Below are 56,427 nucleotides of genomic sequence, written 5' to 3' on the forward strand. Positions count from 1 at the left end.
GCTCGCGGAGGACTCCAAGCGCGCGGCGCTGGTGGCCGAGGAGCTCCAGGTGCCGCTGCTGACCATGACGCGGCAGGATGGCGTCACGGACCTGGGCGCGTACGTCTTCCGCAACATGCTGACGAACGCCGCGCAGGCCAACGCCGTCGCGGACTACGCCATCAACGTGAAGGGCTACAAGAAGTTCGCCCTGCTGTACCCGAACATCCCCTACGGCGTGGAGCTGGCGAACGAGTTCTGGGACCAGGTGGTGGACCAGGGCGGCGTGGTGCGGGGCGCGGAGCGCTACTCGCACGACCAGACGACGTTCACCCAGGAGGCCAAGAAGCTGGTGGGCCGCTACTACCTGGAGGACCGCGGCGACTACGTCGAGGGCGTGAGGGATTTGCAGGGCGAGAACCTGGACGCGTTCCGCCGCCGCAAGGCGCTGGAGAAGGTGAAGAGCAACGTCGAGCCCATCATCGACTTCGAGGCCATCTTCATGCCGGACGACTGGCGGCGGGTGAGCCTGGTGGCCCCGGCGCTGGCGGTGGAGGACATCGTCACCAACGCGTGCGACCCGCGCGACCTGGAGCGCATCCGCAAGACGACGGGCAAGAAGGAGCTGAAGACGGTGACGCTCTTCGGCGCCAACCAGTGGAGCAGCCCCAAGGGGCGCTCGGGCCTGCCGGAGCTCATCGAGCGCGGCGGCAAGTTCGTCACCTGCTCGGTGTACGTGGACGGCTTCTTCGTGGACTCGCAGCGGCCGGCCACGCGCAACTTCGTGCGCAAGTACCGCGAGTCGTACAAGCAGGAGACGGGCAAGGACCCGGGCCTGCTGGAGGCCATCGGCTACGACTCCGGCCGCATGCTCCGCCAGCTGGTGGAGAAGAAGGAGGGCGCTCCGCGCACGCGCGCGCAGATGCGTGAGTCGCTCGCCAACCTGAAGGACTTCGACGGCGCCACGGGCCGCACCTCGTTCAACGACAAGCGCGAGGCCGTCAAGCAGCTCTTCCTCCTGTCCATCGACAACAAGGGCGTCACCGAAATCAACGTGGACAAGGAGCGCGAGAAGGCGGCCTCCGCGACGGGAGGCTCGGGTTCATGAGGGGTGGGGTGGGGCTGCTGGCGGCGGCGCTGCTGGCGGCGGGCGGTGGTGGGTGCGCGCATGGTGTCGCGACGCTGCCTCCGGACGTGGTGTCCCGGCTGGACGAGACGCCGGGCGCCTATGTCACGGGCGCGACGGCGGGGCTGGGCAAGGGCGCGGTCCTCAACCGGACGGACTTCATCTGGGGCCTGGACTTCTCGCCCCGGCAGCGGCGCGTGGCGTACACGCGGCTGGGCTCGCGCTCCTACTTCCTGACGCTGTGGGCGCTGGAGACGCCGCCCCGGAAGCTGGGCGACCCGGCCATCAACCCGTACGAGTTCGACGTGGAGGGCGTGGCCTTCTCGCCGGACGGCAGCCTGGTCGCCACCGCGGGTCGTGACGGCGCGGTGCGCCTGTTCGACGCGGCCACGGGCGAGCCCAAGGGCGTGCGAGCCACCGAGGAGCCGCTGTCCGTCGTGGCCTTCCACCCCGAGGGCCTGTGGCTGGTGGCGGGCGGCGTGAAGGGCCTGCTCACGGTGCTGGCCGTGCCGGACCTGGCCTATGTGTCCGAGGAGCGCGGGCACGAGGGGCCGGTGAGCGGCGTGGCCTTCGCGCCGGACGGGACGCTGTACTCGGGCGGCTGGGACAAGCACGTGCGCGCGTGGACCACCGAGGTCCAGTCGCTGTCACCGCGGGAGGCGCGCGTGCGTTTCGAGCGGCGCGGGGGCTCGGCCCTCGTCGTGGGCGCGCTCAATGGCAAGACGCCGGTGGGCTTCACGCTGGATGCGCGCGTGCCCCAGGTGGTCATCACCCGCGAGGCCGCGACGCAGGCGGGCATCGACCTGTCGCAGCTGAAGGACACGGTGGACGTGCCGGGCGCGCTGGGCACGACGCAGGCGCGGGTGGCGCGGGGACAGTCGCTGCGCTTCAAGTCGCTGGAGGTGCGCGACGTGGACGTGGCGGTGTGCGACGCGTGCGTGCCGCAGGGCTTCCAGGGCGTGCTGGGCGCGCCGTTCTCCGACAAGGTGGACGTGGCCTTCGACGAGCAGACGCTGGAGGCGCGCCTCGCGCTGAAGGGCGGTGTCCAGGCGGGCGCGGCGGTGGTGGACACGCTGGTGCTCGCGCGGCGCTCGGACTTCACGTTCCCCGCGTACGTCAGCGACGTCACGGTGGACGCGCGGGGCGCCCGGCTGGGCGTGGGGTTGTCGGAGCAGAAGCCGGAGAGGGACCGCGCCGTGTACGAGCGCGAGCGCAAGGGCGTCGAGGAGCCTCGGGGCGACTTCAACGCGGGCGCGCTGGTGGACGCGGCGACGGGGAAGGTGCTGCACAAGTGGCCGGTGCACCGGGGCGTGGTGTCCACGGCGGCGATTTCTCCGGATGGGCGCTCGCTCGTGTCCGGGGGCTGGGACAAGCAGGTGCACCTCTTCACCGAGGGACAGGAGGCCGCGCGGGGCTCGTACGGCTTCGATTGGTCCGTGCGCCGCGTGCGCTTCAGCCCGGATGGGCGCATGGTGGGCGTGGCCGCGTGGACGCCGCAGGTGGCCAGCAGCTCCGGGGAGAGCGACCCGTCCGCGGTGCTGCTCGACGTGGGCTACGTCGACGGCGCCACCGTGGTTCCTCCAGGGGCGCCCGTCGCTCAATAGTTGAAGAAGATGTGCTCGCGGGGCACGCCGCGCTCACGCAGTGCCTCGATGACGCCCTGGGACATGCCGGGCTGTCCGCAGACGAAGGCGCGGGCATCCGCGACGGCCTCCTCGCCCAGGTGCGTCTGCACGTAGCCGGTGAGCCCCTGCCAGCCGCTGGCGCCGGGCTGGCTGACGGTGCGCACCACCTGGACGCCGCCTTCCTCCCACGTGTGCAGCTCGCCCTGGTACGCGAAGGCCCCGGGCGTGCGCGCGCCGAAGTAGAGCTTCACGCGGCCGAAGTGCGAGCGGTCCCTTCGCACGGTGGCGATGACGGGCCGGATGGCGGAGATGCCGGAGCCGGTGGCGAACAGCAGCACGTCGTGCCCGCGCGCTCGCTCCACGGGGAAGCCCTTGCCCTCGGGCGCGGACACCTGCACCGGCGCGCCGAGCGGCAGACGGATGAGCGCGTCGGGCAGCGGGCTGCCGTCCTTGAGCAGGAACTCCCAGCGAAGCCCCTGGGCCTCGGGCGGGGAGGCGATGGCGAACATCCCCGGCTGCAGCCCGGGCAGGCACATCCGGACGTACTGGCCGGGGTGCGCGTGGGTTCCCACCAGGGGTGTGCCCTGGATGTCGAGCACGAGGTCGGTGAGCCCATCGGCTGCGGGGGTGCGGGCGGTGACGGTGGCCGGATGCCAGTCGGGCATGGTGAGTGCGGTTCTAACCCGTGTGTCGGGCGCGTGCTGCCCCTGGTAGCCTGGGGCGGTGAAGAGTCTCTTGTGGATAATCCTGTTCATGCTCGGCCTGGCCGGCGTGCTCATTCCGCTGACGTATCTCTATACGGCCAGCAAGCTGCCCCAGCTCGAGAGCGAGTTCGACGTCGAGAAGCTGCTCAAGCACAGCATCGAGGGCGAGCGGATGAGCCTGCGCGCGGGCCAGTTCGAGCGCAACCCGCGCCCCATCACCTTCAACCGGCCTGACTTCTCCCGGCTGCCCAAGGACCTGGTGGCGCTCTACATCCGCCACATGGACTGCCCGCGCTACTTCCAGACGCCGCGCGAGGACGGCGCGGCCTGGGCCTGGCGCCTGTTCGTGGGCGCCACGATGGGCTCGTCCCCGCCGGGTGAGGGCGCCTGTGAGCGGCTGCTGGCCATGCGCATCGCCCAGTCGCTGGGCATCTCCGGCAAGCTGGAGCTGACGGTCGCAGCGCACCGGCTGCACACCTTCATGCAGAAGGACCAGCTCATCGCGTACGACCTGGCCATCCTCTACTTCGAGCGAGGCATCGTCGGCGTGGAGGACGCGGCCTTCCGGCTCTTCAAGAAGGAGCTCAACGAGCTGCAGCTGGCGGAGTTCGCCGAGCTCCAGCTCGCGCTGCCGCCGTTCTACCGCTACTGGGACATCCGCCAGTGCAAGAACCCCACGGTGCTGCGGCAGGACCGCGACACGCTGCTGGGGGACCTGGCCGGGTGGAAGCTGGTGAGCGAGGACCGCGCGCGCAACGCGACGTCCCAGAAGCTGGGCTGCATGGAGTGAGCGGGACGCTCGGGCGCGCGTCGGTCCGCCCGGGCCTCACTTCTTGATGAACATCCTCTCCAGCAGGTCGATGCCCTGCTGGACATTGCGGAGGGACTCGGCGTCGCCGGCGTCCTTGGCGGCGATGCGGAGGTTGTCCAGCCGATTCAACATGGCGCCCGGGCTCGTCACCCGCTTCTGAGCCAGGAGCTCGGGCAGGGCTTCCTCCAACGATTCGATGCGCTTGAGCACCTTGGCGCGCGACTGCGGGTCCAAGGGGGTGGTGGTGGGCTTGCTCGCGCTCGAGGGCCGTCCGGCACGGGCCAGTGTCTCCGGCTCGTCGGTGGTGGAACTCGTCTCTCGCGTGGACTTCGCGAGGGCCAGTGATTTCCTCGTGGCGGTTGCCGAGCCCTCGGACCCTGCTTCGGACTCGGACGGGGCTGCGACGGGCGCGCTCGCGACGGTGGGAGCCTGCTGTGCGGTGGAGCCCGCGGGATTCTGGCCATCACCGACGGCCGAGGTTCCGACGGCGCCACCCACCCCAGGGACCTGCTGCCCGGCGCGGGTTTCATCCCGGGGAAGCGCGGCGAGCTGCGCGGTGCCAGCCTCGTTCCGAGCCGCCCCGGCGAGCTGCGCAGACCCAGCCTCGTTCCCCGCCGCCTCGGCGTGGGCTTCGTCCCGAGCCTCCGCTGCGAGACGCTCGGCGGGAGCTTCGTTCTCCGCCGCCGCGGCGTGGGCTTCGTCCCGAACCTCCGCGGCGAGCCGGTCGGCGCGAGCGTCCACCTCGCGCTGCGGCGTGAGCGGCACGGCGCGGGCCGGCTCGCGCAGTATCAACGCCGCGGCGCCGACGAGCAGCAGCGCGGCCGTCCCCACCGCCACGGCCACGGGCAGGTGCTTGCGCGCGGGCGCATCCAGCACGGCCGTCGGCCGCAGGCTCCGCTCCGCGCCCAGCTCCGTCGGCGCGGGCACGGGCGCGGTGGGCCTGCGCGAGGCGGCGTCGTCCGGGACGGACGGCTTCGGCTGGGTGGGGGCGAGCGCGCTCGCGTTGGAGTGCGTGGTGGAGCGCAGGGAGCGGCGCAGCTTGTGGAGCTGCTGCCGGAGCGCGTCCGCCGAGTTGGGGCGCGCCTCCGGGTCCTTGGTCAGCATCTGCAGGATGAACGCATCCAGCGCGGGCGGCAGGTCGGGCACGAACTCCGACGGCCGGGGCGGACGCGCCTCCACGTGCTTCATCAGCAGGTCCACCGGCGAGCTGCCGATGAAGGGCAGCCGCCCCGTCACCATCTCGAAGGTGACGACGCCCAGCGCGTAGAGGTCGGTCATCGGACCCACCTCCTGGCCTCGCGCCTGCTCCGGAGCCATGTACTCCGGCGTGCCCACCACCATGTCCGTGCGCGTCTGCGCGGTGCGGCCGGTGGGGCCCTGGCCCCGCTTGGCGAGGCCGAAGTCCAGCACCTTCACGTACCGCGAGCCGTCCGGCTGGTGGACCATGAAGATGTTGCTCGGCTTCAAATCCCGGTGCACCACGCCCGCGCCGTGCGCCGCGGCCAGCGCCGCCAGCACCTCGTCCAGGATGGGCAGCGCCTCCAGCACGGGCAGCCGCGTCCGCTCCGAGAGCACCGCGTCCAGCGGCTGGCCCTCCAGGTACTCCATGACGATGTACTGCCGGCCGTCAGGGACCTGGCCGAAGCCGAAGATGTCGATGATGCCGCGGTGGCGGATGGCGTTCACCGCGCGCGCCTCGGCGAGCAGCCGCTCCACCTGCTCGGTGGAGTGCGCCAGCTCCGGGCGCAGCACCTTCACCGCCACGCGCTTGCCGATGAGCGGCTGGATGCCCTCGTACACCAGCCCCATTCCGCCCACGCCCACCCGAGCGCGCAGCTCGTACTCACCAAGCTTCAGGCCGATGAGCGGGTCCCGCAGGGACTCCGCCGAGGCCTCCAGGGTGCTCTGCACGATGACCTTCGGCTCGTCGGCCTCCGGCGATGCCGGTGCCGGCGGTGGGACGTGGAACGCAGCGAGTGCCACGGTGCCATCCCGCGGGCACACACCGGTGTCGGCGGGGACGGGGAGACCACAGGTTTCGCAGTTCAGCTCGGAAGCCATCTCGGGAAGAAAGGCCAGCGTAGCAAGACCGGGAGGGGGGCGCGATGGGCTTCGGACCTGGGTGCAGGGCGAGCGTTCAGGCGACGCACACCCCAAGTGTCCCCGACGCCCCTCCAGCGTCGGTCAGCCGACGGATGTCCCTCACGGTGAGGTCGGGCAGCCCAACGTCGGCACCGACGCGCCGGGTTCGCCCGCAAGGCCCGTGCTCGGTCCACCATCGCCGCCCGGACCCTGGGTGATGGTCGTCCCCGCGTCGTCCTGCGTCACCTGCGAGCGTGTGCACCAGATGCCCACCGAGGGGCCGCCGCCACCACCGCCGCCAGGCCCGCCCGCGCCTCCGTTGCCGCCCTTTCCGCCAGGGCCGCCGGCGCCACTCTTGTAGGTCATGTCCTCGAGGTTGGTGCGCCCCACGGTCAGGCCTCCCTCCCCGCCGGCCCCCCCGCGTCCACCCGTGCCTCCCCGGCCACCCGCGCCGCCGCCGAGCGTCTCGATGGACGTGGCCGTCTCCAACGCCACGTTCGAGTCGAACACCAGCAGGCCGATGGACGCACCGCCGCCACCGCCACCCGCGCCGCCCTGGCCGCCGCAGCCGCCCGCGCCGCCGCCGCTGCCTCCGGGGCTGGCGGGCTCGGTGATCTGGGGGCTCGACTGGATGAGGCAGCTGCCACCGCTGCCGCCGCCGCCACCACCCGTACCGGACGTCCCCGGCTCACCCGCGCCGCCGTTCTGGCCCGCGCCCACCGTCCACGTCCCGTCGACCTCCGACAAGGTCCCCATTCCCGCGCCGAACGCGCCCGCGTCCCCGGGGATGCCCGCGACGCCCGCGTCTCCCGCGAAGCCGTCGCCAGCGGTACAGCTGCAGGAGGAGGGGGAGGCCCGGCAGTCCTTCGTGTCCAGGGCGCCACCCGCGCCGCCCGTCCCTCCCGTCGGAGGACCTCCCGCCTGGGGCTGCCCGGGGGCTCCGTCGTTGCCCACGGTCTTGTGGACTCCGGGGGCGCCGTCTCCGCCTGAGCGCGAGCCCTCCTCGCCGGGGCACGCCAGGTTGATGCCGCCCGCGCCACCCTCACCCGGCACGGTCGGGCTTTCTTGGAGGGTCTTGGTGCCCTCGCCGCCGTCGGGGCCCGGTGCTCCGGCGTCACCGTTCGCGCCATCCTGTCCCGCGGCGCCGTGTCCCGCCGTGAGCACGGTGTGGCGCAGCCGCACGTCCGAGCCGATGACGCGCAAGGCGATGGAGGGCTGTCCCGGCGCCTGTCCATCCGCGGAGCGCACGCGCAGGTACTCCAGCACGATGCCGGCGTCCGACAGTCCGCGAACGGTGAGCGCGGTGGGGCCGGCCTCCAACCGGGCCACCTGGGTGCCGGCGCGGCGCCAGCCGCCATCGCGTCCCGCGTAGCCGCCGTGGAGCGACACGGGCACGTCCAGCGTCAGCTCACCCTCCTGGTACTCCCCGCCCGCCAGGTACACCCGCGTGGGCGCGCCGCCGTCCCACTGGCGCACGAGCGACAGCGCGTGGCCGAGCGTGCGCAGCGGCGCGTCGCGCGTGCCGGTGCCGTTGACGTCGTCGCCCGTCACGGGGTCGACGAACAGGCCCTCGCTGGCGCGGCCGTCCACGCCGTCGCAGTCGGAGTCCTCGAAGGTGTCGTCCGGGGTGTCGTCGATGGCGGTGTTGGGGATGCAGCGCCCGGCGTCGGGCACCTGCTCGCACCGGCCTTCGTCGAGGCAGCGCTTCCGCGCGGCGTCGAAGTCGTAGCAACCGCCGGCGGCGAGCACCGCGCCGAGCGCCGCGCCCAGGGCGCCGAGCGTCCAGGTCTTCCGCATGGGTCCTCTCGAGGTCATGGCCACGTCCCGGACAGGCCCACCATGGCGCCACCCGACGTCACGGCGGCGGAGGGGACGACCTTCGCGGGAGGGTCGTCCTCCGGCCACAGGAACATCACCGCGCCGGCGACGAGCCCCGCCGCGCCCACCCCGAAGGCCACGCGGCTCACCGTCTGCGCGCTCTTGCCCTGGGACACCAGCGCGTCCGAGTCACGCAAGGGGATGTCCGCGCCGCCGGTCTCCAGCGTGTCGTAGCGGTCCTTCGCCTTCAGGTAGAACACCGTCCCCACGCCCGCGAGCACCACGCCGCCCGCCGCGGGCAGCCAGGCCCAGCGCCGCGCGGAGGAGGAGGTCTGCGCGAGGGCGGGCTCTGGCGGCACGGGCGTCGGCTGGGAGCCGGGGTCGGAGGTGCCAGGCCGGGTCACTCGCGTGGGCGGGGGAACGTCGTCGATGCGCGGCGGGGGAGGCGGTGGCCGCAGCGCGCGCAGCGTCGCGGGCAGCACCACGTCCAGCGTCTGCGTGAGCGCGTCCAGCAGGCCGTCCTCGAGCACGTCGGAGACGAAGTGCTCGGCGATGAGCGCGCCGTCCTTCGCCGCGTGGAGCTTCATTCCCGCGCGGTACCCCTGGGGCTTTCGCACCAGCTCCGTGACGAGCACGACCTCCGCCTGGCTGGTGGTGCCCAGCCATTGGATGCAGGGCGCCTCGGTGCGCTTGCAGCGCAGGAGCGCGCGCCGCTTCGTGGCGGGCAGCCTGCGGGTGACGTTGTCCATCCGGATGACGCGCACGCCTCGCGACTCGAGCTGCTCCGTGATGTGCTCGCGCGCGAAATCCACGACGTGAGTGGGAGTTCCCGTCGCGTCCGGGGGCGCGACCAACACGCTCAGGGGCCCCTGCGGGGCGGGGAGCGCGGGCGCCTGGGCGGCGACCACGGTGAAGACGGCGACGAGGGAGATCAACACGTGAGCACTTTCCCCCCGACACGACCTCCTCGCAAGAAGGGGAATCAGGGGCGACCCACCTCGGGTGGCGTCACGCTCGCGGGCGGTGCGTGCGGTGACGGGAGACTCCACCACCCGGGTAGGGCGGCGGAGTCGTGACCCGTGGCCTCAGCGCCGAGGCCGCTCCGACGGAGCGGGGCGGATCTGCGTCTTCTCGGCGCCGCCCTGGGGCTCGGCCGTCGCGCCCGTGTCCTCGTCCTCGTCGTCCACGTGGGCGGGCATGGCCGGCGGGGGCCTGCGCGCGGCGAGCGCGGGGCGGGCCCCGGGAGGCGGAGGCCTGGGCGGCGGCGTGCCCGGGCGACGCGGCGGGGGAGGCCGGCCCGCGTCGGTGAGCAGCTCCTCGTCCACCTCCACCTTGGCCTCGGCGGCGTGGTCCATGCCGCTGGCGAAGGGGCTGCGGGTGGGCGGCGGCGTCTTGTCGTCGTCGCTCTCGGGAGGAGGCGGCGGGCGCGCGGCGGGAGGCCGGGCGGCGGCCTGTCCCGCGGGCGGCGTGGCGCTGGCCACCCTGGGAGGCGCGGCCGTCGTGGCGGGCTTCGAGGTGGGCAGGTTCGCGGGCACCTGCACCTGCACGGGCGCGGCGGCGGGCGCGGGCGCTCCACCGGCCTTGGCGGCCTTGGCCTCGCGCGCGCTCTGCTTGAGCTTCTCCTCGAACGCGGACCACTCCTGCTTGTAGTGCGCGGGGTCCGGCTGTCCCTCCTCGCGGTGCTTCAGCGAGGGCGCCCACCGCACGGTGTAGGACTCACCGGCGTGGAACGTGGGCGGAGGCGGCAGGCCATAGGTGGCCGGGTCGAAGAACGAGTCCTCCAAATCGCTGAAGCCGTACGCCTTCGCCTTGGCGACGAAGTTGGGGATGATGCCCGTGGGCGCGTGGTAGCCGAGGATGTGGTCGTCCTCGTCCTTGGCCACCGGCGTGAAGACGAAGATGTCCTGCGTGCGGTAGTCGCCCTTCTCGTTGAGCGGCAGCACCTCCGACAGGGCAATCGTCTTGCGGCTGCCGTCGTGCAGACGCTCGCAGCAGATGACGAAGTTGATGGCGCTGGCCACCTGGGCGCGCACGGCCACCATGGGCAGCTCCACGCCGGACATGAGGCACAGGGACTCGATGCGGCGCAGCGTGTCCGTGGGCGTGTTGGCGTGCGTGGTGGCCAGCGAGCCGCCGTGGCCCGTGTTCATCGCCTGCATCAGGTGGAACGCCTCGCCGCCGCGCACCTCGCCGACGACGATTCGGTCCGGACGCAGACGCAGCGCCGAGTGCAGCAGGTCTCCCATGTCCACGCCGCCCTTGCCGAACTTGTCCGGCGGACGGCTCTCGAAGGCGACCACGTGTGTCTGGTTGAGCTGGAGCTCGGCCGAGTCCTCGATGGTGAGGATGCGCTCCTCGTCGGGGATGAGCGAGGAGACGATGTTGAGCAGCGTCGTCTTGCCGGAGCCCGTGCCGCCGGCCACCAGCATGTTGAGCTTGGTGGCGATGCCCGCCTCGATGAGCCGCGCCATCTGCGGCGTCAGCGAGCCGAACTTCAGGAGCGACTGGACGGTCAGCTTCTCCTTGAAGAACTTGCGGATGGAGATGGTGGTGCCGCGGCGGGCAATCGGCGGAATCACCACATGGATGCGGCTGCCGTCCGGAAGGCGCGCGTCCAGGCGCGGGCGCTCCTCGGTGAGCATGCGGCCGACGAACTGGGCCATGTTGCGCGCGGCGCCGATGAGGCCTTCCTCGGTGAAGGCCGCGTCCGTCTTCGTCAGTCGGCCCTTCTTCTCGATCCACACGTCGGTGGGGCCGTTGATCATGATCTCCGACACCGACTCGTCGTCCAGATAGGGCAGGACGGGCTTGAGGAAGGCGCGGAGTGACTCGGTGTACATCGTCATGGCGCCTCGCAGGCTAGCGCGCCCGGGGCCTTCCCCCCAAGAACCCGTCCCGCCCGCCCGGTCGCTTCCAGTGCGGCTGTCACCCCCTGGACGCCGGGACGAAAGCGATGGGCCCCCCGCGCGGGCGGTGCTTCAATGCCCGACCTCGCAGGTCGGACGGGGAGTCACGCCATGTTGAAGGACGGGTTGCCGGAGGACTGGAAGCGGGAGCTGAAGTCCGCGCTCGATTCACCCTCGTTCCAGGAGCTGGAGCGCTTCGTCGCCCGGGAGCGCGAGGCGGCCACCGTCTTCCCCTCGGAGGAGGACCTCTTCTCCGCCTTCCGGCTGACGCCCTACGCGGACGTGCGCGTGCTGCTTTTGGGCCAGGACCCGTACCACGGGCCCGGGCAGGCACACGGGCTGGCGTTCTCCGTGAAGCCCGGCGTGCCCTCGCCGCCCTCGCTGGTGAACATCTTCAAGGAGCTGGAGGCGGACGTGCAGGAGCCCCGTCCCAAGACGGGCTCGCTCATCCCCTGGGCCGAGCAGGGCGTGCTCCTGCTCAACGCCGTGCTCACCGTGCGCCAGGCCCAGCCCAACAGCCATGCGGGCCACGGCTGGGAGGACTTCACCGACGCCGTCATCCGCGCGGTGAGCGCCAAGCAGGACGCCGTCGTCTTCCTCCTCTGGGGCAAGTACGCCCAGAAGAAGAAGAAGCTCATCGATGCGAAGCGCCACGTCGTCATCGAGGGCACCCACCCCTCGCCCCTGTCGGCCAGCAGCGGCTTCTTCGGCAGCAAGCCCTTCAGCAAGGTGAACCAGGCCCTGGAGTCCAAGGGCCGGCCCCCGGTCGACTGGCGCCTGTCCCGGTGAAGCGGCGGGCCGCACCGCGCGTCCGGGCACGAAGGCCGTGCCTCCGGGACGAGGCTTGATACGGTGCGTCGCGACATGACCGCCGCCTTCGTCGCCGCCTCCACGCCCGAGCTGCTGGAACCCAACGTCTACCGCACCCGCTTCCACGCGGACTGGTACCAGGGGAGGGGGGCCTATGGCGGCGTGGTGGCGGGCACGGCGCTGCGCGCGCTGGAGCACACGCTGGCGGACGCGGCCCGGCCGGTGCGCTCCTTCACTATGCACTTCTGCTCTCCCGCGGTGGAGGGCGAGGCGCGGGTGCTGACGCGCATCGAGCGCGCCGGGAAGCTCGTCACCCACGCCACGGTGCGCGTGGAGAACGACGCGGGCGTGGTGGCCGTGGGCAGCGCGACGTTCGGCGCCTCGCGCGGCGGGGCCCTGGAGTACCTGGACCTGACGCCCCCCAAGGTGCCGCCCCCGCTGGACGTGCCGGCGACGCCCGACGACGTGCCCATGCCGGACTTCTGCCGCCACTTCGAGTTCCGCTTCTGCCTGGGCTCGGCGCCGTACTCGGGCTCGGACGTGGCCGAGACGGGCGGCTGGCTCCGCCCCCGTCAGCCCACGGTGCTGGACGCGCCCCTGTTGGTGGGGTTGATGGACGCCTACCCCCCGGCGGCCCTCTCCCGCGTGGAGGGCTTCCGCCCGGCGGCCACGGTGGACTTCACCGTGCACTTCTTCCACCCGCTGCCCAGGCCCGGGCTGAAGCCGGACGCCCACTTCCTGCGCACCGGGCGCTCGCGTCAGGCGGGCGAGGGCTACGCGGACGACTACCAGCAGCTGTGGACCGAGGACGGCGTGCTGCTGGCCCAGTGCCGCCAGCTCTTCGTGGTGATGGGCGGCTGAAGTCCCGCCATCTGGTAGTGTCGGCGGCGTGCAAGTGCTCTGGGTCGTCGTCACCGCCATCGCCGCGCTGCTCGCCGCGGTGGGTGTCCTCTTCGTGGTCGCCGGTCTCAAGGACGTCCAGCGCGCCCGGCGCACCCTGAGCTGGCCCACCGCGCCCGGCACCATCCGCTCCGCAGAGGAGTTCGAGCGCCGCCTCCCCGTCGCCGGCCCGGCCGAGCCCCGCATCCACTACGAGGCCGTCATCCAGTACGAGTACACCGTGGGCCGCGTCCTGGTCGGCACCTCCACCCTGCGCGTGGACCCCGCCGCGTACACCAACCCGGAGCACGCCCAGTCCGTCCTCCGGCGCTATCCCCCGGGACAGGCCGTCCGGGTCGCCTACAACCCGGCGGACCCCACCGACGCGGTGCTGGAGCCCGGCGCGCACGCGCCCAGCTTCGTGCGGCTGGGCGTGGGGCTGGGGCTGGTGGCGCTCGGCGCCTGCATCCCGCTGGTGGCGCGCTGGTTCGCGGCGCGCCTGTAGGAAAATCTCCGTCCTGGACGCAACTGATCCACGTCCCCCGCGACAATCCCTTCACATTCTTTCCCGGCCAGTCCCCGGCCGAGGTCCGCCATGAGCGATCGCTCCTCCATCCGTCGCGGTCAGCAGAACCCGGTTCGCACCACCCAGACGCCGCAGAACGCCGCGGTGGTGAAGAACACGACCACGGACAAGGTCGTCAAGGACACCAACACGGGTGTCCAGACCACCTTCGAGAACGGCCGGCTCCAGAGCCACTTCGAGCGTGAGAAGAGCACCACGCAGAACTGGAACACCAGCTACAGCCACGAGTCCCAGCACGAGTCCACGGGCCGCGTGACGGGCGCCATGGCGAGCCTGCTGGGCGCCATCCCGAAGGTCGGCATCGACGGCCAGTTCACCAAGGGCGCGGCGGTCAAGAAGTTCGAGGGCGGCTTCGGCGACGCCAACAGCGTGGCCCAGGGCTACGGCAAGGTGAGCCTGCTCGAGGCCGAGCTCAAGGGCTCCGGCGAGGTGGGCATCGAGGGCGGCAAGCTGTTCGCCCGCGGCGACCTGGACGCGAAGGCCACGCTGGTGGACGCCGAGGGCACGCTGCGCGCGGGTGTCGGCCCCATCCAGGCGGAGCTGCAGGGCAAGGCGTGGGTGGGCGCGAAGGCGGGTCTCCACGGTGAAGTGACGGTGGACCCCATCAACGGCAAGTACGCGGCCCGCGTCGGTGGTGACGCGTTCATCGGCGCCCGCGCCGGTGCCACGGGCACGGTGAAGCTGGGCGACTACGGCGGCGTCACGGGCCGTGCGGAGGCCTGGGCCGGTGTGGGTGTCTCCGCCCGTGCCGAGGCCAGCTGGGACAACGGCCGCTTCAAGGCCCGCGTGGACTTCGGCGCGGCCCTGGGCGTGGGCTTCAAGCTCGGCTTCGACGTGGACATCAACTTCGGGAAGATCGCCGACGCGGTGAAGAGCGTCGTCGAGAAGCCGGTCGAAGTGGTCAAGGATGTGGTGAAGTCCGTCGGGAACTTCTTCAAGGGGCTGTTTGGCTGATGGCGGAGACCGCCAGGTACGACGCACTTCTCGCAGCCGGGGAGCTGGACCAGGCACGTCGGGAGGCCGAGGCCGCGCTCAAGCGCGATGCCTCGGACCTGTCGGCCCGGGTCGCGCTCGCCCGGCTCGCGGCATTCGATGGCAACGAGGCCCAGGCCGAGTCATGGCTCGCGGGCGTGAGCGCGGAGGAGCCGGACGTGCAGCTGGTCCGGGCCGCGCTGCTCACCCGGCGAGGTGACGCGGCGGGCGCCCTGGCGCTCTACCGGAAGGTGGCGAAGGCGCGCCCCCAGAAGGCCGAGGCCTGGTTCGGCCAGGGCTACCTCCTGGCGGAGCAGGGCGACAACGCCGGCGCCCGCACCGCGCTCGAGCAGGCGGTGAAGCTGTCGCCGGGCACGGCCATCCATCACTTCCACCTGGGGCGCGTGCTCTTCGCCCAGGAGAACCTGAAGGACGGCTTCCACCACCTCCAGGAGTCGCTGCGCCTCAACCCGAGGCACGGGCCCAGCTACCTGGTGCTCGCGGTGGCGCTCCAGGCGGGCGGTGAGCTGGGCGCGGCCGAGGAGCTGCTGACCACGGGCATCAAGGCGCTCGACGGCGACCCGTACCTGCTCAACGCGCTGTGCAACGTGCAGCTGGCGCGCGGCAACCTGAGCGGCGCGGTGGCCACGGCGGAGACGCTGGCGCGCGTGGAGCCGGACGCTCCCGCGGCGCAGGCGAACCTGGCGCGGCTGCGGCTGGCGCAGGGGCGGCTGACCGACGCGCTGGAGCTGTGCAGGAAGCTGGCGTCGCGCGGACAGGCCACCTCGCAGAGCCGCATGGTCGAGGGCATGGCGCTGGAGGCCATCGAGCCGGTGGACATCCCCGCCGCGCTGACGGCGTGGCGCGAGGCCATGAAGCTGGACCCGGACGACTGGGCCCCCGCCAACAACCTGGGCAACCTGCTGATGCGCATCCCCGAGGACGAGCTCCCGGGCGCGGGCCAGCAGGCGCTCGAGGCGCTGGAGGAGGCGCACCGCCGCGCGCCGGAGCGTCCCGAGCCGCAGCTCAACCTGGCGCTCGTGAGCGCGCGCCTGGGCGACAAGCAGCGGGCGACGCGGCTGGCTCAGTCGCTCTTGAAGCTGGAGCGCCTGGACCCCGAGTGGCGCGAGCAGGCCGAGCGGCTCATCAAGGCCCTGGCCTCCTGAGCTGAGGTGACGGACGGGCGCTCACGGGCGCCCGTCCGGTGGCGTCGCGGCACGCGGTGCGGTTCCCGCCACGGCGCGACAGCCGCGCCAGGCCGCCGCACGGGTGTGTGTCGATGTCTCTGGCCTGCGTCGCGCGTGGCCGCCGTCCGAGCGCATTGATGCATCTGGCGCTGCGCTCGCGTGCGTGGCCATCGACCCGCCGCACGGGTGTGTGTCGATGTCTCTGGCCTGCGTCGCGCGTGGCCGCCGTCCGAGCGCATCGATGCATCTGGCGCTCCGCTCGTGCGCATGGCCATCGACCCGCCGCACGGATGTGTGTCGATGTCTCTGACCTGCGTCGCGCGTGGCCGCCATCCGAGCGCATTGATGCATCTGGCGCTCCGCTCATGCGCGTGGCCATCGACCCGCCGCGTGAGGTGGCACCGCATCCGCCCGTGAAACATGTGTCGAGCGCTGTCGCGGGTGGCTGGTTTCACCGCATGGGGCGCTCGGCGTTCACGCCGCCACGTTGGCGAGCTGCTTCATGAGCAGTCGAATCAGCTCCACGGGGTGGATGGGCTTGGGCAGCAGCTCCGCGCCGTAGCGGATGGCGACGGGGATGAGGTCGTCGAGCTGCTCGTGGCCGGTGAGGAAGATGAAGGGCGCGTTGCACTCCTTCAGCTCGCGCATGGCGATGAGCACGTCCGCGCCGTTCATCGATGGCATGTTGTAGTCGCAGAGGATGGCGGAGATGTTCCCCAGCTCCTCCTGGAACGCGCTCTCGGGTGACTGCACCGTGCGCACCTGGAAGCCGGCGCTCTGCAGGATGTCCGTCACCAGCGAGAGCACGAACAGGTCATCGTCAATCACCAGCACGGTCTGCATCGCGCGCTCTCCCGGCAAGCCTGTCTCATCCTACGAGTCGGGCCAGCCAGGAGAGTAGGGCGAGCAACGCATTCCGTCAGCGCGGTGCGGGAGCCACGGGGCTCGGCTGACCCGGGGTGCCCGGCGACGGGATGAGCACCAGGTCCTCCTGCGGCGGAATCAGGTACTCGGCGCCCGTCTCGGTGACGACGGCCATCTCCTCCACGGAGAGGACCCGCATCGCGTCCGGGCCCTCCTTCCACGCGAAGAACCCGTCGAAGGCGAACACCTGCCCCGTCCGGATGATGCGCGTGGACTGGCCCTGCTTGGGCTTGTCCTTCGCCCCGCCGGAGAGCGCGGGCCCCACGTCATGCGCCCAGTAGCCCACCGGGTGGCCGGTGCCGAACATGTTCATCGGCTCCGAGCCCGCCTCCTTCATCCACACGCGCTGCGCCTTGTCCACGTCCCAGCCGCTGGCGCCCGGCTTGAGCGCCGCCAGCGCCACGCGGTTGCCCTGCCGGCCCTTCTCCCACTTCTCCAGCGCGTCCTGCGGCACCTGGGTCTGCCCCGGCGCGAGCACGTAGGCGAAGCGCTGGATGTCCGTGACCCACAAGTGGCCCACGCGGATGCCGAAGTCCGTCTGGATGAAGTCCCCGGGCTGAATCACCTTCTCCGTCGCATGCGAGTGGCCCCTCAGAGGCCCGCTGTTGACCGCCGGGTTCTGGTCCGGCGCCCACGCGTCCCCCACGCCCAGCTCCGCCATGCGCTTCTTGAGGAAACGAGCGACGTCCGAGTCCCGCGTCTTGCCCGGCACCACCGTGGCGTACGCCTCGACTTGCAACTGCGCCGTGAGCGCCGCGGCCTTGCGCAGGATGTCCACCTCCTCGGGCAGCTTCACGGACAGCCACTCGGAGACGACGTCCTCGGACGACACCAGCTTCTTGCGCAGCGCGGGCGACAGCGCCTTCTCCAGCGCCGCGCGCTGCGAGGACGACAGCCCGTCCGCCACCGTGACGGACGTGGACGCGTTGATGGCGATGCGCGCGGGCTTCGCCGCCGCCAGCCGCGCGGCCACCTGCGCATAGAGGTCCTGCCCGCGCTCCACCGAGATGACCTCGTCCAGCGGCGCCACCTCGCGCAGCGCCGTGGCCTCGCTCACCGGCGACAGCGCGAGCGAGCGCACCGTGTCCCCCTGCCGCAGGAACAGGAACGCCGCGGTGCCGCCCGCGTTCTCCCCGCCGACGTGGATCGCCAGCGGGTCGTTGTCGTTCTCCCGGCAGAGCACCACCCAGGCGTCCACGTTGGCGCGCGCCATGGCCTGCGGCAGCAGCTTCTGGATGCGCTCCTTGCGGATGCGCGGCCACGGGTCGCCAGAGACGATGGAGTCCTTGCCCGCCGCGCTCGCCAGGGGGGCGGCGAGGAGCAGGGCGGTGACGAGAGCGGACCGGACGCGCTTCATGCTTCGGGAATCCTTTCGGGAGAAGGCGCCGCCATCATCCCCGACCTCGTCCGCTCCCGGCACGGCCCCCGTGTGAAGCCCTGTCGCGTCGTCATGAAGAAATGCCCGGGCAAACCGGAGAAAACCGCGAGCGCAAGCGCCACCGCCGTCGCTCGTTTAAGGTGATGACCATGGCCAAGAGCTCCTCTCGCAAGTCCGCCGCGAAGGCGAAGGTGAAGGTGAAGAAGCCCGCCGCCCCCCGTGCCGCCGCTCCCCGGAAGAGCCAGGCGAAGCGGCCCGCCCGGCCCCCCGAGCCGCCGCCCATCGTCCTCGAGGCCGAGCCCGTCTTCCCCGAGGAGCCCACGCTGGAGGACACCCCCAAGGCCCTGCCCGCGGGCGAGGAGGGCTCAGGCCGCGTGCTCCCCTTCGAAATCGACCCCAAGCGCATGGAGGAAGGCCTGCGCAAGCTCCAGGGCGAGGTGGTGCACTGGGCCAACAAGGGCCGCTACACCCGCGTGCGCTTCAAGTTCCGGGGCAAGCAGCTCTTGCCGGACCTGCCGCTCGCCGCCGTCGTGGCGGCGGAGGGGCTCACGTTCTACTGGGGCGGCATCCTGCGCGTGCTCATCGCCAACGTGGTGGGCGGCAGCGTGTTCCAGGTGGAGCTGGTGAACGACGCGGAGAAGCGCGTCCAGGCCGGCAAGGAGGCCCTGCTGTCGGGCGACGTGGACCAGGCCCTGGCCCTGTTCCGCGAGGCCGTCGCCATGGACCGCGACTCCGCGCCCGCACACCTCAACGTGGGCGTGGCGCTCAAGCTCAAGGGCGACAAGCCAGGGGCGCTCGCGGCCTTCGAGAAGGCCAAGGAGAAGGACCCCGAGGGCCCTGTCGGCACCGAGGCCGAACGCCTGGCCGCGCCCCTCCGTCCCTCGCCCGTCTAGCGTCCGTCCCGGGCGGCTCGGGAGGCCCGTTTTTCTTCGTCGGAAGCGGGCTGAAAACGGGGTGTTCGAGCGTTCAGTAGGGGGCGTTTTCCAGCGCTCCGTTGACTTGATTCCGGACCCCATCGCATGTGGGGTGTCCACCCCCTCGTTTCCCTTGTTGACGTAGGGAAATCCAGGGGTTACGAACGCTCCCTCACTGGACGGCGGCCCTTCACGGGGTCCCTCCGCGACACTCCCAGAGCCCATGGCTGACGACACCACCGACAAGCCGGCCCCGCCCTCCCCGCCTCCTCCTCCGGACGGCGCTGGAGAGCTCATTCCCGTGAACATCGAAGACGAGATGCGCCGCTCGTATCTCGACTACTCGATGTCCGTCATCATCGGTCGCGCGCTGCCTGACGTACGCGACGGCCTCAAGCCCGTGCATCGCCGCGTGCTGTTCGCGATGAACGACCTGGCGAACTACCACAACCGTCCCTACAAGAAGAGCGCGCGCGTGGTGGGTGACGTCATCGGTAAGTACCACCCGCACGGCGACTCCTCCGTGTACGACGCCATGGTGCGCCTCGCGCAGCCGTGGAGCCTGCGCTACCTGCTGGTCGACGGTCAGGGCAACTTCGGCTCGGTGGACGGCGATATGCCCGCCGCCATGCGCTACACCGAAGCGCGCATGGACCGCCTGGCCGAGGAGCTGCTGGCGGACATCGACAAGGAGACCGTCGACTTCGGCCCCAACTACGACGACTCCCTCGAGGAGCCGCTCGTGTTGCCGGCGCGCTTCCCCAACCTGCTCGTCAACGGCAGCAGCGGCATCGCGGTGGGCATGACCACCAACATCCCGCCGCACAACATGACGGAGGTCATCAACGGGACGCTGCACCTCATCGAGAACCCCACGTGCACCGTGCGGGACCTGATGGAGTTCATCACCGGCCCGGACTTCCCCACCGGCGCGTTCATCACCGGCCGCGAGGGAATCCACCGCGCCTACGAGACGGGCCGCGGGCAAATCACGGTGCGCGCCCGGTCGGAGATCGAGACGTCGAAGAAGGGGGACCGCGAGTCCATCATCTTCACGGAGATTCCGTACCAGGTGAACAAGGCGCGGCTCATCGAGAAGATCGCCGAGCTGGTGCGGGAGAAGAAGCTCGAGGGCATCAGCGACATCCGTGACGAGAGCGACCGTCAGGGCATGCGCATCGTCATCGAGCTCAAGCGCGACGCGATTTCGCAGGTGGTGCTCAACAACCTGTACCAGTCCACGGCGCTGGAGACGACGTTCGGCGCGGTGATGCTGGCCATCGACGGTGGCCAGCCGCGCACGCTGAACCTCAAGGAGCTGCTGGACCGCTTCATCGCCCACCGCCGCGACGTGGTGACGCGCCGCACGCGCTACGAGCTGCGCAAGGCGCTGGCGCGCATGCACATCGTGGAAGGTCTGCTCGTCGCGCAGGACCTCATCGACCTCGTCGTCAGCCTCATCCGCGCGTCCAGGGATCCGGACGAGGCGCGCTGGGGCCTGATGAACATCCTGTCGCCCACGCTGTACGAGCACGAGCGCTTCGCGAACCTGCAGCGCATCGACTACGACAAGGCGAAGGCGCAGATGGAGCTGCTCGTCTCGCGCGCGCGCAACGAGGAGCCGCAGTACCGGGGGCTGGCGCACAAGTACGAGGGCGCGGGCTTCAGCCAGGAGCAGGCGCAGAACATCCTCGAGATGCGCCTGCAGCGGCTCACCGGCCTGCAGCGCGAGGAGCTGTTCCGCGAGCTCATCGGCCTGGTGCGCGACGTGGCGCGCCTGCAGGACATCCTCGCCAACGAGAAGAGCCTGCTCAACGTCATCAAGACGGAGCTGATGGAGATTCGCGAGCGCTACGGCGACAAGCGCCGCACCGAGATCATCGGCGCCGTGGACGACATCACCAGCGAGGACCTCATCGCCGAGGAGACGATGGTGGTCACGCTGTCTCACACCGGCTACGTCAAGCGCTCGCCGCTGTCGGAGTACCGGGCGCAGAAGCGCGGTGGACGCGGCAAGACGGGCGCGGCGACGAAGGAAGATGACTTCGTCAGCAAGCTCTTCGTGGCGAGCACCCACGCGTACCTGATGCCGATTACGACCAAGGGCAAGCTGTACTCGCTCAAGGTGCACCAGATTCCGGCCGCCAGCCGCACGTCGCGCGGCAAGGCGATGGTGAACCTGGTGCAGTTCGGCGAGGGCGAGAAGCTGGCCCAGGTGCTGGTGACGAGGGACTTCCCGGAGAGCCGCTACGTCTTCTTCGTCACGAAGAAGGGCGTGGTGAAGCGCACGGACCTGAGCGCGTTCGAGAACGTCCGCTCCAGCGGCATCATCGCGCTGGGCATCGACGAGGGCGACGAGCTGGTGGCGGTGATGATCACCGACGGCTCGAAGGACATCCTCCTGTCGACGGCCAGCGGCATGAGCATCCGCTTCCCGGAGTCGGAGGTCCGCTCCATGGGTCGTCAGGCCTTTGGCGTGAAGGGAATCACGCTGGAGGAGGGCGACGAGGTGGTGGGCGCCGTGGTGGTGGAGAACGAGTCCGCCATCCTCACGGTGACGGAGAACGGCTACGGCAAGCGCACCGAGGAGGCCGAGTACCGGCAGCAGGGCCGCGGCGGCAAGGGCATCATCGACATCAAGACCACCGAGCGGAATGGCAAGGTGGTGAGCGTGGTGCAGGTGAAGGAGTCGGATGAGGTGATGCTCGTCACCAACGGCGGGATGCTCATCCGCATGAAGGTGAAGGAGATCTCCGTCATCGGCCGCAACACGCAGGGCGTGCGCCTGATTGCGCTGGAGAACGACCAGGAGAAGGTGATGGCCCTCTCCAAGCTCCCCGAGGGCGAGGAGTCCGAGGAGGAGTCGGAGACGGCGACGCCCGCCGAGGGCGCTCCGGAGGGTGTGGTCGCGGAGGCCGTGGCCACCGAGGCCGAGGTCGCTCCCGCCGCCGAGGAGGCTCCTGCCTCCGAGACGCCGACCGAGGGCGGTGGCTCCGAGGAGCCGCAGGCCTGAGTCGGACCGTGATTTGAAACACCGAGGCCCCTCTTCCCCGTGCGTGGGGAGAGGGGCTTCGTCTTGGTGGGCGTGAGGTTAGAGAAGTCCGAGGAAGGTGATGGTGGAGGGGCCGCTCAAGCGCCGCAGTCCCTCCGGGCCGCTGCACGCGTCCAGGTCCGTGGAGAGGAACGTGGTGGTGCGCAGCACGGTGGCGCCCTGGAACTTGCCGGCCTCCACCGAGCCGACGTGGGTCAGCGTGAGCAGGAGGCCCTCGACGCGAGCGGCGACGCGGGTCTGCACGAGCGTGGAGGTCTCGCCGGTGTTCCAGACGAGCGTCCCACGAGCCCGTCCGACCTCCAGCAAGTCGAGACAGGAGAAGGGCGAGGCCCCCAGGTTGCCCACGGTGTACGTGGCGGACGTCAGGGTGGGGTCGAGCAGGGCCAGGCAGTTGCTGAAGACCGACGTGCCTGAGATGCCCACGTCCTGGCGCTCGTTGCGAAGCGGCGGTGCGTAGTGGAGGTCTCCCGAGCCCACCGGGCAGCTCGCGAGTGTCAGCAACGCCTGCTCCGCTCGCGCGGGCGCCTCCGCTGGAGTGCCTTCGTTGTCCCGGGGCTCGGGAGGAGATCCGCAGGACATCAGTGCTCCACTGACGAGCAGGGAGATGGTGATGCATCGCAGCAGGTGTTTCATGCGCGTGCTCATGGCAGCCCCAGCAGTGTCAGCGTCGTCACACCGGACATGCCCGGGACGCCACGAGACGAGAAGCAGTCGAACAGGTTCACATCGAAGTACGTCAGGGTCCGGATGGCGGTCGCTCCCTGGAACTTCCCGGACTCGACCGTGCCCACGTAGGTGATGGCGACGGTGGCGTTGCTGACCTGGACGGAGCCTCGCGTCTGAAGCAGGGTGGAGGACTCGCCCGTGTTCCAGGTGATGTCCGCGCGTGCCGAGCCCACCTCCAGCAGGTCCTGACAGGCAAAGCCGGGCAGCTCGACGTGAACAGAGAGCTCGCCGGACGTCACCTCACCGGACAGTGAGACGCAGTTGGAGAACGTCGACGTCCCGGTGACGGTCGTGTCTCGAGGGACCACCGAGAGGGGCGGTGAAAAGCGATTCATCGTCGAGCCCACCGGACAGCTCATCACCGTCGGCAACTGCTGCCCCTGCGCGATGTCCTCGGTTGGCACGGGCGCGGGAGCTTCCCCACCGCAGCCCGACAAGACGCTTCCCATGAAACCTGACAGCAGCAGGGCGAGCCTGGACCCTCGACGCATGAGTGAACCTCCACGGAGTGCAAAGAGGCCGCAGGGATAGGGAGGACTTTCGACGTGGGCGACGTGGGACCCACACGCACCGTTCGCGCGTGGGCTCAGGGGTTGGACCTTCGTCCACTCCGGGAGGAGGAACGGTCAGGTCGAGGGCAGGACGTCCAAGCGCTTCGAGACATCCCTGCGGAAACGCCGCCCCGCACCACCGCCCGCATACGGTGTCTAGAGCAGCCCGAGCAACGAGAGGGTCGCCGTGCCGCTGTGCCGGGCGAGGCCCTCTGGCGAGGAGCAGGCGTCCAGGTCGGTGTTGAGCACGGTGGTGGTCCGAATCGCTGTGGCGCCCTCGAACTTGCCCGAGACCACCGAGCCCACATGCGTGAAGACGACGGAGAGCCCCTCCACCCGCGCGCCGAGCCGCGTCAGGGTCAGGGTGGAAGTCTCGAGGGTGTTCCAGGTGACGACCGAGTTCGTCGTGCCGATGTCCAGCAAGTCGGAGCAGGCGAAGCTGGGCCGGAAGACGTTGAGGGGGGTGTTGCCGGAGGTCACCCCGCCGAACAAGGAGTAGCAGTTGGAGTAGGTCGTCGTGCCCGTGGTCGTCACTGCCTGGGAGGTGTTCTTCAAGGGCGGGGAGTAGTCGAGCACCGTCGAGCCGATGGGGCAGGAGACGAGCGTCACCAGGCCCTGCTCCGCCGTCGCGGGCTCCTCGATGGGTTGTGGCGCGGCACTCTCCTCGAGCCCTCCGCAAGCGGTGAGGACACTTCCTGTCAGCATGAACACCACGACCGTGCCCCATGATGGGTGACGCATGATGGCCTCCTGGATGTGAGGCATTGGCTATAGTTGTCTCGGTTTGGCGCGTGCCAGTCACGGCGCGAAGCGCTGTTCGAGACGGCTCAAACGTCTTGGACTCCAGTACAGGCGTCCAGGCTCAGCGCAAGGGGGCCGGCAGCTTCGAGACCTCCACGCGCGGGACACCGACCTGTGTCACCGCCTGCGCGCCGAACCAGTTCGCCAGCTCCGCGCACTTCGTCATCGGCCAGCCCCGCAGCAGGCCCAGGGTGAAGCCCGCCAGGAAGCAGTCCCCCGCGCCCGTCGGGTCCACCTCCTCGACGGGGCTCGCAGGAAGCTCGAGCGAGTCCTTCGCCGTGAGCAGCGTGCACCCGCGCTTGCCCCGGGTGATGACCACACACGTCCTCGTGCGCACGGCGTCGAGGTCCAGCGCGCGCGCCTCCTCCTCGCTCGCCTTGAGCACGCGCAGGTGTCCCAGCAACTCCGCGTAGGGCGTGTCCTCCAGCCGCTGGTTCCACACGCGTCCTTCGTCATCCAGCGCGCGCAAGAGGCCCTGCGCGTCGGCGAGGACATGCCGGGCCCGCTGCGACATCCGGACGAGCGTCTCCGGGGACACCTCGCCCATCACCCCGCAGGCGAGCGCCACGCGCGCATCGAAGAGGATGTCCTCGGGAGCAATGCTCGCCGAGCGCGCGTCGACACGGAGCACGCGCTCCTCCCGGCTGAAGTCCGCGAGGAACCGCGTGGTGCGAGTCCCCGGGACGATGCGCGGTGGGTACCGGACGCGGTCCGCGTAGGCGAAGTCCTCGCCCGCCACGGCCACCACCGCGTGGTCCACCCCGGTGGCGTCAAACACCGAGGAGATGTACGCCGCCGAGCCGCCGAGCGTGTGCACCTCCCCACCTCCGACCGAGGGCAGCACGTCATGGCAGTAGTTGCCCACCACCAGCACGTCGCACGAGGAGCGTCCCGCCACGGGCGGCTACTTGCGCGTGAAGGTCGCGGGCACGGGCGCGCCGGCGGCCTTCTCGTCCGTCCAGGAGATGTGCAGCACCCACCAGCGCTGACCGTCGAAGACGAGCTGGATGTTGTTGACGCCCTTCGTGAGCACCGCGCCCTCCGGCGCCTCGCGGGCCTCGTACGCGCTCAGCACGTTGACCAGGTCGCCATAGCCATACACCTGACGGTGCGTCTCCTTCTCGAAGAAGCCGTGCGTCTTGAAGAACGTCTCGCCCCAGGCCACGTAATCATCCGGGGTGATGGGGGACACACCCGGGAGCCCGCCGGGCTTCGCGCGATGGACGGACGCCATCTGCGCGCCCGGATAGAACAGCGAGCGGAAGCGCTGCCAGTCACGCGCCTTGCCCGCGGGGCCGCTGATGACGTCATAGAGCGCGGCCAGCAGCGCCTCCTGCGTCTTCACGTCCTCCGGACGCCCGGGAGGATGTTGCTGGAGCGCCGCCTGGGTGCGCTCCGCCGCGAGCTTCATCGGGCTGGGCGCGGCGGGCGGCTTGGGCGCGACGGGCGGCGGCTTCTCTGACTGCGCGAGGGCGGAGGCGCAGCTCAGCAGGACGACGACGGGGACCGCGGTGATGAAGCGGGGCATGGGATGGACCTCCAGACGTCGAGGAAGCACCGCGCGGCACGTTACCCTGACGTCCGGGGAATGTCTGACGCGGTTCGAAGCGGGCGTGTGTGTTCGCGCTTCGACACTCGACGCACGGCGCAAAAGCCCGGGCTCCGGGTGGCACGGTGAGGGCCCGTCCGTTAGGGTGCCCCGCCATGATGCGACGACTCCTGCTGACCCTGTTGTTGTCCGTGTCCTCCACCGCGATGGCGGCGGAGACGCTCACCGTCTACTCCGGCCGCAACGAGAAGCTCGTGGGGCCGCTCCTCAAGAAGTTCACGGAGAAGACCGGCATCGAGGTGAAGGTGCGCTACGGCGAGACGCCGCAGCTGGCCGCCACGCTGCTGGAGGAGGGCGACAAGACGCCCGCGGACGTGTTCTTCGCGCAGGACGCGGGGGCGCTCGGCGCGCTGAGCAACGCGGGCCGCCTGCAGGCGCTGCCCAAGGCCACGCTCGACAAGGTAGACGCGCGCTTCCGCTCGCCGACGGGCCAGTGGGTGGGCGTCAGCGGCCGCGCGCGCGTGGTGGCGTACAACACCCAGAAGGTGAAGGCGGCGGACCTGCCCGACAGCATCCTGGGTTACACGGATGCGAAGTGGAAGGGCCGGCTGGGCTGGGCGCCCACCAACGCGTCCTTCCAGGCCTTCGTCACCGCGCTGCGGCTGCTCAAGGGCGAGGACGCGGCGAAGCAGTGGCTCCAGGGCATCCAGGCCAACGGCGCGCGCGTCTACAAGAACAACGCCGCCATCATCGAGGCGCTGGGCCGCGGTGAAATCGACGCGGGCTTCGTCAACCACTACTACCTGTACGCCGCGAAGAAGAACAACGCACAGCTGCCGGTGGCCAATGACTTCTCCGCGCCGGGCGACCCGGGCGCGCTGGTGAACGTGGCGGGCGTGGCCATCCTGAAGGGCTCGAAGAAGGTGGACGCGGCGCGCAAGTTCTCCGCGTGGCTCCTGGAGAACGACGCGCAGACGTACTTCTCCCAGCAGACGCACGAGTACCCGCTGGTGGCCGGCGTGAAGACGGCGCAGGACCTGCCGGCGCTGTCCAAGGTCGGCTCGCCGGACCTGGACCTGTCGAAGCTGGATGACCTGCGCGGCACGGTGAAGCTGCTGCAGGACACCGGCGTCCTCTAGAAGGAGCGGGCTTCGTGACACGGCGGGCTCCGCGGTGGTTGTTGATATCGGGCGGGCTGGTGGCGGCGCTCGCGGTGCTGCCCGCCGTGTACCTGGGGGTTCGCGCGGCGGAGGCCGACGCGAGCGCCTGGGGGCTGCTCTTCCGGGAGCGCACGTGGGGCCTGCTGTGGCGGACCTTGGGGCTCGCCGCGGCGGTGACGGTGCTCGCCGCCGCGGTGTCCCTGCCGCTCGCGTGGCTCACCACGCGCAGTGATTTGCCGGGCCGTCGCCTGTGGACGGTGCTGTTGTGCGTGCCGCTCGCGGTGCCCACCTTCGTCAGCGGCTATGTGCTGCTGGCCGCCTTCGGCATCGGCGGAGTGCTGGAGGAGGTGCTGACGCGCTGGGGGCTGCCGGTGCCGCCGGTGTATGGCTTTCCCGGCGCGCTCGTGGCGCTGACGGTGTCCACGTATCCGTACTTCTTCCTCGCGCTCCGGGCGGGACTGCTCGCGCAGGACCCCGCGTGGCTGGAGGGCGCGCGCAGCCTGGGGATGAGTCCGACGCGGGCCTTCTGGAAGGTGACGGCGCCGCTGTTGCGTCCGGCCTTCGTGTCCGGCGCGCTGCTCGTCGGCTTGTATGTGTTGTCGGACTTCGGCGCGGTGGCGCTGGTCCAGTACGACGCCTTCTCGCGCGCCATCTATGTGCAGTACGAGGGCGCGTATGACCGCGCCTACGCCGCGCTGCTCGGGCTGGCGCTGGTGGCGGTGACGGTGGTGGTGCTGGTGCTGGAGGTGCGGCTGCGCGGACGTGCCGGCTATCACCGCAGCTCCAAGGGCGCCGCGCGGGCCTCGGCCCCGGTGACGCTGGGGCGCTGGCGGGTGCCCGCGCTGCTGTTCTGTGGCGCGGTGGTGCTGGCGGGCGTGGTGCTGCCGGTGGGCGTGCTCCTGTACTGGGGCGCGCGAGGGCTGGCGCAGGACGAGGCGTCGCTGATGCAGCCCGCGCTGGGCTCGCTGCTCGCGTCGGTGCTGGGCGCGGTGGCGTCGGTGCTGGGCGCGCTGCCGCTCGCGTTCCTCGCGGTGCGCTACCCGAGCCGGCTCACCCTGGCGATGGAGCGCGTGTCCTACGTGGGCTACGCGCTGCCGCCCATCGTCCTGGCGTTGTCGCTCGTCTTCCTGGGCGTGCAGGCGCTGCCGTTCCTCTACGGGACGTTGGTGATGCTGGTGCTCGCGTACGTGGTGCGCTTCCTGCCGCAGGCGGTGGGCACGGTGCGCTCGGCGCTGCTGCAGCTCAACCCGCACCTCGCGGAGGCCGCCGCGTCCCTCGGCGAGGCCCCGGCGGGGGTGTTCCGCCGCGTCACCGCGCCGCTGCTGCGTCCGGGATTGCTGGCGGGAGCGGCGCTCGTCTTCCTCACGGCGATGAAGGAATTGCCGGCGACGCTGCTGCTCGCACCCATCGGCTACGAGACGCTGGCCACGCGCGTGTGGGGCGCCACCGCCGAGGGCCGCTTCGCCGAGGCCGCGCTGCCCGCGCTGGTATTGATGGCTGTCTCCGCGCTCGGTGTGGGGTTGCTTGTATCGCAGGAGGGTGACGCACCTCGGGGCTGAGACACGGCCTCGGAATCCGAGACACTGAGAGGTGCTTCATGTGGCTTGGCCTCCCCCTTTGCAGGCGGTATCACGTCGGGCTTCATGTCCCTGCCAGAGTCTGTCCTTCCTCCGCTCGCCGCCGACGCTTTCGCCACCACGGAGAATGCTCTCGGTGAGCTGCCCTGTGGCCCGCCGTACTCCGCGCGGCACGTCCAGTCCGTGCTCGAGGAGAAGAAGCCCACCACGTTCGACGGCGCGGTGAAGGCGCTGGGGTCCGCGGGCAGCTCCACGCTCGCGTTCGTGGCCTCCGTCTACAAGGACGCGCCGCGCACGGCCGCCACGCTGGCGGGGCCCTTCATCGTCACCGAGCCCACGGGGCATGTGGGGGATTTGCACGTCCAGGGGGACCTGACGCTGGAGAAGTCGCTCGTCGTCGTGGGCGACCTCACGGTGGACGGCGTGCTGCACGATGGCGAGCACACGAAGCTGGTGGTGGTGGGGCAGGTGCGCTGCCGCGCGATGCACACCTCGGGCTGGGTGACCATCATCGGCGGGCTGACGGTGGAGCACGCGCTGTATGGCCGCTACAACGATGACTCGGTGGAGGTGCTCGGCCCCATCACCGCGGGCCTCATCGTGAGCGACGACCACCTCATCTACGGCAAGCCGAAGACGGCGAAGCTGCGCCCGTCCCAGGGGGGCGCCTGGGGGCCGGACACCTTCGACGCCCGGGACCGGGCCCACAAGGCCGAACTGCCCAAGGTCCTGGTGGACGGCATCACCTCCCTCGACGAGGACGGAGAGGTGAAGGTGGACGGGGAGAAGCTGGTGGCCGCTCGGCCGCCCTGGAAGTAACGGCGGAACGCGGTAGGGTGCGTGGCGCTTTCGCCATGCCCCTGCTCTCGCTCGAAGCCCTGTCCCTTCGCTACTCCGCCAGCGGCACCGCCGCGGTGGATGGCCTGTCGCTGTCGATGGAGCCCGGTGAGGTGGTGGCCCTGCTGGGCCCCTCCGGCTGTGGCAAGACGACGACGCTGCGCCTGGTGGCGGGCTTCGAGCGCCCCGGCGCGGGCACCATCACCCTGGACGGCCGCGTGCTCGCGGGCCCCGGGACGTTCGTCGCGCCCGAGCAGCGCAGCGTGGGCATGGTGTTCCAGGACTACGCCCTGTTCCCGCACCTGTCCGTGCTGGAGAACGTGACGTTCGGCCTGTCGAGAATGCCGCGCGCGGAGGCCGAGAAGAAGGCCCGCGCGATGCTGACGCTGCTGGGCCTGGGGGAGTTCGGCGCGCGGATGCCGCACGCGCTCTCCGGTGGACAGCAGCAGCGCGTGGCGCTCGCGCGGGCCTTGGCGCCGGGGCCTCGGGTGCTGCTGTTGGACGAGCCCTTCTCCAGTCTGGACAGCGCGCTGCGCGCCTCCACGCGGGTGGAGCTGCGGCGCGTGCTCAAGTCGCTGGGTGTCACGGTGCTGCTCGTCACGCATGACCAGGCGGAGGCCATGGCCTTCGCGGACCGGATGGCGGTCATGCGCTCGGGGCAGGTGGAGCAGGTGGGCACGCCGGAGGCCGTCTACTCGACGCCGCGCACGGCCTTCGTCGCGTACTTCCTGGGGGGCACCAACCTGCTGCCCGGGATGGGCTTCGGCGGCGCGGCGCGCACGGTGCTCGGCAACCTGCCGGTGGTGGGGCAGGCGCGCGGCAAGGTGCTCCTGTCGCTGCGCCCCGAGTCGCTGCGCCTTACGCCGGACACGGACACCGTGGCGGTGGGAGGCGCCCTGCGCGCGGAGGTTTTGTCGCGCGAGTTCCAGGGCCCCAGCGCCGAGTTCACCATCGCCTGTGGCGGCATGGAGCTGGTGGTGCGCGGCGCGCCGGAGCTGCCCCTGCGGGCCGGTGACCGGGCGCGTCTGGAAGTGGTCGGCCGAGCGGGCGTGCTGGAGGACAGTCCCGACTAGCTCGGCTGTCCTCCGAGCGTGCGGACGGCATACGCTGTCGGTGTCCCCCGGGTGCAATCACCCGGGCTCTCCGTGCGTAGAGGTGGGTATGAACATCGCAGGTCTTCGTGGCATGGGCACCCGCTTCTTCCGGTACGTGAGAGACCCTCGCGTGTCGCTCTGGCGCAAGCTGGCCGGAGTGCTGGCGGTGGTCTACTTCGTATCGCCCGTGGATGCGGTGCCGGACGTCATCCCCGTGCTGGGCTGGATGGACGACCTGGGCGTGCTGTCCGCGGCGGCGCTCTTCATGATGCGCGAGGTGCAGCGCTACCGACCCGAGCAGCCCTGGGACGGTGTGCCTCGCGACCAGGAGGGACACGAGCGCGTGCCGCCCACCGTCCGCAAGCACGTCTGAGCGGGAAGGTTCCGCCGGGAATCCCCGGCTCCAGCACTGTCCCAGGAATGTGACGCCGCGCGTCCGCGAGTTCCCGTGGTGCGCGCGGAAGGGACGCGGAATCATGGGCGTGCATGGACACGTCCCAGGGAAGCAAGGTGGTCCTCGTCACGGGAGCCTCCTCGGGTATCGGCGAGGCGTGCGCGGAGCTGCTCTCGGTGCGCAAGCACGTCGTCTACGGCACCAGCCGTCGTCCTCCGGAGACGCCGACGGTGGGCTACCGGATGCTGGCGCTGGACGTCACCCAGGAGGACTCGGTGCGCCGCGCGGTGGCGGAACTCCTCGAGCGCGAGGGCCGCATCGACGTGGTGGTGAACAACGCGGGCCACGCGTTGGCCGGAGCCCTGGAGGACACCTCCGTGGAGGAGGCGTGGCGCCAGCTCGACACCAACGTGCTGGGCGTGCTGCGCGTGTGCAAGGCGGTGCTGCCGCACATGCGTGAGCGGCGCTCGGGCCTCATCATCAACATCGGCTCGCTGGGCGGCGTGGTGGGGCTGCCGTTCCAGGGGCTCTACAGCGCCAGCAAGTTCGCGCTGGAGGGGCTGACGGAGAGCCTGCGCCAGGAGGTGGAGGCGTTCGGCATCCAGGCCTCGCTGGTGGAGCCCGGTGACGTGCGCACGCGGCTGACGGACAACCGCGTCCGCGCCGAGGGCTCGCGTGACGGGTCCGCGTACCGCGAGCCCTTCGAGAAGGTGCTGGCCATCATCCAGAAGGAGGAGCGCGAGGGCGTGCCCGCGGAAGCGGTGGCGCGCAAGGTGCTCGAGGTGATGGAGGCCAGGGAGCCCGACGTGAGGTACTCGGTGGGGAAGCTCTCCCAGCGCGCCGCGGTGGTGGCGAAGACGCTGCTGCCCGCGAGGACCTTCGAGGGCCTCCTGATGTCCATGTTCGGCCTGAAGCGCCGCTGAGCACGGTGCGACGTCGTCAGAACTGACCACCCATGGCGAGGCCCGCGCCGTTGCGACCCATCAGCGTGGGCGTCACCGCCACCGGAGGCAGGCGGCGGGCATCGAAGTTGCGCGTCAGGTAGGCCGTCAGCGCCAGGCCGCCCATGACGCCGATGCCCGTGCCGATGAGGATGGGGTCCTCGTCGTTGTTGCCCGTGAGCAGCAACATGGAGCTCGCGCCCATCAACCCGCCGATGATGCCGCCCGCGTCGATGATGAGCATGCGGCCCCGGCTCACCGGCAGGTTCCGCGACAGCAGCGAGAAGGCGATGATGCCCGCGGACGCCGACGCCATCTGCGCGCCGAACAACGTCTCCGTGCTCTCTCCGTCGACGGTCCCCAGGAACAGCGTCGTCAGCACGCCGGCCCACAGGCCACCCGAATTCGCCATCGACACCTGCCCCGCGGTGGGCTTCAGGGTGGTGGCGAGCACGATGCCGATGCCGGTGAAGGCCGCGCCGCCCAGCGCCACCGAGCCGAACGCCTCGTCCTCCTCCAGGTCGAGCGCGATGAGCGAGGCGACACCGAAATAGAGCCCCCACATCGTGCCGGAGTTGATGACCGAGGCCTGCCCCGGGGTGACTCCGTCCTGGACCAGCAGCAGCGTGCTGAGCGTGCCCAGGCCCGCGCCGAGCAGCGCGGAGGCCGGATAGGCCCGGTCCGCGCACTCCGCGATGGCACACAGCAGCAGCCCCTGGACCGCGCCATGCATCGTCTGAATCACCGTGAGCGAGGCCGCCGCGCCTCGTGTCGGGCGCTCCGTGTTCTCGAACACCGCGGCCTGCGCCAGCTTCGCGCCGGGCTTGAGCCGCGCGCGGGCCAGCCGCTCCAGCTCGGGCGCATGCGAGTGCTGCGGACACAACTCCAGGACCTGGCGGAAGCGCTCCGCGGCCTGCTCGTCGTCGCCCTTGCTGAGCGCGTCGAAGCCTTCCTTGTAGAGCGTCTCCGACTCGGGAGGACACGCGTCCGGCGTGGCCATCAGCGGCGGCGCCGTGAGCGTGTCCGACGGGCGGACAGGGGCTTCGTCGTGGGAGGGTGAGACCTGGGCGGCACCGAGAGCGACGAGCAGGAAGGTGGCGAGCGTCATGTGCACCCGCCACTTTACGCGACGACCCCGGCCCGTCCACGAGGGGAGGGGCCGAGGTCGCCGATGACTTGCAGCGTCGAGCCAGACGACCCGGGGTCAGCGCGTGGCGAGCGTGTCCACGTGCTGACGCAGCTCGACGTCATTGCCCAGCCGGGCGGCGAGCCCGGACAGGGGCTTCGCGGCCTGCTCGATGCGGCCGCGGGTGCGGGGCCCCGCCGCCACGAGCCAGGCCACGCCCAGCGCCAGCTCGGCCACCTCGGGCGCGCCGGTGAGCTGGCTGGCGAGGTTGAGCAGCGCCTCCACCGCCTTCTTCACCTGGGCGCCGTGCAGCGCGTGGCCGCTGGTGATGCCCTCGCGCAGGAGCTCCAGCAGGGCGAGCGCCGTGCCGCGGGCCTGCCGCACGGGCTCGGGACCCGTGCCGGTGCCATCCCAGAGGCCGTTGGCCAGCTGGCGGCCCAGCAGCGCCTCCACGCCGCCCTCCTCGCGCTCCTCGGCCATGGGGGCCAGGTCGCGCGACTCGCGCATCACCGCGTCCTCCGCCAGCGAGTCGTCGTACGAGTCCATGGGCGCCATCTCCGCGCGCTCCATCTCCTTCGCCTGCTTGCGGGACTTCTTCATCCCGCCTCCGCCGAAGATGCCGCCGAGCAGTCCGCCCGCGCTCTTCGCCATCTCGCCGACGGCGCTGCCGCTGGGCATCATGGGGGACGCAGGCGGAGGCGCCATGGGCGCCGCGGCGGCGGGCGCGGGGATGCGCATGGGCGGGGGCGGCGGCGGAATCTGCGCCGAGCCGCCACGGCTGCGCGCCCCGGGGCGCTGCACGACGTTGCCACCGCCCTCGGCGGCCTCCTCCTGCTTGTCCTTGCCGAACATGGCCCAGCCCGCGGGCGTGTTCACCGGGACGACGCGCGTCTCCGGCTGGCCCGAGGCGCGGCGGTCGCCCGTGCGCTCCTCGACGACGACGAAGGACGTGTAGCGCGTGACGATTTGATGGGCGACGGCGAGCTCGATGATGCGCTTCTTCATCGACTCGGCGCGCCGGCCGATGAGGCCTGTGGACTCCCAGCCCTTGATGCGCTCGGCGGCCCACAGCTTCTCCACCGCGGGACGGTCCGACTCGGCGGGGAAGCTCACGCTCACGGTGAGCGCGAAGGGCTCCTTGCCCGAGCGTCCACGCAAGGTCAGCTTGCCCGAGCCCGGCGTGGTGTAGCGGCCGAGCAGCGTCCAGGGCACGCCGTCCACCATCGTCGGCAGCTCCGCGGGCGCCAGCTCCGTGCCCTCCACGCCCTCGAACGTCGCCTGCAGCTCGGTGACGCGGGGCGCGAGCGCGCGGGCGAACTGGGCCACGACCTTGTCGTCGATGCGCTCGCCGGGGTGGATGAACTCCACGTCGCCGCCCGTCTGGCGGGCCAGGTCGCGCAGCAGCGCGTCGCTCACGTTGGTGCCGATGCCGAACGAGTACACGCGCGCCGTCTTGCGCTCGGCGAGCACGGCGCGGAGGATTTCGTCCTCGTTGCCCACCTGGCCGTCGGTGAGCAGCACGAGCACGCCATCCGGCGCGGTGCGCGCGGCGGCCTGCATGGGCCCGAGCAGCTCGGTGCCACCGTCGGCGCGCAGCGCGGCAACCCACCGGTCCGCGTCCTCCAGCATGCGCTGGGTGAAGGGCACGGGCTGCGGCTGGAAGGAGCGGAAGCTGCTCTCGAAGGCGATGACGTTGAAGCGGTCACCCTCGCGCAGGTGGCGCAGGCACAGCCGGAGCGCGGCCTGGGCCTGGGGCAGGCTGTCGCCGTCCATGGAGCCGGAGACGTCCACCAGGAAGATGACCTCCTGCTTGGGCGGCGTGGACGCCATCGCGAGCAGGTCGGGCACCACGGTGAGCGCGAAGGTGCCGGGGTTGTCACCCTTGCGGTGGGTGACGAGCGGCACGAAGACCGCGCTGGTGTCGGGGCTGCGCAGGGTGAGGACCAGGTCGCGGTCCAGGGCCACCTCGCCGCGCGCGAAGCTCACGCGGCCCCGGGTGCTGCTCTCGCGGGTGAAGGTGATGGCGTGCGAGGGGCTCTCGACCACCACTTCGCGGCCCAGGTCGACGAGCAGGTCCAGGCGCAGGCCGTACTTCACCTGGCCGATGGGAGGGCTGATGCGGTCCGCGTCGGGGACGCGGGCGGTGGGCTCGGCGGCGCCGTGGCCGGTGCGGTCGCCGGAGGGTGCGCCGGGGATGTAGCGCGGGGCGACGAGCGTGGGCAGCATCCAGCGCACGCTGCCCTCCTCGGCGGTGACGGCCTGGAGGAACTCCACCTCGATGACGGTCTCCTCGCCGGGCAGCAGGTTGCCCACCTGCGCGGTGAAGACGTTGGAGCGCTCCTCGTCGAGCAGCGCCGCGCCGTGGCCGGCGGTGACGGCGTCGTCGTAGGTGCGGAAGGCCTCCTCGCGCTCCTTGACGACGCCGTCGATGCGGCGGCCCGCGCACGTCATGGAGAAGGCGGACAGGGTGCCATCGGAAGGAAGGGGGAAGGTGTAGACGGCCTCGACGGGGCGCTTCTCGTCGTTGAGGTAGCGCTGGCGCACGCGCACGCGCGCATGACCGCCGAGCAACTCACCGGTGACTTCGACGCCCTGCAGCGGCACCTGCTTGCCTTCGCGCGTGAACAGCCCAGCTTGCTCCTTCGTCATGGCTTCTCCTTGTCCTGGAACTCTTCGATGAGGGCGCGCACCCGCTCGGCGAGCGCGCGAGTCTTGGCTTCCGCTGAATCCGACACGTGCAGCTCCAGCCCGGGAGCCAGCTCCCACCGCTGGTAATTCGACGCTCCGTTGGGACGCCGGACGGGCGGCGCCGGTGCCACGTTTTGTGGCTCAGGCGAGGTCGCCGGCCCGTACGTGGGCGGCGTGGGGGTGGGGTCCGACTCGGCGAGCTTTCGCAGCTCGTCGGGCGTCAGCCGGAGCAGCTCCGCCTGGATGGCGTCCAGGGGGAGGAACCGTGCCTGGAGGACCCGGATGGCCTTGAGCCGGATGAGGTGCTCCTCGCCATACACGGTGTCCGGTCCCTTGAAGGGAGGCGCGGGGAGCAGTCCCCGCTGGACGTAGTAGCGCACCGTGCGGGGCGAGACGCCCGCCTCCTCGGCCAGCTCCGCCAGCTTCCACTCGCTCTGTGTCTTCCGCGTGTTCACGACACGAACAGTAGGACTCGACACGATTGCTGTCAAGTCGACAGTGTCGAATTGTCGCGAGGGGAGTGTCGAGATGTAGGGTGTGTTGGTGTCGGATTGGACAGTGCTGGTGTCGAGATGGGGCGGATGGGTTGCGTGGGGTGGGGAGGGGGTGGAACAGAGGGGGGATGAACGGTGCGGAAGGGTTGGACGTCTCGTCGATACGGTTGATTGGGACGGCGGTGACGCCGGCGGTGATGGTGTCGGCGTGCGGCATCGTGGCGACGGGGTTGGACAATCAGATTGCGCGGATGACGACGCGGATGCGGGAGATGTTGAGGGAGGTGCGGCTGTTGCCGGAGGGGCACACGCGGCGGGAGGTGTTGCGGCAGGAGGTGGACATCCTGGACCGGCGGCACGCGATCCTGGCGAGGGCCATCGCGCTCACGTACACGGCGCTGTTGTCGTTCGTGGTGACGTCGCTCTTGTATCTGACGAAGCGTCAGCTCGACATCCCGGAGCCGTTGCCGGTGGTGGCGTTCGCGTTGGGCGTGTTGCTCCTGGGCGCGGTGGCGGTGCTGGCGCTGGCCTCGCTGCGGCTGAGCCGGCTGGCCATCCAACTGGAGCGCGAGGAGCTCTTCGGGAGCAAGCGCAGGCCGCGGTCGAGTTAGGTGAGTCCGCCCGCGGGAGGGCTCTCCTCATCGTCATCGAGTCCATGGCGTGAGTCGTCACGCGAGCCGAAGCCGCTCCGGGCCGCCGCGGCGCCGACGGCGCGCAGGATGTCGAGCGGGATGGGGAGGATGGTGTGGTTTCCGCCCGTCGTGATCTCCACCAGCGTCTGGAGATAACGAAGCTGGAGCGTGGCCGGGTTGCGGCTGAGCACGTCCGCCGCCATGGAGAGCTTCTCCGCGGCCTGATGCTCGCCCTCGGCGGCGATGATCTTCGCGCGGCGCTCGCGCTCCGCCTCGGCCTGTCGCGCGATGGCGCGCTGCATCTCCAGCGGCAGGTCGATGTGCTTCACCTCCACGTTGGAGACCTTGATGCCCCACGGGTCCGTGTGCGAGTCGAGCACCTGCTGGATTTCGCGGTTGATGCGCTCGCGCTCCGTGAGCAACTGGTCCAGCTCCACCTGCCCCAGGATCGCGCGCAGCGTGGTCTGCGCGAGCTGACTGGTGGCATAGAGATAGTCCTCCACCTGGAGCACGGCCTTGTCCGCCTGGATGACGCGGAAGTAGACGACGGCGTTGACCTTCACGCTCACGTTGTCCCGCGTGATGACGTCCTGGGGCGGCACGTCCCGAGCCACGGTGCGCAGATCGATGATGACCATGCGCTCCACGAAGGGGATGAGCCAGCGGAAGCCCGCGCGCTTCAGTCCCACGTAGCGTCCCAGCCGGAACACCACGCCGTTCTGGTACTCGGTGACGATGCGCACGCCGGAGAGGAACAGCAGGAAGACGGCGCCCAGGGGGATGAGGAACCCGAGCAGTCCGAATACGTCGGTCATGGCTTCACCTCGTCGACGAAGAGGGTGAGCCCGTCCACACGACGGACCACCACGTGGGTGCCCTGGCGGAGGGGCTTGGGAGAGGTGGCGCGCCAGCGCTCACCGTGGACGAAGACCTCGCCGTTCTCGGGCGAAGTGGGCGAGAGCGTGGTGCCCTCCTCGCCGACGAGCCCCGCGTCACCGCCGAGCTGCGGCAACTTGCGCGTCTGCGCGCCTCGCCACGCGATGTAGGCCGTGGCCCCCGCGAGCACCAGCGTGGTGGGAATCAACCAGGCCCACGTCACGCGGAAGGACGGGTCCACGAACCAGCCCGGGTCGAACCGGTCCACGAGGAACAGTCCACCCAATCCCAACAACACCACGCCCGAGGCCCCGAGCAGTCCACTGGTGACGAACAGCTCCGCGACGATGAGCGCCACGCCGAGCAGCAACAGCAGCAGCGCCCCCGTGCGAACGGGCAGCGCGGAGGACGCCATGAGCGCGAGCACCAGCGCCACCGCGCCGAGGAGCCCTGGAGCGATGCCGCCCGGATGGGTCAGCTCGACGACGAGCCCGAGCGCGGCCATGAGGAACAACAGGTAGACGAGCGAGGGATGCGCGAGAGCATGGACCAGTCTCTGTGACAGACCGGGCGTCAGCTCCACGAACCGCGCATCGCGGGTGTCCAGGTGCACGGTGTCCCCGCTGGCCACCTGGACCGCGCGTCCATGCACCTGGTCGAGGAACCCCTCTTCACTCGAGGACAGGTACTCCACCACGCGCAGCTCACGGGCCTGGTCCGCGCTGACGGCGACGCTGTCGCGCACGGCGGAGGCGGCCCAGGAGGCATTGCGCCCGCGCTGCTTCGCGATGCTCTCCGCGAAGGCGACGGTGTCGTTCTCTACCTTCCGCGCGAGCTGCGAGCCTCCCGCCGCCTCCGGGTCCTCGCCGGTGAGTCCCACCACGGGATGTGCGGCGCCGATTCGGGTGCCCGGAGCCATGGAGGCCACATTCGAGGCGAGGGTGATGAACACACCTGCGCTGCCCGCATGCGCACCAGAAGGGCCCACCCAGACGAGCACGGGCACGGACGAGCCCAGGAAGGCGCGCACGACGGCGTGCGTGGCCTCCAGCGAGCCACCCGGCGTATCCAATCGGACCAGCAGCGCCGAGTGCCCACCCAGCTCCGCGCGCCGAACGCAGTCGACCAGATATGCGCCCGAGCCGGAGTCGACCACGCCATCCAGCTCACAGCGAGCCACCGTGTCGTGAGGAACCTCTGTCGGCGGTGTCGCCGCGAGCAACCCCAGTGACAGTGACAGCAGGAGCCCCATCGCTCCGAGTCGCCGCGTGTGCTGGAGTGTCGAGGCTCCCATGGAACGAGAGGGCCACACGTCACACCTCCTGGAACTGGAGCGAGCCCTGGAGGGCGCCCCGCGGGGCGTCGAGCCGTCGCGGACAGACGTTGCTGCGCCGCCGCCAATCCGCCTCGGAGCCGGTGCTGTTGCCGCACGACCTCGGCCTCCACGCGGCTTCGACGCACCGGTCGATGTCGCGCGACCTCCGAAGGAGGAAGTTGCCGAGGCGCAGAGCGGACACTCCATCACCGTGGAAACCCTCCCAGTCAGTCTCGAGGCAATGGACGGAGCCGCGTGACTCCAGGGCGCGCAGGATGGCCGCGACGTAGCTGTCACCAAGCACTCCGCTCAGCGGCTCAGCGCGGCCTCCACGCAGGAGCGCGGCGCGGCGCGGAAGCACGTCGAGCGCGACGCCACGATGAATGGCGGGTGCTCGCTTGCCGGCATCGACGACATCCCGCATGGCCGTGAAGCTCCCAGGGGTGAGGCCCTCCCGACACAACGGTGCTCATGGCCGACGGCCTCTTCCTCCAGGGCGCTCCGCATGTCCGGTATCCGGCATCGTGAGCGGGCGCCCGCCTGCCAGGCCGCTCAACGGCTGGTGGGACCCGGCGTCATGCCCAGATTGGGTTCAGGAGGTTCGCGCGGCATGGGCCGCCACAGGCAGTCCCATCATCTTGGACGAGGAGGATTCATGCGCCGTGTCGTTCTCATCGCAGCCCTGGGCTTGGGTGCCACCGCAGCGTTCGCCTGTAAGACCACGCAGCCGCCCGGGACTGAGACGCAGGCGCCGATACAGGGACCCGATCAGGTGAGAGAGCCTGTGCAGACGGTGCCGAACGAACCGCCAGGTCCCGCCACGCCCATGCCCGCCGAGGCGGACGCGGGCACGACGCAGACGCCGTAGCGGCGAGCGCATGGCGGACCCTCGTCTTACGCAGCCATCATGATTCGAGCGGCACGGATGCCTCCGTGAGGGACGTCCGTGCCGAGCCATCTGGATGCGGCCCGTGACAGCACGCCGAGGCTCGCGCACAGTGCGCGGGCACAGGCAAGCACCCACGGAGGCGCACGGTGGCGACCACGGTCTATCTGGCGGAGCGAATCTGGACACTGGATGCCGAGCATCCACGGGCCCGAGCCCTGGCCGTGCGCGATGGCCGCGTGCTGGCCGTGGGCTCACCGGACGACGTGCGAGCCGCGGCTCCTGGCGCGCGAGAGGTGGACCTGGGTGACGCCACGGTGGTCCCCGGTCTGGTGGATGCGCACGCGCACATCCACGGGCTGGGCCGGAGCCTCACCACGGTGCGCCTGGAGAAGGCGCCCTCGGTGGACGAGGTGGTGCGTCGCCTGGCGCAGGGGCCCGCCTCCAGCTTCCAGGGAGACTGGTTGCTGGGACGTGGCTGGGACCAGAACGAGTGGCCCGGCGGAGCCTTCCCAGGGCGCGAAGAGCTGGATGCACGCTTCCCGTCGACGCCCGTGTTCCTCACGCGAGTGGACCACCACGCGGCGTGGGTGAACGGCGAGGCGCTCCGACGCGCGGGCATCACCCGAGACACCCAGGACCCGGAAGGCGGCCGCATCTTGAGGGATGCGCGGGGAGCGCCCACGGGAGTGCTCGTGGACAACGCGATGGACGTGGTCGCCGCGGCGATGCCTCCGCCCACGAAGGACCAACTCGAGACGCGACTGCGCGCGGCATTGGAGCGCTGTGCCCGGGTGGGCCTGACAGGCATTCACGACGCGGGCATGGACCTGGAGGCCTTCCGCGTCCTCCAGCAATGGGACGCACAGGGCACGCTGCCCCTGCGAGTCTACGCGATGGCGGCAGGGCAGGGCGACGAGCGGCACGCGTACCTGGAGCAGGGTCCCTGGCAGGGGCGGATGCTGACGATGCGCGCGGTGAAGTTCCTCGCGGATGGCGCGTTGGGGAGCCGAGGCGCCGCGCTCCACGAGGACTACAGCGACGAGCCCGGCCAGCGCGGGCTGTTGTTGATGTCCCCCGAGGAACTGGAGGCGAGGACGCGCGCGTTCATGGCGAGGGGCTTCCAGGTCTGCATCCACGCCATTGGAGACCGTGCCAATACCTTGGTCGTGGACGTGCTGCTGCGAGCCTCCGAGGCGACGGGGACGCAGGCGCTGCGACACCGTGTCGAGCACGCGCAGATTCTCCGACGCGAGGACATCACGCGCCTGGGCGCGGCGAAGCTCGTGGCGAGTGTGCAACCCACGCATGCGACCAGCGACATGCCCTGGGCGGAGACGCGGCTGGGCCGCGAGCGGCTGCGCGGAGCCTACGCGTGGCGCAGCCTGAAGGATGCGGGAGCGAACCTCGCGCTGGGCAGCGACTTCCCCATCGAGAACCCGGACGTGCTGGCGGGCCTGTACGCGGCGCGTACTCGGCAGGACGCCACGGGCAGGCCCGAGGGCGGCTGGAGGTCGGAAGAAGTCCTGACCGGACAGGAGGCCCTGGAGGGCTTCACGCTCGGCCCCGCGTGGGCGTCGTTCGAGGAGGCACGGCGCGGACGACTGGCGCCCGGACAGGACGCGGACTTCGTGGCCCTGTCCGTGGACCCGGTGGAGGGCGCCGCGAGGGGCCTGGTGGACGCGCGAGTCCTCGCGACGGTGGTGGCGGGCGTGGAGGTGTTCCGCGAGTCGCCGTGACTGCCGCTCACACGCTGAAGATCTGCGAGCGCGCCGCCTCGGCGATGGCGACGACGGCGGGGTGGCGCAGGCGTCGCTCGACGGTGATGGCGTAGAAGCAGGTCTCGATTTCGTCGGTGCGCCCGATGACGGAGCAGTTGAAGGCGCGCTCCATCTGCGACTCGATGACGGAGGGCATGGCGAACACGCCGTGCCCGCTCTGCCCGAAGGCCTGGAGCAGCGCGCTGTCGTCGAAGTCGCCGGCGATGAGCGGGCGCAGGTTCTGTCGCTCGAACCAGAGGTCCAGCGAGCGGCGCACGGAGGACTCGTCCGAGGGGAGCAGCACGGGCGCGCCGTCGAGCGAGCGGGGGAAGTCCTTCTTCAGGTGGCGCAGGTTGTTGGCCGCGAAGAAGGACACACCGCACTTGCCCAGCAAGTGATTGAAGGAGCGGACGCTGACCGGCTCGGAGCTGGGGGCATCGGCGAGCACCACGTCCAGCTCATGCAGCGCCAGGGAGGCGAGCAGCTGGGGCAGCGGGCCCTCGCGGCAGATGATGCGCAAGGAGGGCCCCGCCTCGAGCGCGGGCTTGAGGAGCTGCTCGGCCACCAGCTTCGGGATGACGTCGAGGATGCCCACGTTGAGCCGCAGCTGCTGACCCGGGGGGAGGCCCGCGACCACGTTCTTCAGCTCGTTGCCCAGGCGGAAGATTTCGTCCGCGTACCGCATCACGGTGCGGCCCACGTCCGTGAGGACCAGCTTGCGGCCCTGGCGCTCGAAGAGCTTGTGGCCCAGCGACTCCTCCAGCAGCTTGAGCTGGCTGCTGATGGTCGGCTGGGCGAGATGCAATTCCTCGCCCGCCTTGGCGATGCTGCCCGCCCGCGCAACCGTCCAGAAATACAGGAGATGGTGGTAGTTGAGCCAGCTCATGAGCTTAGAAATAACCTATGGATTCAGTTCAAACTACCTAATTTTTTTAAGGATGGCGGTGGCTTATCTCTTGGGGCGTTCGCGGCGATTGGTTCGCCGCGAATGACCCGGAGGAGGTCCATGGAAGCCATCAAGGTGAGCGAGTTCTGCGAGTCCCCTGAGCTTGAGGTGCCGGGCGCGGTGGTCGAGGCGCGGGTACGAGAGCACCTGAATCTGGTGGAGCGGTTGGCATGGAAGTACCGCTGGACGGGGCTGCCGCAGGACGAGCTGGTGGCGGAGGGCAACGTCGGGTTGATGGAGGCGGCGGGGCGGTTCGAGGAGCGGGGGGTTCCGTTCGGGGCGTACGCGAGTCAGTGGATTCGGGCGCGCATCCGGGCGTACGTGGGGCGCAACTGGAGCATGGCGGGTGGGCGGGCGCCCTGGGTGGTGTTCCAGCTGCGGCGGGAGCGGGCGCGGCTGGAGGCCCGGTGGGGGGAGGGGCATCCGGAGGTGGTGCGGCGGCTGGCGGACGCGCTGGGCAAGAAGGAGGAGGACGTGGCCCGGGCGGCGGAGTCGCTGACGCGCGATTTGTCGCTGGACGCGCCGGTGACGCAGGACGGGGACGTGACGCGGCTGGAGGTGTTGGAGGGGGACTTCGAGTCGCAGGAGGACTCGGTGGACCGGGCGCAGTGGGCGGCGAGGCTGCGGGCGAGCGTGGAGGCGGCCTGGCCGGAGCTGGACGCGCGGGAGCGGGCGTTGGTGGAGGAGCGGATGATGGTGGAGGAGGGGGTGAGCGCGGAGTTCCTGGCCCAGCGCTTCGGGGTGACGGCGGTGCGCATCCGGCAGATCGAGCAGGGGCTGAGGGCGAAGCTGAAGAAGAGGCTCACGGCCAGTCTGACGACCTGGGACGCGGAGGCGATGCCGCGGGCGGCGTGACGTGGAGGTGAAGGGCCGTCAAATGGGTGCTTGACGGCCTGGGGACGGGCTCGATATGAGAGCGCGGCTTCTCGCGGTGACCCGTACGCCCAGGTAGCTCAGTCGGTAGAGCAGGGGACTGAAAATCCCCGTGTCGGTGGTTCGATTCCGCCCCTGGGCACACGTTGAAGACTTCAGGGCCCTGGACCTCTCTGGTTCAGGGCCCTTTGTTTTTCCGGCGGGTGTGCGGATTGAGCAGGGGCGGGCCGCAGGAGAGGGCGCCACCCTTCACCTGGTTCTCCAGGCTCAGGGCGGAGGCGCCGTCCGGGACCTGAACGAACCGGTAGCCGAGGTGCGCGTGGATGAACGCCTGGGTCCGCTCATCCAGTGACAGGGCTCCGCTCGAGACTTGCTGGATGTCCTCGGGTGACAAGGTGGGGAGCACCAGCCGGTCGCAAACATAGACACAGAACTTGTCTCCGCTGCGCCGTCCGCTGGCGTGGCTCCTGAGTCGGTCCGCCAGTCCCCTGGGTTTGGTGGAGGAGGGCTCTTCCACGAGCGGACCTCTGCCTGCCATTCCCACGTAGACGAGCTGCTGGTCTCTCCAGATGGAGTACACGCCCGCGGCGATGCTCGGCAGGGTGCGGTCGGGCCAGTCCGAGAACGCGAACAGCGGCCCGTGCTCGAGATGATGGAGTGCGGCCGTCCAGTCGGGTCCCTGGAAGCGTGGGCTCGTCATGATGTGTGCAGGTTATCCCGCGCGGCGTGGTGGGCCCATCGTCGAGCGAGGTGGCGGCGAGCAGACGACCTCGTGCGAAGCCGGGTGCACAGGACGCCTGGGGCAGGGTAGAGAGAGGGCTCGGAGGAGTGACTCGAGATGGACGCGAACGCAGTGGCGGAGCTGGAGAAGGCGGGCGTGAAGGCGGATGCGCCGGACCGGCTGTTTGTCGCCGTGGAGTGGGACGCAGACCAGAAGCACGTGGTCCCCGTGGGCTCCCTCGCCCTGGTGCGTGATGGCGAAAAGCTCGCGCACGTCACGCTCCAGCCCATCTCCAAGCTGTGGACCGGTGACAAGGTCCCCCCCGACTTCACCAAGACTCCGCCTCCCGAGTATCACCCGTTCTTCATGCTCCTCGAGGCCACGGCCGCCGGCTACTGCCGCGCCGTGCGCAACACGGAGACGGACCAGGAGTTCGAGCGGCTCTATCGCCACCTCGCGCGCCGCCCGGATGGCACGGACCGCAACCCCCTGTTCTCGTACCTGCAGGGCGCCGCGCGCCTCTACATGTCCCTGCGCGACGTGAGCAAGGCCGAGTTCGAGGCCGTCGTCCTCCGCCTGCACCAGTCCGCCAGGCACCACCAGACGCACGTCGGAAGCATCAACTACTTCCAGGACGTGCTGCGCGGCGTGCTCGGCGCCTGAGCGCGTCATCCTCCCCGCTCGGTAGGCCCCCCGCCCGAAAACGGAATATCGTGCCCCGCCGCCCGTTCCCGGGCGTCTTCCTCCACCTCAGGAGCACGGATGTTCCGTCAGTCCCTCCTCTGGACGTCGTGCCTGGCGCTGCTGGCGGCTCCTGTCGCCGGCGCCCAGGCACAGGCCAAGGCCCCCAAGCCCGCCGCCGCGTCCTCCCAGAAGCTCGGCGCCAACGTCGAGACGCGCACCTTCAAGAACGGCCTCAAGGTCGTCGTCTGGCCGGACCACGACATCCCCAACGTCGCCCTCTTCAACTGGTTCCGCGTCGGCAGCCGCAACGAGTACCCCGGCATCACCGGCCTGTCCCACTTCTTCGAACACATGATGTTCAACGGCGCCAAGAAGTTCGGCCCCGGTGAGTTCGACCGCGTCATGGAGGCCAACGGCGGCTCCAACAACGCCTTCACCTCCGAAGACGTCACCGTCTACCAGGACTGGTTCCCCCGCTCCGCCCTCGACATCATCTTCCAGCTCGAGGCCGACCGGCTCCAACACCTGTCCTTCGACCCCAAGGTCATCGAGTCCGAGCGCGGCGTCGTCTACTCGGAGCGCCGCTCCAGCGTGGACAACAACAACATGGGCGCCCTCGCCGAACAGGTCCAGGCCACCGCCTTCGTCGCCCACCCCTACCAGTTCCCCGTCATCGGCTGGCCGTCCGACATCGAGTCGTGGCGCATCGAAGACCTCCAGCGCTACTTCAAAACCTACTACGCCCCCAACAACGGCACCCTCATCGTCACCGGCGCCGTCACCCCCGCCGAAATCTTCGCCCTCGTCGAGAAGTACCTCGAGCCCATCCCCTCGCAGCCCGCCCCCGAGCCCGTCCGTACCCAGGAGCCCGAACAGCAAGGCGAGCGCCGCGTCGTCGTGAAGAAGGTCTCCCAGTCGCCGCTGCTCCAGCTCGCCTACCACGGCATCGCCGGCAACGACGCGGACGCCGAGGCCCTCACCCTGCTGCTCAACATCCTCGGAGACGGTGACTCGTCCCGGCTCCACCGCCGCCTCGTGGAGGAGGAGCGCGTCGCCATCCGCGCCGGCACCATGTACTCGCCCGGCTTCGACCCCGGCCTCGTCTGGCTCACCGCGGACCTGCCCGCCGGCGGCGACCTCGCCCGCGCCGAGGCCCTCCTCACCGAGGAGGTCACCCGCGTCGCCAAGGACGGCGTCACCGAGGCCGAGCTGCGCAAGGCGCGCAACATCACCCTCGCCAACCACTGGCGCTCGCTGGAGACCATCAGCGGCCGCGCATACACGCTCGGCGCCTCCGAGGTCTTCCGCGGCGACTACCGCAAGGTCTTCGACGCCCCCGCCCGCTACGAGCGCGTCACCCGCGAGGACGTCCGCAAGGTCGCCGCCCGCATCTTCGTCACCCAGCGCCGCACCGTCGGCTGGCTCGTCCCCACTGACGCCGCCGAAGTCGCCACCCCCGCCGCTCGCAAGGACGCCACGCGATGATCGCCCCCCTCACCTGGAAGACGGTCCTCGCCGCCGTCCTGCTCTCCTCGGGCACCGCCGCCGCCCAAGGCGCCGCGCCGTCCAAGCCCACCCCGACCGCCGCGCCCGCCGCCACCCAGGGCGTCAAGCTGCCCAAGCCCACCACCGTCACGCTCAAGAACGGCGCGAAGCTGCTCCTCGTCGAGCGCAAGGAGGTGCCCCTCATCGCCTTCAGCGCGTGGCTGCGCGGCGGAGCGCTCGCCGACCCGTCCGGCAAGGAGGGCCTGGCCGCCCTCACCGCGGAGCTGCTCCAGAAGGGCGCCGGCGCCCGCGATGCCCGCCAGTTCGCCGAGGCGGTGGACGGCGTCGGCGCGATGCTCGACACCCGCGCCGACCTGGAGAACCTGGTCGTCAACGGCCAGTTCATGTCCCGCGACAGCGCGCTGATGGTGGAGCTGCTCGCGGACCTGCTCACCCGCCCGCGCTTCGCCCAGGATGAGCTGGAGAAGACGCGCGAGCGCATGGCCTCCGAAATCACCGCCGCCAAGGACGGTGACCCGCGCGGCCTCATCAACACCTACTTCGAGGCGTACCAGTTCTCAGGCCACCCCTACGGCACCCCCGTGGGCGGCACCGAGGCCTCGCTGCCCACGCTCAGCCGCGAGGACGTGCTCGCCTACGCCAAGAACCAGCTCGGCGGTGACAGGCTCATCCTCTCCGTCGTCGGTGACTTCGACAGCAAGGCGCTCGCGGCGAAGCTGGAGGCCGCGCTCGGTGGTTGGGCCAAGGCGGCGAGCCCCGCGCCCCAGGTGCCCGCCACCACCGTCTCCCAGGGCCGCCGCGTCCTGCTCGTCGACAAGCCCGACGCCACGCAGACCTACTTCACCATCGGCAACACGGGCATCGCGCGCAACGACGCGGACCGCGTCACCGCCAACCTGGTGGAGACGGTGCTCGGCGGACGCTTCACCTCGCTGCTCAACACCGAGCTGCGCGTGAAGTCCGGCCTCACCTACGGCGCCCGCGCCTACTTCGCTCCGAGCGCCCACCCGGGCACCTTCGCCATCTTCTCCTTCACCCAGACGGAGAAGACGGACAAGGCCATCGACATGGCGCTGGAGGTGTACAGCCGCTACCGCAAGACGGGCATGGATGACGCCATGCTCGCGTCCGCCAAGTCCTACGTGCTGGGCCAGTTCCCGCCCCGGCTGGAGACGGGCGGCCAGGTGGCCAACAAGCTGTCGGAGCTGGCCTTCTACAACCTGGACGCGAGCGACGTGGATGGCTTCGCCACCGCCGTGTCCGCCGCCACCCGCGAGTCCGTGGGCGCCGTCCTCCAGCGCACGCTGCCCGCGCCGGAGAACCTGACCTTCGTCTTCATCGGCAAGGCCTCCGCCATCCGGGAGATGGCCCGCAAGTACGGCCCCGTCACGGAGATGAAGATCTCCGACAAGCGCTTCGCCCCGGCGGCCGCGCCCGCCAAGCTCTGAATCCCAGGCGGTCCCATCGCGCCCTCCGGGTCCGCCGACACCACGTCGGCGCCGGGGGGCGCGGTGCGTCCGGCCCATGGACAGACATCCTTGCGAGGAAATGGCCCGCAACACCTGACGGGCCTGGATTGCGCAAACCTCGCACGGATGCTTGCTGGATGTGATTCATCGCGAGCGCCCCCTGGGCCGGCTGGAGGGCCTCGGCTAGCGTGCCGGGGCTTTCTTCCGAAGGGGGCTCTCATGAAATCGCCGCGATGGTCTTTCCTGCTGGGCGCGACGTGCGTCGCGTGGCTGGCGGGATGTGGAAGTGGTGCGCCCGAGTCGAGCGGACTCGGCGCCGGGCTGGCTTCCGTCGATACGGACACGGACTCGACCGGGGATGGGACGTGGATGGGGGAGCCCATCGCCGAGGGCTGCGAGCCGGATGGCGGCGTGCCCACGGATGGCGGCGTGCCCTCCGTCGACGGGGGCGTGCCCTCGGCTGACGCGGGAGTGCCCTGGGGCGTGGTCCAGGTGATGAGCACCACCCGCTTCCACACCTCTGTCGGCATCGCCGAGCGCCAGGAGGACCTGTCCGCCAATCCGCCCGAAATCCTCGTGCCCACCGGCTCGACGTTCGAGCTCCATCAGGGCTCGCCGGGCCCGGAGGGCGGCTGGAGGTTCACCGGCATCCGCCAGGGGCCGTACTACGTGCGCACGGGGTCAACCTTCCTCGTCACGAACTCGAGATACGTGGACGTCGGCCGCAACCGCCTGGGCCGCTCCGACGCGCAATACGTGGACGTGTCGTCCTCGCCGCTCCAGGTCAACCTGCTGAACCTGGCGCCATGGCAGAACTGGGAGAGCGGCACGCAGCCCGGCTCCAGCCTCCAGCTCACCTCGTCGCAGGTGGACCTGTACTCCACCGCGAGCGTCTTCGACTTCATCCCGGATGGCGCGACGTCCATCGTCACGTCCAACGCCGTGATGGACTCGGGCCTGGGCAACCTGCCGGTCTTCGAGGCGGACAAGGGAGACCGGCTCTACGTCAACCAGCTCAGCGAGTTCAGCGCGGGCTCCCTGCCGGATGGACGGCCGCTGGCCTACACCGCCGTGGAGCGCTCCGCGCAGGTGGGGGCCTTCGACTTCCTGCCGGATGGCTTCACGCCCATGCCTGTCACCGGGCTGCTCCAGCCGGCGCGGATGCGGGAGTTCCCCATCGAGTGGCGGCTGCCTGACTTCGCGCGCTTCGCCTCGCAGGTCCACCCCAATGCGCAGCCGGGGATACCGCGGCTGGACCTGGTGCCCGGTCCTCACGGATTGCAGGAGGGGTGGATTGGCTATACCGGAGAGCTGCTCAGCCTGAGCCTGCCGCGTGGCACCGCGTATGACCTCACGGCGCGTCTGCGGTTCGGCAATCCCTATCCGTCGAACTGGGGCGTCATCGGCGTGGTGTCCTATTCGTTCCGCAACCAGGAGCGCATGCCGGATGGCTCGGGCCGGCTGGGCAGCATCACCGGGGGCTATACGGAGTGGGACGCGGTCGACAATCTCATCGCCGGGCCCCTGGTGCCCAAGCTGTCGCCTCCGCTCGCCTTCACCATCGATGGTGTGTCCGCCACGATTCCGCGCAGGGTGGGGACCGTCAGCCCGGTGCTCGCGTGGACGCCGCCGCTGGTCGGCACGCCCAGCGCCTATCGCGTCAGCATCCAGCGGTTCGATCCGGACTTCGGCTTCGTGTTCACCTGGCGGGTGCTCTACATGCCCGGCTCCGTCACCCAGGTGCGCCTGCCACCGGATACCCTGGAGCCCGCGACCAGCTACATCGCCACGGTGAGCGCCATCGACAGCCCGAACTCCAACATCCACACCTACCCCTTCCGGACGTTGGATCGACTGCCGTATCGCTCGTTCGCCACCACGAGTTCGTACTTCACCACGCCGTGACGCGCGGCGGGTGAGCACGCCGGGAGCCCTGCGTGCATGGGGCTCCCGGTGGACGGGTCACTTCGCGCCCTGGATGTCCCGGGCGCGAGGTGGCGGCTTCGTCGAGTCGCGGTAGCGGCCCTGGCACTTCTGGAAGCGCGCGTCGACGGAGCGGGCGAACCAGGCCGTGGTGCGCTCGCCCTTCAGCTTCGGGCTCTGGAGCGTCACCTGCGGCAGCTGCGCGTAGACGGGGGACTGGCCCGTCTGGTTCGCGAAGACGCGCTTCACCGCGCGGAAGGTCTCCGTGGACTCGAAGGACTCCTCCTTCTCCTTCTTCACGTCGCGGCGGACCTGACGCTCGCTGAGGTCCGGGGCGAGCGTGCGACGGAAGGTGAGCAGCGCCGTCAGCGACTTGCTGTCCTGGCTCTTGGGCTCGCCGTTCTTGTCGTAGAGCTGGAGGTCTCCGTCGAGCACCAGCGACACGCCGGTGAGCTGGCTGACCTGGGCCTGGAGCGCGGCGTTGCGCGAGGCGTAGACCCCGGCGTTGTAGTCCGCGAAGCGGAAGAGGGGCTGGGGGTAGGCGGCCTCGAAGCCGAGCAGTCTCGCGGTGCCGTAGCGCACGCCGCCCGCGCGGGTGTACAGCGCGTCGCGCACCTTCACCGGGTCCGCGTCCTCGCCCGCCTTCTCCACCGCGTAGCGGACGCTCACCTGCATGGAGCCCGCGGTGGTGACGGGGTTCAAGTCCTCCAGTCGCCGCGAGGAGAACAGGGCGCTGGCCAGGTTCATCGTGGCGTAAGTGGTGGGGTACTCGGCCTCGTAGAACGCGAGCATGTCGCGGAAGAGCTTGTCGAGGTCCCGCTCGGTCTGCACGGCGCGCAGCCGCTCGTCGAACGTGCGCTTCTGGCCGGGCGCCTTGCCGGAGAGCACGGAGGCCAGGGCCTTGTGACCGAGCGGGCCCAGCGTGTCCGCGTGCTCCTCCAGCTTCGCGCGCACCATGCGCGAGAGGTTCGGCACGGCGGGGTCCGCCTTGTAGCCGGACTCCTGCTCGATGATGGCGAGCACGGAGCACACCGCGACGGGAGAAGGCGGCACGTCCTCCGCCTCCAGCGCGGCGAGCACGTCGCGGGCCCAGCCCTCCTTCTCCTTCACGTGCGTGGGGATGAGGCGGGTGACCTGCTGGACGGAGAGCCTGGGAGGGGGCGGGACGGTGGGCTCGGGCGTGCCCGCGCCTCGGGGGGCGCAGGCGGCGACGAGACACAGCAGGGCCCAGGCGACGCGCTGAGCTCCGCGGCGTCGCGTTCCGGTTCCACCTGGGCCTGGGTCATCCATCCGCGCGCCTCCGAGATGCGGCACACCGCTCCACCGATGTCGGACGGTGGAACAGCCCGTACGGCGACTTCCTCCCGCCGCCGTGCTCGTCGACGGCGGGACCGCGGAGGCATTCAGTCCGTGACTCGGGGCGTCATCCTACCTTGGCTCAGGAGGAGGCGGAATGTGTTCGCACGGGAGCGCGGGTGGGTCGCACCTCGCGTGCGACGTGGTGACGACTCCAGGATGGCGAAGCCCGATGGCTCGGGCGTGTCCTCGTGGCGTGATTGTCTGCGCCTGCTTATCCGTGGGGGGCGCGCGGCGCGCGGGGCACCGCGGCCTTCCATGACGACGAATCCCGATGGCTCGGGCGTGTCCTCGTGGCGTGGTCGTCGTCTCGGCTCGGCGAGAAGTGGACGGTCGCTCTCGTCAGCAACTGCCTGTCAGCGGCGGATGCGCACGTCGCGCGCGACGCTGCGGCCTCCCATGAGGACGAACCCCGCTCGCACCGGCGTGCCCTCCTGGAGCTGACGCAACGACACGCGCCGGCCCTGGCGCATGCCCTGGCTGCGCTCGTCGAGCGTGAGCACGTAGTCGTTGCCCTCGCGGTCTCGCACGGTGATGGTGTCGCGGCCCACGCGCTTGACCCGGCCGCTCACGGCGCTGGAGGCGATGACCACGTCCTCGAGGGAGCGGTTCGACGTGTCCTCGGGGAGCGCGGCCTGCGCCGCTCGCGCGGCTCCCTTGAACCAGTCCTCGTCCTCGCTCGCCTGCACCGCCTCGGTGCCAATCATGATGCGACCCGCGCCACCGGTCCCCGTGCTCGCGGTGGCGTTGCCCTGCGCGGGGCCCGTGCTCGCGGCGTTGCCCTGCGTGGTGCCGGAGTTCCGCGCGCCCGTGCTGGCGGTGCCCGTGCTCACGGCGTTGCCCTGCGCGGTGCCGGAGTTCCGCGCGCCCGTGGTCGCATTGCCCGTGCTCGCGGCGTTGCCCTGCGCGGAGCCGGTGTTCCTCACACTCGTGGCAGCGTTGCCTTGCGCGGTGCCAGGAGTCCGCGAGCCCGCCGCGGTGTTGCCCGGGGCTGTACCCGTTACAGGGTTGCCTCGCGTGTCGCCGACCGTGCTCGTGCCGGTGTTCTGCTCAGTACCCGTCGGAGTCCCGACGAGGCCCGCCAACTCGGGAGACTCGACCTGCTCGGACTGTCCACTCGTGGCGCGAGCCGCCCTTCCACCTTCGTGTCCCTGGCGCTCGGCACAGCCCGTGACGCACGCGCAGAGACCCAACATTCCCACCCACGCCCATCGACTACCCATCCGCGCACCTCGCGTTCTCATTCGGAGTGACCTGCGAGGAGGTCCGTGCAAACGCCGTGCTCCAGCCAACCAGCCCGGGGGCCCGTGCCCTCGTCAGTCCCTGACGGCGTCTGCTCGCCTGCCAGCCCTCGATGCGTCCGGCCCCGACGTCGCTCAGCGAGGGCTCGCCATCGCGCGCGCCACGGCCTTCACGTGGGTTCGCACCAGCTCGCGCGACGCCATCAGGTCCGTGGCGTTGTCGGGCGTGTAGCCCAGACACAGCACCACGTCGTCCTCGGGCGAAGCGCGCACACCGAGCTTCATGTAGTCGAGCATTCGAGGCACGGGCTCGCCCTCCGTGTCCTTCGTGAAGCGACCGAAGACGCCCGCCTTCGAGTCCCTGCGCGGCGCCGTCTCCTTCAGCGCGAACAACTTCCGCACCGCCGCGAGCACCCCGGGCTGCTCCACCATCTGCTCCGGCCGAGCCGGTCCACCCAGCTCCCACTCCAACAGCCGCAGGCAGCCACGCACGTACTCCACATCCGTGATGACCAACCCATACAGATACCAGTCCGCGCACGCCGCCTGGACCAGGCGCGCCTGCCCATCCGTCAGCCACCCGAACGACGGACACGTGAACGTTTCACACACCGACGCGCGATACACGCCGCAGTCCCGCAGGTCCGTCCCACCCGTCGTCAGCGGATGCCCCAGGCACCCCACCTGCTTGCGGTCCTTGTCCAGGAACCCCAGCAGCGGACACACCCTGACCGCCGGGAACATCGGCGCCGCTCGGCGCGCGTCCACCAGCTCCTTCGCCGCCGCGCTCCAGGCAGACGCCTCGTACGGCACCCGACGCAGCCGCTCGGTCTGCATCGCGAGCTGCTCCATCAGCGCCCCGCGCGAGTGGTCCCTGAAGTTGTAGAGGCCACAGCAGGCGCCACACGAGGCGCCCCCACCGGGCTGGCAGAGGTGGAAAGAGACAGACACCCTTCACATCTTACGAGCACCAACGATTAATGCAGCCGAAACGTAGCGAGCGAGCAGTCGTTTCACACACTCCGAGCAGGCGGCCGGGCGTCGGAGTGTGAAGCCCGAGTGGGGTGGGTTCAGAACCACTCGGGGCGCATCCGGGCGTAGGAGTCCTCGCCGGTGCGGCACAAGTCGACGAGCAGGGGCACGCGGGGCAGCTCCACCGCGAACCAGTACTGCGCGGCGGCGAGCTTCCCCTCGTAGAAGTCCGAGTCGCCCTGGCCGCGCGCCAGGCCCTCCTTCGCCGCGGCGGCCTGCTCCAGCCAGCGCCACGCCACCGCGAGGATGCTGAACAGCTCCAGGAAGTCCGCGCTGTGGCGCAGCATCAGCTCCACCTCGCCCGCCATGCCCTTGGCGCCGAGCTCCGAGACGAGCTCCGCCACCTCGCCACACGTCCGCTCGAGCGCGTCACCCCACCCAGCGTCCACGCCCGCCGTCTTCGCGCGCGCCACCGTGCGGCCCACCTCCCGCGCGAAGGTCGCCAGCGCCGCGCCGCCGCCCGCCACCACCTTGCGGCCGAGCAGGTCGAGGCCCTGGATGCCCGTGGTGCCCTCGTGGATGCTGTTGAGCTTCTGGTCCCGGAGCCACGCCTCCGGCAGGTACTCGCTGGAGTAGCCGTAGCCGCCGTGCACCTGCACCGCGAGCGCGTTCGCCTCGAAGCCGCGCTCGGCCGGGAAGCTCTTCGCCACCGGCGTGAGCAGGTCCACCAGCAGCCCCGCGCTCCGGCGCGTGTCCTCGTCCGCGGCGTGTGACGCGAGGTCCGCCTGGTACGCCGCCGTCACCAGCAGCGACAGGCCGCCCTCCACGATGGCCTTCTGTCTCAGCAGCATGCGCCGCACGTCCGCGTGCTCGATGATGGGCGACTGCGGCCGGGTGGCGTCCTTCGCCCCGGCGGGCCGACCCTGGGGCCGCTCGCGCGCGTACGCCACCGCCTCGTGGTACGCCGCCGACGCGGTGGCCACGCCGTTGAGGCCCACCATGATGCGCGCCTCGTTCATCATCTGGAACATGCACGCGAGCCCCCGGCCCGGCGGGCCCACCATCCAGCCGCGACAGTCACCCGCCTCGCCGTAGTTGAGCGCGAGGCTGGGGATGCCCTTCCAGCCAATCTTGTGGATGACGCCCGCCACGCGGACGTCGTTGTCCACCAACGCGTCGCCCTCGCGCCGCCGCGCCGGCACCGCGAACAGGGAGATGCCCCGCGTGCCGCTCTCGGGGCCCTCGGTGCGCGCGAGCGTGAGGTGCACGACGTTCTCGGTGAAGTCCTGGTCGCCGCCGCTGATGAAGATCTTGGAGCCCTGGATGCGCCACGTGCCGTCCCCCGCGGGCGTCGCGCGCGTGCGCACGTCCGCGAGGCTGCTGCCCGCCTGCGGCTCGGTGAGGGCCATGGTGCCGGTCCACTCGCCCCGGTACAGCGGCTCCATGAAGGCCTGCTTCACCTCCGGCGAGCCGAAGACCTCCAAGAGGTGGGCCGCGCCGTGCGTCAGCCCCAGGTACGCGTACGCGCTGAGGTTGGCGGCCATGAGGTACGCGCTGGCCAGCGCGTGCACCGTCATCGGAAGCTGTTGTCCGCCCACGTCCGGAGGCCGGGTGGCGGTGAGCATGCCCAGCTCGACGAGCCGCGGGTACAGCTCGCGCATCAGCGGGTGGACCTTCACGCGGCCGCCCTGGAAGGACGGGGGCTCCAAATCCAGCGTGCGGTACGTGGGGTAGAGCACCTCGCGCGCGAAGCGGCGGGCGCTGTCGAGCAGCAGGCCGAAGGTCTCGCGCGAGTGCTCGGCGAAGGCGGGAAGCGTGCAGAGATGCTCGACGTGAATCACCTCGTCGAGCTGGAAGTCCACGTCGCGGTCCGACAGCAGCGGATTGGGGCGGGGCGCGCTCATGCCCGCGTTGTTAGCAGGAGCGCTACCAGGAGGCGATGGCCTCGTCGAAGTCCACGGCCTCCTCGTCGTCGTCGCGAGGCGCGTGGGTTCGCAGTGCGGAACGGCGCCACCGCTTGCCGGGACCGCGAGGCGTCTGGTGCCGCTCGCCCAGGACCTCCAGCAGGCCGGACGTCATCGCCGCTTCACCCAGGCCTTCCAGGCGCATGGGGCGACGCAGGCGCCCCAGGAGGCGTCGCCGCGCCGGGCCCGAATCCCAGTTCGAAGATGTTGTGCTCCACATGACACGCTCCTGCTCCGGGAGGCACCCGCTGCTGCTTGCACGTACGACTCCTCAACTTGGGTCTGCCCTCCGGTCCGTGCCATGTGGGGAGCGCTCGCCCCCTCGCCGGCCGCCGGCTGGACGACACGGAGACCGAGCGCCCGTCCGCTCGGCCCCCGGCCTCGAACGACCGCTCAGCTGTCCGCGTTGACCGTTCACCGGCGTCGTCCACGGAGGCACTGTCCGCTGGCGGATAACCCGGGGCATGCGACGCATGCTCCTGCTGCTGCTGGCGATGGCGGTGTGGGTTCCCTCCCTGCAACTGGGGTTTCGTCCCGACAATCCCCGGGACTGGGTGCCGGCGCTCGCCGCGCGGCAGCGGGCCCTGGCCCTGGTGGCGGAAAGCCCCGAGCGCGACGTGCTGCGTCGGTCCAATCCGGAGTGGGACCTGATGGCGCGCACCTTCTGCGTGCTCGCCTTCGCGAACCTGGCGCTCCACGAGCCGGAGCGCAGGGCGGAGCACCTGGCCGTCGTCGACACGCTCATCACGCGCACGCTGGAGGACGAGCGGGGAGGGGTGGACACGTTCCTCCTGCCGTACGTGCACGCCGCGCCGTTCAGGGACGCCTCGGGGCGCAGCCTCTTCATCGAGGGCGAGGTGGCGTTGATGCTCGCGGCCCGGCAGCTGGTGGAGCCGCGCGAGGCGTGGGCGTGGCCGCTGCGCGAGCGGGTGGACCGCATGGCCGCGCAGCTGGAGCGGGCCCCGCTGCTCTCGGCGGAGAGCTATCCCGACGAGGGCTGGATCTTCTGCAACACCGTGGCGCTCGCCGCGCTGCGCCTGTCCGACGCGGTGGATGGCCGCAGCCACGCCTCGCTGCGCGAGCGGTGGGTGCGCTCGGCGCGCGAGCACCTGCTGGACGCGCGCACCGGGCTGCTCGTCTCCAGCTTCACCCACGAGGGCGCGACGCGGGACGGACCCGAGGGCTCATCGCTGTGGCTCGCCGCGCACATGCTCCAGCTGGTCGATGCCGACTTCGCGCGCGAGCAGTTCGAGCGCGCCCGGGCGCTGCTCATCGGCGAGCGCCTGGGCTTCGCCTGGGCGGCGGAGTGGCCCGCGGCGGATGCGCGCGCGGACGACATCGACTCCGGTCCCACGATTCCGCTGGTGAACGCGAACGCGGGCTCGAGCGGATTGGCGCTGGTGGCGGCCTCGGCCTTCGGCGACGAGGCGCTGCTCATGGGGCTGTCCACCAGCCTGCGCTTCGCCGCGTTCCCCATCCTGGAGGACGGCGGCCTGCGCTTCGCGGCGGGCAATCCGCTGGCCGATGCCGTGTTGCTGTACTCCCTGACGCAAGGTCCGCTGTGGCGGCGAGCGCTGTCACCGCGAACGCTGGAGGCCCACCGATGATGCTC

Annotated in this window: 50 protein-coding genes and 1 tRNA gene (2 of these 51 only partly in view); 26 read left to right on the plus strand and 25 right to left on the minus strand. The window is 70.7% G+C overall.

Annotation, left to right across the window (positions count from 1 at the left end; all coding sequences use genetic code 11):
• Nucleotides 1–1,087, plus strand: partial view of a penicillin-binding protein activator gene (locus tag K8625_RS08760; protein WP_223749273.1) — the 3' portion only. 1,082 nt of this gene lie to the left of the window's left edge; 1,087 of the gene's 2,169 nt are visible here — the last part of the coding sequence; its start codon lies beyond the left edge, outside the window; it ends in the stop codon at nucleotides 1,085–1,087.
• Nucleotides 1,084–2,709 (plus strand): aspartyl protease family protein, encoded by a 1,626-nt coding sequence (locus tag K8625_RS08765; protein ID WP_223782408.1) that lies wholly within the window; start codon nucleotides 1,084–1,086, stop codon nucleotides 2,707–2,709. The genes K8625_RS08760 and K8625_RS08765 overlap by 4 nt, the downstream gene beginning before the upstream one ends.
• Here K8625_RS08765 and K8625_RS08770 read toward each other — a convergent pair.
• Complete coding sequence (locus K8625_RS08770) at nucleotides 2,703–3,395, minus strand: NAD-binding oxidoreductase (protein WP_223749275.1); 693 nt, start codon at nucleotides 3,393–3,395, stop codon at nucleotides 2,703–2,705. The genes K8625_RS08765 and K8625_RS08770 overlap by 7 nt on opposite strands.
• A 58-nt stretch (nucleotides 3,396–3,453) precedes the next feature.
• Here K8625_RS08770 and K8625_RS08775 point away from each other — a divergent pair, with 58 nt between their 5' ends.
• Nucleotides 3,454–4,224 (plus strand): transglycosylase domain-containing protein, encoded by a 771-nt coding sequence (locus K8625_RS08775; protein WP_223782409.1) that lies wholly within the window; start codon nucleotides 3,454–3,456, stop codon nucleotides 4,222–4,224.
• A gap of 36 nt (nucleotides 4,225–4,260) precedes the next feature.
• Here K8625_RS08775 and K8625_RS08780 read toward each other — a convergent pair whose 3' ends face one another.
• From K8625_RS08780 to K8625_RS08795, 4 genes are all read right to left on the minus strand, one after another.
• A complete protein-coding gene (locus K8625_RS08780) occupies nucleotides 4,261–6,306 on the minus strand; it encodes a serine/threonine protein kinase (RefSeq protein WP_223782410.1) in 2,046 nt (681 codons plus the stop codon).
• Between the two features lie 141 nt (nucleotides 6,307–6,447).
• Nucleotides 6,448–8,124 carry a hypothetical protein gene (locus K8625_RS43695; protein ID WP_255653416.1) on the minus strand — a complete coding sequence of 559 codons (1,677 nt, stop codon included), beginning with the start codon at nucleotides 8,122–8,124 and terminating at the stop codon, nucleotides 6,448–6,450.
• Nucleotides 8,125–8,138: 14 nt separating this feature from the next.
• Entirely contained in the window at nucleotides 8,139–9,083 is a 945-nt protein-coding gene (locus K8625_RS08790; protein WP_223749278.1) for a hypothetical protein, read from the minus strand.
• A 147-nt stretch (nucleotides 9,084–9,230) separates the two neighbouring features.
• A complete protein-coding gene (locus K8625_RS08795; protein ID WP_223749279.1) occupies nucleotides 9,231–10,991 on the minus strand; it encodes a CpaF family protein in 1,761 nt (586 codons plus the stop codon).
• Between the two features lie 171 nt (nucleotides 10,992–11,162).
• Here K8625_RS08795 and ung point away from each other — a divergent pair, with 171 nt between their 5' ends.
• The 5 genes from ung (at nucleotide 11,163) to K8625_RS08820 (ending at nucleotide 15,464) form a co-directional block, all read left to right on the plus strand.
• A complete protein-coding gene (gene ung / locus K8625_RS08800) occupies nucleotides 11,163–11,840 on the plus strand; it encodes a uracil-DNA glycosylase (RefSeq protein WP_223782411.1) in 678 nt (225 codons plus the stop codon).
• 63 nt (nucleotides 11,841–11,903) lie between these two features.
• On the plus strand, nucleotides 11,904–12,722 hold the full coding sequence (locus K8625_RS08805; protein WP_223749281.1) for an acyl-CoA thioesterase II: 819 nt from the start codon (nucleotides 11,904–11,906) through the stop codon (nucleotides 12,720–12,722).
• Nucleotides 12,723–12,750: 28 nt separating this feature from the next.
• The gene (locus K8625_RS08810; RefSeq protein ID WP_223749282.1) at nucleotides 12,751–13,245 is read left to right on the plus strand and encodes a DUF3592 domain-containing protein; all 495 of its coding nucleotides are present in this window, start codon (nucleotides 12,751–12,753) and stop codon (nucleotides 13,243–13,245) included.
• Between the two features lie 90 nt (nucleotides 13,246–13,335).
• Nucleotides 13,336–14,280: a hypothetical protein gene (locus K8625_RS08815; protein ID WP_223749283.1), complete on the plus strand. Its 945-nt coding sequence runs from the start codon at nucleotides 13,336–13,338 to the stop codon at nucleotides 14,278–14,280.
• On the plus strand, nucleotides 14,280–15,464 hold the full coding sequence (locus K8625_RS08820) for a tetratricopeptide repeat protein (RefSeq protein ID WP_223782412.1): 1,185 nt from the start codon (nucleotides 14,280–14,282) through the stop codon (nucleotides 15,462–15,464). Before K8625_RS08815 ends, K8625_RS08820 begins: the two co-directional genes overlap by 1 nt.
• 495 nt (nucleotides 15,465–15,959) lie before the next feature.
• On the opposite strand, the gene K8625_RS08825 is transcribed toward K8625_RS08820, so the two are convergent.
• Nucleotides 15,960–16,328, minus strand: a complete 369-nt coding sequence (locus K8625_RS08825; RefSeq protein WP_141326776.1) for a response regulator — start codon at nucleotides 16,326–16,328, stop codon at nucleotides 15,960–15,962.
• A 76-nt stretch (nucleotides 16,329–16,404) separates the two neighbouring features.
• Nucleotides 16,405–17,766, minus strand: coding sequence for a Xaa-Pro peptidase family protein (locus tag K8625_RS08830; protein ID WP_223782413.1), 1,362 nt, complete (start codon nucleotides 17,764–17,766; stop codon nucleotides 16,405–16,407).
• 170 nt (nucleotides 17,767–17,936) lie between these two features.
• On the opposite strand from K8625_RS08830, the gene K8625_RS08835 reads away from it, so the two are divergent.
• Both K8625_RS08835 and gyrA read left to right on the plus strand, forming a co-directional pair.
• Nucleotides 17,937–18,680: a tetratricopeptide repeat protein gene (locus K8625_RS08835; RefSeq protein WP_223782414.1), complete on the plus strand. Its 744-nt coding sequence runs from the start codon at nucleotides 17,937–17,939 to the stop codon at nucleotides 18,678–18,680.
• A gap of 244 nt (nucleotides 18,681–18,924) precedes the next feature.
• Complete coding sequence (gene gyrA / locus K8625_RS08840; RefSeq protein ID WP_223782415.1) at nucleotides 18,925–21,714, plus strand: DNA gyrase subunit A; 2,790 nt, start codon at nucleotides 18,925–18,927, stop codon at nucleotides 21,712–21,714.
• A gap of 78 nt (nucleotides 21,715–21,792) precedes the next feature.
• On the opposite strand, the gene K8625_RS08845 is transcribed toward gyrA, so the two are convergent.
• The 5 genes from K8625_RS08845 to K8625_RS08865 all read right to left on the minus strand — a co-directional run bounded on the left by K8625_RS08845 (nucleotide 21,793) and on the right by K8625_RS08865 (nucleotide 25,359).
• The gene (locus K8625_RS08845; RefSeq protein WP_223782416.1) at nucleotides 21,793–22,398 is read right to left on the minus strand and encodes a hypothetical protein; all 606 of its coding nucleotides are present in this window, start codon (nucleotides 22,396–22,398) and stop codon (nucleotides 21,793–21,795) included.
• The gene (locus K8625_RS08850; RefSeq protein WP_223749289.1) at nucleotides 22,395–22,883 is read right to left on the minus strand and encodes a hypothetical protein; all 489 of its coding nucleotides are present in this window, start codon (nucleotides 22,881–22,883) and stop codon (nucleotides 22,395–22,397) included. The genes K8625_RS08845 and K8625_RS08850 overlap by 4 nt, the downstream gene beginning before the upstream one ends.
• Nucleotides 22,884–23,186: 303 nt before the next feature.
• Nucleotides 23,187–23,771, minus strand: a complete 585-nt coding sequence (locus K8625_RS08855) for a hypothetical protein (RefSeq protein WP_223749290.1) — start codon at nucleotides 23,769–23,771, stop codon at nucleotides 23,187–23,189.
• 121 nt (nucleotides 23,772–23,892) lie between these two features.
• Nucleotides 23,893–24,729, minus strand: coding sequence for a PfkB family carbohydrate kinase (locus K8625_RS08860; RefSeq protein WP_223749291.1), 837 nt, complete (start codon nucleotides 24,727–24,729; stop codon nucleotides 23,893–23,895).
• A gap of 6 nt (nucleotides 24,730–24,735) precedes the next feature.
• Entirely contained in the window at nucleotides 24,736–25,359 is a 624-nt protein-coding gene (locus K8625_RS08865; protein WP_223782417.1) for a nuclear transport factor 2 family protein, read from the minus strand.
• A gap of 176 nt (nucleotides 25,360–25,535) precedes the next feature.
• On the opposite strand from K8625_RS08865, the gene K8625_RS08870 reads away from it, so the two are divergent.
• From K8625_RS08870 to K8625_RS08895, 6 genes are all read left to right on the plus strand, one after another.
• Complete coding sequence (locus K8625_RS08870; RefSeq protein ID WP_223749293.1) at nucleotides 25,536–26,519, plus strand: iron ABC transporter substrate-binding protein; 984 nt, start codon at nucleotides 25,536–25,538, stop codon at nucleotides 26,517–26,519.
• A 14-nt stretch (nucleotides 26,520–26,533) separates the two neighbouring features.
• Entirely contained in the window at nucleotides 26,534–28,099 is a 1,566-nt protein-coding gene (locus K8625_RS08875) for an iron ABC transporter permease (RefSeq protein ID WP_223749294.1), read from the plus strand.
• Between the two features lie 84 nt (nucleotides 28,100–28,183).
• Complete coding sequence (locus tag K8625_RS08880; RefSeq protein WP_223749295.1) at nucleotides 28,184–28,936, plus strand: hypothetical protein; 753 nt, start codon at nucleotides 28,184–28,186, stop codon at nucleotides 28,934–28,936.
• A 35-nt stretch (nucleotides 28,937–28,971) separates the two neighbouring features.
• On the plus strand, nucleotides 28,972–30,027 hold the full coding sequence (locus tag K8625_RS08885) for an ABC transporter ATP-binding protein (RefSeq protein WP_223749296.1): 1,056 nt from the start codon (nucleotides 28,972–28,974) through the stop codon (nucleotides 30,025–30,027).
• An 88-nt stretch (nucleotides 30,028–30,115) separates the two neighbouring features.
• The gene (locus tag K8625_RS08890; RefSeq protein ID WP_046710893.1) at nucleotides 30,116–30,421 is read left to right on the plus strand and encodes a YkvA family protein; all 306 of its coding nucleotides are present in this window, start codon (nucleotides 30,116–30,118) and stop codon (nucleotides 30,419–30,421) included.
• A 113-nt stretch (nucleotides 30,422–30,534) separates the two neighbouring features.
• Nucleotides 30,535–31,365 carry an SDR family oxidoreductase gene (locus tag K8625_RS08895; RefSeq protein WP_223749298.1) on the plus strand — a complete coding sequence of 277 codons (831 nt, stop codon included), beginning with the start codon at nucleotides 30,535–30,537 and terminating at the stop codon, nucleotides 31,363–31,365.
• Between the two features lie 16 nt (nucleotides 31,366–31,381).
• Here the strand turns inward: K8625_RS08895 and K8625_RS08900 are convergent, their stop codons facing one another.
• The 3 genes from K8625_RS08900 to K8625_RS08910 form a co-directional block, all read right to left on the minus strand.
• Nucleotides 31,382–32,491 (minus strand): hypothetical protein, encoded by a 1,110-nt coding sequence (locus K8625_RS08900; RefSeq protein ID WP_223749299.1) that lies wholly within the window; start codon nucleotides 32,489–32,491, stop codon nucleotides 31,382–31,384.
• A 96-nt stretch (nucleotides 32,492–32,587) separates the two neighbouring features.
• Nucleotides 32,588–35,158 (minus strand): VIT domain-containing protein, encoded by a 2,571-nt coding sequence (locus K8625_RS08905; RefSeq protein WP_223782418.1) that lies wholly within the window; start codon nucleotides 35,156–35,158, stop codon nucleotides 32,588–32,590.
• On the minus strand, nucleotides 35,155–35,652 hold the full coding sequence (locus K8625_RS08910) for a MerR family transcriptional regulator (protein WP_223782419.1): 498 nt from the start codon (nucleotides 35,650–35,652) through the stop codon (nucleotides 35,155–35,157). Before K8625_RS08910 ends, K8625_RS08905 begins: the two co-directional genes overlap by 4 nt.
• 167 nt (nucleotides 35,653–35,819) lie before the next feature.
• Here K8625_RS08910 and K8625_RS08915 point away from each other — a divergent pair, with 167 nt between their 5' ends.
• On the plus strand, nucleotides 35,820–36,302 hold the full coding sequence (locus K8625_RS08915) for a DUF2721 domain-containing protein (protein ID WP_223749302.1): 483 nt from the start codon (nucleotides 35,820–35,822) through the stop codon (nucleotides 36,300–36,302).
• On the opposite strand, the gene K8625_RS08920 is transcribed toward K8625_RS08915, so the two are convergent.
• From K8625_RS08920 to K8625_RS08930, 3 genes are read right to left on the minus strand one after another with little or no spacing between them, the layout of a single operon-like run.
• Complete coding sequence (locus K8625_RS08920) at nucleotides 36,299–37,138, minus strand: slipin family protein (RefSeq protein WP_223749303.1); 840 nt, start codon at nucleotides 37,136–37,138, stop codon at nucleotides 36,299–36,301. The two genes, K8625_RS08915 and K8625_RS08920, sit on opposite strands and share 4 nt — an antisense overlap.
• Nucleotides 37,135–38,493, minus strand: a complete 1,359-nt coding sequence (locus K8625_RS08925; RefSeq protein WP_267698185.1) for a nodulation protein NfeD — start codon at nucleotides 38,491–38,493, stop codon at nucleotides 37,135–37,137. The genes K8625_RS08920 and K8625_RS08925 overlap by 4 nt, the downstream gene beginning before the upstream one ends.
• Before the next feature lie 19 nt (nucleotides 38,494–38,512).
• Nucleotides 38,513–38,938: a hypothetical protein gene (locus tag K8625_RS08930; RefSeq protein WP_223749305.1), complete on the minus strand. Its 426-nt coding sequence runs from the start codon at nucleotides 38,936–38,938 to the stop codon at nucleotides 38,513–38,515.
• Nucleotides 38,939–39,549: 611 nt separating this feature from the next.
• Here K8625_RS08930 and K8625_RS08935 point away from each other — a divergent pair.
• On the plus strand, nucleotides 39,550–41,139 hold the full coding sequence (locus K8625_RS08935) for an amidohydrolase (protein ID WP_223782420.1): 1,590 nt from the start codon (nucleotides 39,550–39,552) through the stop codon (nucleotides 41,137–41,139).
• Between the two features lie 7 nt (nucleotides 41,140–41,146).
• On the opposite strand, the gene nhaR is transcribed toward K8625_RS08935, so the two are convergent.
• Complete coding sequence (gene nhaR / locus K8625_RS08940; RefSeq protein WP_046710904.1) at nucleotides 41,147–42,046, minus strand: transcriptional activator NhaR; 900 nt, start codon at nucleotides 42,044–42,046, stop codon at nucleotides 41,147–41,149.
• 120 nt (nucleotides 42,047–42,166) lie between these two features.
• Between nhaR and K8625_RS08945 the strand changes: the two genes are divergently transcribed.
• Together K8625_RS08945 and K8625_RS08950 are read left to right on the plus strand one after the other, a co-directional pair.
• On the plus strand, nucleotides 42,167–42,961 hold the full coding sequence (locus tag K8625_RS08945; RefSeq protein WP_223749307.1) for a sigma-70 family RNA polymerase sigma factor: 795 nt from the start codon (nucleotides 42,167–42,169) through the stop codon (nucleotides 42,959–42,961).
• Between the two features lie 87 nt (nucleotides 42,962–43,048).
• A tRNA-Phe gene (locus K8625_RS08950) sits at nucleotides 43,049–43,121 on the plus strand.
• A gap of 36 nt (nucleotides 43,122–43,157) precedes the next feature.
• Here the strand turns inward: K8625_RS08950 and K8625_RS08955 are convergent.
• Nucleotides 43,158–43,679, minus strand: a complete 522-nt coding sequence (locus K8625_RS08955; protein ID WP_223782421.1) for a hypothetical protein — start codon at nucleotides 43,677–43,679, stop codon at nucleotides 43,158–43,160.
• Between the two features lie 138 nt (nucleotides 43,680–43,817).
• Between K8625_RS08955 and K8625_RS08960 the strand changes: the two genes are divergently transcribed.
• The 4 genes from K8625_RS08960 (at nucleotide 43,818) to K8625_RS08975 (ending at nucleotide 49,264) form a co-directional block, all read left to right on the plus strand.
• Nucleotides 43,818–44,363 (plus strand): hypothetical protein, encoded by a 546-nt coding sequence (locus K8625_RS08960; RefSeq protein ID WP_223782422.1) that lies wholly within the window; start codon nucleotides 43,818–43,820, stop codon nucleotides 44,361–44,363.
• A gap of 99 nt (nucleotides 44,364–44,462) precedes the next feature.
• Nucleotides 44,463–45,869 carry a pitrilysin family protein gene (locus K8625_RS08965; RefSeq protein ID WP_223782423.1) on the plus strand — a complete coding sequence of 469 codons (1,407 nt, stop codon included), beginning with the start codon at nucleotides 44,463–44,465 and terminating at the stop codon, nucleotides 45,867–45,869.
• Entirely contained in the window at nucleotides 45,866–47,338 is a 1,473-nt protein-coding gene (locus K8625_RS08970) for a pitrilysin family protein (RefSeq protein WP_223782424.1), read from the plus strand. The genes K8625_RS08965 and K8625_RS08970 overlap by 4 nt, the downstream gene beginning before the upstream one ends.
• 240 nt (nucleotides 47,339–47,578) lie before the next feature.
• The gene (locus K8625_RS08975; RefSeq protein ID WP_223782425.1) at nucleotides 47,579–49,264 is read left to right on the plus strand and encodes a hypothetical protein; all 1,686 of its coding nucleotides are present in this window, start codon (nucleotides 47,579–47,581) and stop codon (nucleotides 49,262–49,264) included.
• Nucleotides 49,265–49,321: 57 nt separating this feature from the next.
• Here the strand turns inward: K8625_RS08975 and K8625_RS08980 are convergent, their stop codons facing one another.
• The 5 genes from K8625_RS08980 to K8625_RS09000 form a co-directional block, all read right to left on the minus strand.
• Entirely contained in the window at nucleotides 49,322–50,572 is a 1,251-nt protein-coding gene (locus K8625_RS08980; RefSeq protein ID WP_223782426.1) for a DUF1615 family protein, read from the minus strand.
• Nucleotides 50,573–50,994: 422 nt separating this feature from the next.
• Complete coding sequence (locus tag K8625_RS08985) at nucleotides 50,995–51,564, minus strand: hypothetical protein (RefSeq protein WP_223782427.1); 570 nt, start codon at nucleotides 51,562–51,564, stop codon at nucleotides 50,995–50,997.
• A gap of 450 nt (nucleotides 51,565–52,014) precedes the next feature.
• Complete coding sequence (locus K8625_RS08990) at nucleotides 52,015–52,830, minus strand: hypothetical protein (RefSeq protein ID WP_223782428.1); 816 nt, start codon at nucleotides 52,828–52,830, stop codon at nucleotides 52,015–52,017.
• 119 nt (nucleotides 52,831–52,949) lie between these two features.
• Entirely contained in the window at nucleotides 52,950–54,755 is a 1,806-nt protein-coding gene (locus K8625_RS08995) for an acyl-CoA dehydrogenase (protein ID WP_223782429.1), read from the minus strand.
• A 22-nt stretch (nucleotides 54,756–54,777) separates the two neighbouring features.
• Nucleotides 54,778–54,960: a hypothetical protein gene (locus tag K8625_RS09000; protein WP_223749317.1), complete on the minus strand. Its 183-nt coding sequence runs from the start codon at nucleotides 54,958–54,960 to the stop codon at nucleotides 54,778–54,780.
• A gap of 319 nt (nucleotides 54,961–55,279) precedes the next feature.
• Between K8625_RS09000 and K8625_RS09005 the strand changes: the two genes are divergently transcribed.
• Together K8625_RS09005 and K8625_RS09010 are read left to right on the plus strand one after the other, a co-directional pair.
• Entirely contained in the window at nucleotides 55,280–56,422 is a 1,143-nt protein-coding gene (locus K8625_RS09005) for a hypothetical protein (RefSeq protein WP_223782430.1), read from the plus strand.
• Nucleotides 56,419–56,427 carry the 5' end (the start) of a hypothetical protein gene (locus K8625_RS09010; protein WP_223782431.1) on the plus strand. It continues 255 nt past the right edge of the window, so 9 of the gene's 264 nt are visible here — the first part of the coding sequence; the start codon lies at nucleotides 56,419–56,421; its stop codon lies off the right edge, out of view. Before K8625_RS09005 ends, K8625_RS09010 begins: the two co-directional genes overlap by 4 nt.

The sequence above is a fragment of the Myxococcus sp. AS-1-15 genome (assembly GCF_020037055.1).
Taxonomy (GTDB): Bacteria; Myxococcota; Myxococcia; order Myxococcales; family Myxococcaceae; genus Myxococcus; species Myxococcus fulvus.

Coding starts and splice junctions, on each gene's coding strand:
- K8625_RS08765 (WP_223782408.1), top strand. CDS start 1,084: ATGAGGGGTGGGGTGGGGCTGCTGGCGGCGGCGCTGCTGGCGGCGGGC.
- K8625_RS08845 (WP_223782416.1), bottom strand. CDS start 22,398: ATGAGCACGCGCATGAAACACCTGCTGCGATGCATCACCATCTCCCTG.
- K8625_RS08825 (WP_141326776.1), bottom strand. CDS start 16,328: ATGCAGACCGTGCTGGTGATTGACGATGACCTGTTCGTGCTCTCGCTG.
- K8625_RS08835 (WP_223782414.1), top strand. CDS start 17,937: ATGGCCAAGAGCTCCTCTCGCAAGTCCGCCGCGAAGGCGAAGGTGAAG.
- K8625_RS08905 (WP_223782418.1), bottom strand. CDS start 35,158: ATGACGAAGGAGCAAGCTGGGCTGTTCACGCGCGAAGGCAAGCAGGTG.
- K8625_RS08770 (WP_223749275.1), bottom strand. CDS start 3,395: ATGCCCGACTGGCATCCGGCCACCGTCACCGCCCGCACCCCCGCAGCC.
- K8625_RS08795 (WP_223749279.1), bottom strand. CDS start 10,991: ATGACGATGTACACCGAGTCACTCCGCGCCTTCCTCAAGCCCGTCCTG.
- K8625_RS08965 (WP_223782423.1), top strand. CDS start 44,463: ATGTTCCGTCAGTCCCTCCTCTGGACGTCGTGCCTGGCGCTGCTGGCG.
- K8625_RS08895 (WP_223749298.1), top strand. CDS start 30,535: ATGGACACGTCCCAGGGAAGCAAGGTGGTCCTCGTCACGGGAGCCTCC.
- ung (WP_223782411.1), top strand. CDS start 11,163: ATGTTGAAGGACGGGTTGCCGGAGGACTGGAAGCGGGAGCTGAAGTCC.
- K8625_RS08945 (WP_223749307.1), top strand. CDS start 42,167: ATGGAAGCCATCAAGGTGAGCGAGTTCTGCGAGTCCCCTGAGCTTGAG.
- K8625_RS08925 (WP_267698185.1), bottom strand. CDS start 38,493: ATGGGAGCCTCGACACTCCAGCACACGCGGCGACTCGGAGCGATGGGG.
- K8625_RS08885 (WP_223749296.1), top strand. CDS start 28,972: ATGCCCCTGCTCTCGCTCGAAGCCCTGTCCCTTCGCTACTCCGCCAGC.
- K8625_RS08980 (WP_223782426.1), bottom strand. CDS start 50,572: ATGGATGACCCAGGCCCAGGTGGAACCGGAACGCGACGCCGCGGAGCT.
- K8625_RS08890 (WP_046710893.1), top strand. CDS start 30,116: ATGAACATCGCAGGTCTTCGTGGCATGGGCACCCGCTTCTTCCGGTAC.
- K8625_RS08820 (WP_223782412.1), top strand. CDS start 14,280: ATGGCGGAGACCGCCAGGTACGACGCACTTCTCGCAGCCGGGGAGCTG.
- K8625_RS08865 (WP_223782417.1), bottom strand. CDS start 25,359: ATGCCCCGCTTCATCACCGCGGTCCCCGTCGTCGTCCTGCTGAGCTGC.
- gyrA (WP_223782415.1), top strand. CDS start 18,925: ATGGCTGACGACACCACCGACAAGCCGGCCCCGCCCTCCCCGCCTCCT.
- K8625_RS08900 (WP_223749299.1), bottom strand. CDS start 32,491: ATGACGCTCGCCACCTTCCTGCTCGTCGCTCTCGGTGCCGCCCAGGTC.
- K8625_RS08975 (WP_223782425.1), top strand. CDS start 47,579: ATGAAATCGCCGCGATGGTCTTTCCTGCTGGGCGCGACGTGCGTCGCG.
- K8625_RS08915 (WP_223749302.1), top strand. CDS start 35,820: ATGAACGGTGCGGAAGGGTTGGACGTCTCGTCGATACGGTTGATTGGG.
- K8625_RS09005 (WP_223782430.1), top strand. CDS start 55,280: ATGCGACGCATGCTCCTGCTGCTGCTGGCGATGGCGGTGTGGGTTCCC.
- K8625_RS08920 (WP_223749303.1), bottom strand. CDS start 37,138: ATGACCGACGTATTCGGACTGCTCGGGTTCCTCATCCCCCTGGGCGCC.
- K8625_RS43695 (WP_255653416.1), bottom strand. CDS start 8,124: ATGCGGAAGACCTGGACGCTCGGCGCCCTGGGCGCGGCGCTCGGCGCG.
- K8625_RS08930 (WP_223749305.1), bottom strand. CDS start 38,938: ATGCGGGATGTCGTCGATGCCGGCAAGCGAGCACCCGCCATTCATCGT.
- K8625_RS08960 (WP_223782422.1), top strand. CDS start 43,818: ATGGACGCGAACGCAGTGGCGGAGCTGGAGAAGGCGGGCGTGAAGGCG.
- nhaR (WP_046710904.1), bottom strand. CDS start 42,046: ATGAGCTGGCTCAACTACCACCATCTCCTGTATTTCTGGACGGTTGCG.
- K8625_RS08870 (WP_223749293.1), top strand. CDS start 25,536: ATGATGCGACGACTCCTGCTGACCCTGTTGTTGTCCGTGTCCTCCACC.
- K8625_RS08995 (WP_223782429.1), bottom strand. CDS start 54,755: ATGAGCGCGCCCCGCCCCAATCCGCTGCTGTCGGACCGCGACGTGGAC.
- K8625_RS08880 (WP_223749295.1), top strand. CDS start 28,184: ATGTCCCTGCCAGAGTCTGTCCTTCCTCCGCTCGCCGCCGACGCTTTC.
- K8625_RS08955 (WP_223782421.1), bottom strand. CDS start 43,679: ATGACGAGCCCACGCTTCCAGGGACCCGACTGGACGGCCGCACTCCAT.
- K8625_RS08815 (WP_223749283.1), top strand. CDS start 13,336: ATGAGCGATCGCTCCTCCATCCGTCGCGGTCAGCAGAACCCGGTTCGC.
- K8625_RS08970 (WP_223782424.1), top strand. CDS start 45,866: ATGATCGCCCCCCTCACCTGGAAGACGGTCCTCGCCGCCGTCCTGCTC.
- K8625_RS09000 (WP_223749317.1), bottom strand. CDS start 54,960: ATGCGCCTGGAAGGCCTGGGTGAAGCGGCGATGACGTCCGGCCTGCTG.
- K8625_RS08830 (WP_223782413.1), bottom strand. CDS start 17,766: ATGAAGCGCGTCCGGTCCGCTCTCGTCACCGCCCTGCTCCTCGCCGCC.
- K8625_RS08780 (WP_223782410.1), bottom strand. CDS start 6,306: ATGGCTTCCGAGCTGAACTGCGAAACCTGTGGTCTCCCCGTCCCCGCC.
- K8625_RS08855 (WP_223749290.1), bottom strand. CDS start 23,771: ATGCGTCACCCATCATGGGGCACGGTCGTGGTGTTCATGCTGACAGGA.